At 67.4% G+C, this 53,733-nt stretch carries 54 protein-coding genes and 1 pseudogene (2 of these 55 only partly in view); 21 read left to right on the top strand and 34 right to left on the bottom strand.

Annotated features, from left to right (window positions below):
- The 4 genes from ACSFCA_RS08035 to ACSFCA_RS08020 all read right to left on the bottom strand — a co-directional run.
- On the bottom strand, nt 1–102 hold the 5' end (the start) of the coding sequence (locus ACSFCA_RS08035) for a hypothetical protein (protein WP_435459314.1). 279 nt of this gene lie to the left of the window's left edge; only the first 102 of its 381 coding nucleotides appear in the window; the start codon lies at nt 100–102; its stop codon lies off the left edge, out of view.
- Between the two features lie 139 nt (nt 103–241).
- A complete protein-coding gene (locus ACSFCA_RS08030; RefSeq protein WP_435459432.1) occupies nt 242–2,332 on the bottom strand; it encodes a TonB-dependent siderophore receptor in 2,091 nt (696 codons plus the stop codon).
- Nucleotides 2,333–2,525: 193 nt separating this feature from the next.
- Entirely contained in the window at nt 2,526–2,798 is a 273-nt protein-coding gene (locus tag ACSFCA_RS08025) for a hypothetical protein (RefSeq protein WP_093057387.1), read from the bottom strand.
- Between the two features lie 77 nt (nt 2,799–2,875).
- On the bottom strand, nt 2,876–3,667 hold the full coding sequence (locus tag ACSFCA_RS08020) for a fumarylacetoacetate hydrolase family protein (protein WP_258353173.1): 792 nt from the start codon (nt 3,665–3,667) through the stop codon (nt 2,876–2,878).
- 190 nt (nt 3,668–3,857) lie between these two features.
- On the opposite strand from ACSFCA_RS08020, the gene ACSFCA_RS08015 reads away from it, so the two are divergent.
- Nucleotides 3,858–4,772 carry a LysR family transcriptional regulator gene (locus ACSFCA_RS08015; protein WP_435459315.1) on the top strand — a complete coding sequence of 305 codons (915 nt, stop codon included), beginning with the start codon at nt 3,858–3,860 and terminating at the stop codon, nt 4,770–4,772.
- Nucleotides 4,773–4,839: 67 nt separating this feature from the next.
- Nucleotides 4,840–5,604: a sulfite exporter TauE/SafE family protein gene (locus ACSFCA_RS08010; RefSeq protein WP_435459316.1), complete on the top strand. Its 765-nt coding sequence runs from the start codon at nt 4,840–4,842 to the stop codon at nt 5,602–5,604.
- Here the strand turns inward: ACSFCA_RS08010 and ACSFCA_RS08005 are convergent.
- The gene (locus tag ACSFCA_RS08005; protein ID WP_435459317.1) at nt 5,589–6,815 is read right to left on the bottom strand and encodes an ABA4-like family protein; all 1,227 of its coding nucleotides are present in this window, start codon (nt 6,813–6,815) and stop codon (nt 5,589–5,591) included. The two genes, ACSFCA_RS08010 and ACSFCA_RS08005, sit on opposite strands and share 16 nt — an antisense overlap.
- A gap of 133 nt (nt 6,816–6,948) precedes the next feature.
- Between ACSFCA_RS08005 and ACSFCA_RS08000 the strand changes: the two genes are divergently transcribed.
- On the top strand, nt 6,949–7,575 hold the full coding sequence (locus tag ACSFCA_RS08000; RefSeq protein ID WP_435459318.1) for a TetR/AcrR family transcriptional regulator: 627 nt from the start codon (nt 6,949–6,951) through the stop codon (nt 7,573–7,575).
- Between the two features lie 19 nt (nt 7,576–7,594).
- Here the strand turns inward: ACSFCA_RS08000 and ACSFCA_RS07995 are convergent, their stop codons facing one another.
- Nucleotides 7,595–8,038 (bottom strand): Lrp/AsnC family transcriptional regulator, encoded by a 444-nt coding sequence (locus ACSFCA_RS07995; RefSeq protein WP_435459433.1) that lies wholly within the window; start codon nt 8,036–8,038, stop codon nt 7,595–7,597.
- A gap of 136 nt (nt 8,039–8,174) precedes the next feature.
- On the opposite strand from ACSFCA_RS07995, the gene ACSFCA_RS07990 reads away from it, so the two are divergent.
- A complete protein-coding gene (locus tag ACSFCA_RS07990) occupies nt 8,175–9,077 on the top strand; it encodes a DMT family transporter (protein ID WP_258353179.1) in 903 nt (300 codons plus the stop codon).
- 69 nt (nt 9,078–9,146) lie between these two features.
- Here ACSFCA_RS07990 and ACSFCA_RS07985 read toward each other — a convergent pair whose 3' ends face one another.
- From ACSFCA_RS07985 to ACSFCA_RS07965, 5 genes are all read right to left on the bottom strand, one after another.
- A complete protein-coding gene (locus ACSFCA_RS07985) occupies nt 9,147–9,689 on the bottom strand; it encodes an Rrf2 family transcriptional regulator (RefSeq protein WP_435459319.1) in 543 nt (180 codons plus the stop codon).
- A gap of 31 nt (nt 9,690–9,720) precedes the next feature.
- Entirely contained in the window at nt 9,721–10,419 is a 699-nt protein-coding gene (locus tag ACSFCA_RS07980; protein ID WP_258353181.1) for a Bax inhibitor-1/YccA family protein, read from the bottom strand.
- Nucleotides 10,420–10,597: 178 nt separating this feature from the next.
- The gene (locus ACSFCA_RS07975) at nt 10,598–10,963 is read right to left on the bottom strand and encodes a hypothetical protein (RefSeq protein ID WP_257014574.1); all 366 of its coding nucleotides are present in this window, start codon (nt 10,961–10,963) and stop codon (nt 10,598–10,600) included.
- Between the two features lie 79 nt (nt 10,964–11,042).
- A complete protein-coding gene (gene yccS, locus ACSFCA_RS07970; RefSeq protein WP_435459320.1) occupies nt 11,043–13,271 on the bottom strand; it encodes a YccS family putative transporter in 2,229 nt (742 codons plus the stop codon).
- 47 nt (nt 13,272–13,318) lie between these two features.
- Entirely contained in the window at nt 13,319–14,653 is a 1,335-nt protein-coding gene (locus ACSFCA_RS07965; RefSeq protein ID WP_435459321.1) for an NUDIX domain-containing protein, read from the bottom strand.
- Between the two features lie 131 nt (nt 14,654–14,784).
- Between ACSFCA_RS07965 and ACSFCA_RS07960 the strand changes: the two genes are divergently transcribed.
- Nucleotides 14,785–16,002: an acyl-CoA dehydrogenase family protein gene (locus tag ACSFCA_RS07960; RefSeq protein WP_435459322.1), complete on the top strand. Its 1,218-nt coding sequence runs from the start codon at nt 14,785–14,787 to the stop codon at nt 16,000–16,002.
- Nucleotides 16,003–16,023: 21 nt separating this feature from the next.
- Here the strand turns inward: ACSFCA_RS07960 and ACSFCA_RS07955 are convergent, their stop codons facing one another.
- Complete coding sequence (locus tag ACSFCA_RS07955; protein WP_435459323.1) at nt 16,024–16,881, bottom strand: PhzF family phenazine biosynthesis protein; 858 nt, start codon at nt 16,879–16,881, stop codon at nt 16,024–16,026.
- A gap of 2 nt (nt 16,882–16,883) precedes the next feature.
- Entirely contained in the window at nt 16,884–17,864 is a 981-nt protein-coding gene (locus tag ACSFCA_RS07950) for a Bug family tripartite tricarboxylate transporter substrate binding protein (protein ID WP_435459324.1), read from the bottom strand.
- Between the two features lie 115 nt (nt 17,865–17,979).
- On the opposite strand from ACSFCA_RS07950, the gene ACSFCA_RS07945 reads away from it, so the two are divergent.
- A complete protein-coding gene (locus ACSFCA_RS07945; protein WP_435459325.1) occupies nt 17,980–18,837 on the top strand; it encodes an AraC family transcriptional regulator in 858 nt (285 codons plus the stop codon).
- On the opposite strand, the gene ACSFCA_RS07940 is transcribed toward ACSFCA_RS07945, so the two are convergent.
- From ACSFCA_RS07940 to ACSFCA_RS07930, 3 genes are read right to left on the bottom strand one after another with little or no spacing between them, the layout of a single operon-like run.
- A complete protein-coding gene (locus tag ACSFCA_RS07940; RefSeq protein WP_435459326.1) occupies nt 18,810–19,547 on the bottom strand; it encodes an SDR family NAD(P)-dependent oxidoreductase in 738 nt (245 codons plus the stop codon). The two genes, ACSFCA_RS07945 and ACSFCA_RS07940, sit on opposite strands and share 28 nt — an antisense overlap.
- Nucleotides 19,548–19,562: 15 nt before the next feature.
- Entirely contained in the window at nt 19,563–20,678 is a 1,116-nt protein-coding gene (locus ACSFCA_RS07935) for an enolase C-terminal domain-like protein (RefSeq protein WP_435459327.1), read from the bottom strand.
- Between the two features lie 24 nt (nt 20,679–20,702).
- Nucleotides 20,703–21,533, bottom strand: a complete 831-nt coding sequence (locus tag ACSFCA_RS07930) for a transporter substrate-binding domain-containing protein (protein ID WP_218149754.1) — start codon at nt 21,531–21,533, stop codon at nt 20,703–20,705.
- Nucleotides 21,534–21,852: 319 nt separating this feature from the next.
- On the opposite strand from ACSFCA_RS07930, the gene ACSFCA_RS07925 reads away from it, so the two are divergent.
- Nucleotides 21,853–22,224 (top strand): glutaredoxin domain-containing protein, encoded by a 372-nt coding sequence (locus ACSFCA_RS07925; RefSeq protein WP_258353190.1) that lies wholly within the window; start codon nt 21,853–21,855, stop codon nt 22,222–22,224.
- Nucleotides 22,225–22,231: 7 nt separating this feature from the next.
- Here ACSFCA_RS07925 and ACSFCA_RS07920 read toward each other — a convergent pair whose 3' ends face one another.
- Both ACSFCA_RS07920 and ACSFCA_RS07915 read right to left on the bottom strand, forming a co-directional pair.
- Entirely contained in the window at nt 22,232–22,921 is a 690-nt protein-coding gene (locus ACSFCA_RS07920; RefSeq protein ID WP_093057410.1) for a response regulator, read from the bottom strand.
- Nucleotides 22,918–24,537: an ATP-binding protein gene (locus ACSFCA_RS07915; RefSeq protein ID WP_258353191.1), complete on the bottom strand. Its 1,620-nt coding sequence runs from the start codon at nt 24,535–24,537 to the stop codon at nt 22,918–22,920. Before ACSFCA_RS07915 ends, ACSFCA_RS07920 begins: the two co-directional genes overlap by 4 nt.
- Before the next feature lie 158 nt (nt 24,538–24,695).
- Between ACSFCA_RS07915 and ACSFCA_RS07910 the strand changes: the two genes are divergently transcribed.
- Nucleotides 24,696–24,854 (top strand): hypothetical protein, encoded by a 159-nt coding sequence (locus ACSFCA_RS07910; RefSeq protein ID WP_258353192.1) that lies wholly within the window; start codon nt 24,696–24,698, stop codon nt 24,852–24,854.
- Nucleotides 24,851–25,702, top strand: a complete 852-nt coding sequence (locus tag ACSFCA_RS07905; RefSeq protein ID WP_435459328.1) for an intradiol ring-cleavage dioxygenase — start codon at nt 24,851–24,853, stop codon at nt 25,700–25,702. The genes ACSFCA_RS07910 and ACSFCA_RS07905 overlap by 4 nt, the downstream gene beginning before the upstream one ends.
- A 35-nt stretch (nt 25,703–25,737) precedes the next feature.
- Here the strand turns inward: ACSFCA_RS07905 and ACSFCA_RS07900 are convergent, their stop codons facing one another.
- The 3 genes from ACSFCA_RS07900 to ACSFCA_RS07890 all read right to left on the bottom strand — a co-directional run bounded on the left by ACSFCA_RS07900 (nt 25,738) and on the right by ACSFCA_RS07890 (nt 29,601).
- A complete protein-coding gene (locus ACSFCA_RS07900) occupies nt 25,738–26,424 on the bottom strand; it encodes a response regulator (protein ID WP_258353194.1) in 687 nt (228 codons plus the stop codon).
- Nucleotides 26,425–26,440: 16 nt separating this feature from the next.
- Complete coding sequence (bamA, locus tag ACSFCA_RS07895) at nt 26,441–28,855, bottom strand: outer membrane protein assembly factor BamA (RefSeq protein ID WP_258353195.1); 2,415 nt, start codon at nt 28,853–28,855, stop codon at nt 26,441–26,443.
- A 77-nt stretch (nt 28,856–28,932) separates the two neighbouring features.
- Entirely contained in the window at nt 28,933–29,601 is a 669-nt protein-coding gene (locus tag ACSFCA_RS07890) for a nuclease-related domain-containing protein (protein ID WP_258353196.1), read from the bottom strand.
- A 211-nt stretch (nt 29,602–29,812) separates the two neighbouring features.
- Here ACSFCA_RS07890 and ACSFCA_RS07885 point away from each other — a divergent pair, with 211 nt between their 5' ends.
- The 4 genes from ACSFCA_RS07885 (at nt 29,813) to ACSFCA_RS07870 (ending at nt 32,572) form a co-directional block, all read left to right on the top strand.
- Nucleotides 29,813–30,973: a porin gene (locus tag ACSFCA_RS07885; protein WP_435459329.1), complete on the top strand. Its 1,161-nt coding sequence runs from the start codon at nt 29,813–29,815 to the stop codon at nt 30,971–30,973.
- Between the two features lie 93 nt (nt 30,974–31,066).
- A complete protein-coding gene (locus tag ACSFCA_RS07880; protein ID WP_258353197.1) occupies nt 31,067–31,327 on the top strand; it encodes a hypothetical protein in 261 nt (86 codons plus the stop codon).
- On the top strand, nt 31,327–31,938 hold the full coding sequence (locus ACSFCA_RS07875) for an ATP-binding protein (protein ID WP_435459330.1): 612 nt from the start codon (nt 31,327–31,329) through the stop codon (nt 31,936–31,938). The genes ACSFCA_RS07880 and ACSFCA_RS07875 overlap by 1 nt, the downstream gene beginning before the upstream one ends.
- Nucleotides 31,939–32,041: 103 nt before the next feature.
- Entirely contained in the window at nt 32,042–32,572 is a 531-nt protein-coding gene (locus tag ACSFCA_RS07870; protein WP_258353199.1) for a hypothetical protein, read from the top strand.
- Nucleotides 32,573–32,582: 10 nt separating this feature from the next.
- Here the strand turns inward: ACSFCA_RS07870 and ACSFCA_RS07865 are convergent, their stop codons facing one another.
- A complete protein-coding gene (locus ACSFCA_RS07865; protein ID WP_435459331.1) occupies nt 32,583–34,163 on the bottom strand; it encodes a hybrid sensor histidine kinase/response regulator in 1,581 nt (526 codons plus the stop codon).
- Nucleotides 34,160–35,641, bottom strand: a complete 1,482-nt coding sequence (locus tag ACSFCA_RS07860) for an ATPase domain-containing protein (RefSeq protein WP_258353201.1) — start codon at nt 35,639–35,641, stop codon at nt 34,160–34,162. Before ACSFCA_RS07860 ends, ACSFCA_RS07865 begins: the two co-directional genes overlap by 4 nt.
- A 229-nt stretch (nt 35,642–35,870) precedes the next feature.
- On the opposite strand from ACSFCA_RS07860, the gene ACSFCA_RS07855 reads away from it, so the two are divergent.
- Nucleotides 35,871–36,050 carry a DUF3606 domain-containing protein gene (locus tag ACSFCA_RS07855; protein ID WP_258353202.1) on the top strand — a complete coding sequence of 60 codons (180 nt, stop codon included), beginning with the start codon at nt 35,871–35,873 and terminating at the stop codon, nt 36,048–36,050.
- A gap of 15 nt (nt 36,051–36,065) precedes the next feature.
- On the opposite strand, the gene ureG is transcribed toward ACSFCA_RS07855, so the two are convergent.
- From ureG to ACSFCA_RS07820, 7 genes are all read right to left on the bottom strand, one after another.
- Nucleotides 36,066–36,716, bottom strand: a complete 651-nt coding sequence (gene ureG / locus ACSFCA_RS07850) for an urease accessory protein UreG (protein WP_093077507.1) — start codon at nt 36,714–36,716, stop codon at nt 36,066–36,068.
- A gap of 16 nt (nt 36,717–36,732) precedes the next feature.
- The gene (locus ACSFCA_RS07845; protein WP_258353203.1) at nt 36,733–37,410 is read right to left on the bottom strand and encodes an urease accessory protein UreF; all 678 of its coding nucleotides are present in this window, start codon (nt 37,408–37,410) and stop codon (nt 36,733–36,735) included.
- Between the two features lie 182 nt (nt 37,411–37,592).
- Complete coding sequence (ureE, locus tag ACSFCA_RS07840) at nt 37,593–38,195, bottom strand: urease accessory protein UreE (protein ID WP_435459332.1); 603 nt, start codon at nt 38,193–38,195, stop codon at nt 37,593–37,595.
- Between the two features lie 88 nt (nt 38,196–38,283).
- Nucleotides 38,284–40,002 (bottom strand): urease subunit alpha, encoded by a 1,719-nt coding sequence (gene ureC / locus ACSFCA_RS07835; protein WP_258353205.1) that lies wholly within the window; start codon nt 40,000–40,002, stop codon nt 38,284–38,286.
- Entirely contained in the window at nt 40,002–40,307 is a 306-nt protein-coding gene (locus ACSFCA_RS07830) for an urease subunit beta (protein ID WP_021008918.1), read from the bottom strand. The genes ureC and ACSFCA_RS07830 overlap by 1 nt, the downstream gene beginning before the upstream one ends.
- A gap of 8 nt (nt 40,308–40,315) precedes the next feature.
- Complete coding sequence (locus tag ACSFCA_RS07825; RefSeq protein WP_093077503.1) at nt 40,316–40,915, bottom strand: HupE/UreJ family protein; 600 nt, start codon at nt 40,913–40,915, stop codon at nt 40,316–40,318.
- A gap of 25 nt (nt 40,916–40,940) precedes the next feature.
- Complete coding sequence (locus tag ACSFCA_RS07820) at nt 40,941–41,243, bottom strand: urease subunit gamma (RefSeq protein ID WP_093057424.1); 303 nt, start codon at nt 41,241–41,243, stop codon at nt 40,941–40,943.
- 104 nt (nt 41,244–41,347) lie between these two features.
- On the opposite strand from ACSFCA_RS07820, the gene ACSFCA_RS07815 reads away from it, so the two are divergent.
- The 3 genes from ACSFCA_RS07815 (at nt 41,348) to ACSFCA_RS07805 (ending at nt 46,808) form a co-directional block, all read left to right on the top strand.
- Nucleotides 41,348–44,962: a hybrid sensor histidine kinase/response regulator gene (locus ACSFCA_RS07815; RefSeq protein WP_435459333.1), complete on the top strand. Its 3,615-nt coding sequence runs from the start codon at nt 41,348–41,350 to the stop codon at nt 44,960–44,962.
- A gap of 23 nt (nt 44,963–44,985) precedes the next feature.
- Nucleotides 44,986–45,993: a response regulator transcription factor gene (locus tag ACSFCA_RS07810; RefSeq protein WP_093057426.1), complete on the top strand. Its 1,008-nt coding sequence runs from the start codon at nt 44,986–44,988 to the stop codon at nt 45,991–45,993.
- 146 nt (nt 45,994–46,139) lie between these two features.
- A complete protein-coding gene (locus ACSFCA_RS07805) occupies nt 46,140–46,808 on the top strand; it encodes a hypothetical protein (protein ID WP_435459334.1) in 669 nt (222 codons plus the stop codon).
- Nucleotides 46,809–46,819: 11 nt separating this feature from the next.
- On the opposite strand, the gene ACSFCA_RS07800 is transcribed toward ACSFCA_RS07805, so the two are convergent.
- Entirely contained in the window at nt 46,820–47,740 is a 921-nt protein-coding gene (locus ACSFCA_RS07800) for a LysR substrate-binding domain-containing protein (RefSeq protein ID WP_258353209.1), read from the bottom strand.
- Between the two features lie 202 nt (nt 47,741–47,942).
- Here ACSFCA_RS07800 and ACSFCA_RS07795 point away from each other — a divergent pair, with 202 nt between their 5' ends.
- Nucleotides 47,943–49,061: a threonine synthase gene (locus tag ACSFCA_RS07795; protein WP_258353210.1), complete on the top strand. Its 1,119-nt coding sequence runs from the start codon at nt 47,943–47,945 to the stop codon at nt 49,059–49,061.
- A gap of 19 nt (nt 49,062–49,080) precedes the next feature.
- A complete protein-coding gene (locus ACSFCA_RS07790; protein ID WP_435459335.1) occupies nt 49,081–50,064 on the top strand; it encodes a Bug family tripartite tricarboxylate transporter substrate binding protein in 984 nt (327 codons plus the stop codon).
- Between the two features lie 21 nt (nt 50,065–50,085).
- On the opposite strand, the gene ACSFCA_RS07785 is transcribed toward ACSFCA_RS07790, so the two are convergent.
- On the bottom strand, nt 50,086–50,712 hold the full coding sequence (locus tag ACSFCA_RS07785; protein ID WP_258353212.1) for a helix-turn-helix transcriptional regulator: 627 nt from the start codon (nt 50,710–50,712) through the stop codon (nt 50,086–50,088).
- 93 nt (nt 50,713–50,805) lie between these two features.
- Between ACSFCA_RS07785 and ACSFCA_RS07780 the strand changes: the two genes are divergently transcribed.
- Nucleotides 50,806–51,954, top strand: coding sequence for a threonine synthase (locus ACSFCA_RS07780; RefSeq protein ID WP_435459336.1), 1,149 nt, complete (start codon nt 50,806–50,808; stop codon nt 51,952–51,954).
- Nucleotides 51,955–51,966: 12 nt separating this feature from the next.
- On the opposite strand, the gene ACSFCA_RS07775 is transcribed toward ACSFCA_RS07780, so the two are convergent.
- Nucleotides 51,967–53,085, bottom strand: coding sequence for a YadA-like family protein (locus ACSFCA_RS07775; protein ID WP_435459434.1), 1,119 nt, complete (start codon nt 53,083–53,085; stop codon nt 51,967–51,969).
- Between ACSFCA_RS07775 and ACSFCA_RS07770 the strand changes: the two genes are divergently transcribed.
- Entirely contained in the window at nt 53,063–53,326 is a 264-nt protein-coding gene (locus ACSFCA_RS07770; protein WP_435459436.1) for a hypothetical protein, read from the top strand. The two genes, ACSFCA_RS07775 and ACSFCA_RS07770, sit on opposite strands and share 23 nt — an antisense overlap.
- On the opposite strand, the pseudogene ACSFCA_RS07765 reads toward ACSFCA_RS07770, so the two are convergent.
- Nucleotides 53,314–53,733, bottom strand: a pseudogene (locus ACSFCA_RS07765) (cell surface protein); its annotated part runs 351 nt beyond the window's last position; the annotation flags it as partial. The gene ACSFCA_RS07770 and the pseudogene ACSFCA_RS07765 overlap by 13 nt on opposite strands.

The following is a 53,733-nucleotide window of genomic DNA, read 5'->3' as shown; positions in this document are numbered from 1 at the left end:
GAGTTCCGGGAAGTGGCGATCCGCATGCGCCAACGCCGGCAGGCCGGTGAAGCGCAGCGCGTGCGATGCACCGTGCGGGTTGCGATGCGGGGTGGTGTTCATGAACCGTATCGTGAACTTCAAAGGGGGAGAAAAATTGGATGCGGACCCCTTCGATGGCCATCGGCTGCCGCAGAAATTCAAAAGCCGGCGCGCCGTCGAAGACGGCGGCCGGCCAAGGAAGCAGAGACTGCGAGAAGGCCTAGAAGTCGAGCTTGGCGCTCAGGCTGAAGGTGCGCGGGTCGCCGGGCTTGATGTAGTTGTCGTACTGGTATTCCCAGTACTTCCGGTTCGCCACGTTGTTGATGGCCGCGCGGAAGGTCGTGTTGCGCCCGCCGATGCGCGTCGTGTAGCTCGCGCCGATGTTGGCGATGGTGTAGCCGGGCACGGTCAGCTGGTTCGCCGCGTTCAGCATGGTGTTGCCCGTGTACTTCATGTCGGCCGACAGCTTGAGGCCGGGCACTTGCGCCACCGTGTACGACACCTGCGCGGTCGCCACCAGCTTCGGCGCGCCCGCCACGCGGTTGCCGACGTAGCTGCTGCCGCGCTCGTACGAGCTGTCGAGCAGCATCAGGTTGCCGCCGATCTGCCATTGCGAGCCCAGCCGTGTGGAAGCGCCGAGCTCCAGGCCCTGGTAGATCGACTGGCCGTCCTGCACCAGCACGTTGGAGCTGTTGGCGTATTCGGCGCCGCGCTCGATGCGGAACAGCGCGGCCGTGGCGCTCCAGCGTTCGCGTTCGGTCTTCACGCCCAGTTCGTACTGGCGGCTCTTCAGCGGGTTGAGCAGTGCGCCGTCGTTGGCGTAGAGGTTGCTCACGGTGCTGCCGGGCTCCAGCGATTCGACATAGCTGGTGTACAGCGTGGTGTCGGGCGCGGGTTTGTACATGAGCGCCAGCGTGGGCGTGATCACGCCGCTCTTGCGGTAGGTGGAATTCTGCAGGCCGGTGGTGTCGTAGCCGACCTGTTCGTAGGTGGTGCTGCGCAGGCCGGCCAGCACCGACCACTTTTCGGACAGCTTCATCGTGTCGCTCGCGAATACTGCGCGCTGCGTGATGTCGCTGTTGCGGTAGGGCGTGAGGTTCGTCACGCTGTTGTAGCTGTTGGTGTTCTGCCCGAAGATGCTGCCGGTGCCCACCAGCTGGTAGACGGCGTTGCTGCTGTAGTAGTTGACCTGCTTTTGCCACGACGCGCCCAGCGTCACCTGGTGCTCGAAGTCGCCGGTGCGCAGCTTGCCCGTGGCCATGGCCTGCCACTGGTTGAAGCGATGGCCTTCCTCGCTGTCGGAGCGGTAGTCGTCATAGCTGCCGCTTGCGTCCTGCAGGTAGGAGATGCCTTCGTTGCGACTGCGTGTGGCACTGCTGTGGCTGTAGCTGGTGCTGAGCGTCCAGTCAGGCGACAGCTGGTATTGCAGGCCGGTCGAATAGAGCCTGAAGTCGGTGGCCAGGTGCTGGCCCGGGCCCACAAGGCTTGCGTTGTTGGCGCTGATCGTGGACGGCAGGCTCGTGCCCGTGTAGCTGCCCAGGTAGATCGATGGCGTCTGGCCGGTGGAGGTGCGCTTCTGGTAGAGCGAGTCGAAGGTCCAGGTGAGCTTGTCGGTGAGCTTCGCGTCGAGCCCGAGCGACACCGAGTCGCGGCGGATGTTGCCGTCGTTGTAGGTCTTGCCTTCCTCGTGCGTCGCGTTGAGCCGGTAGCCGAAACGGTCGTCGGTGCCGAAGCGCCCGCCCAGGTCGACGTGCTCGCTCCAGATGCCGGCGGTCTTGTAGCCGACCTCGATGCTGCGCACCGGCGTGTCGGTCGGCTTCTTCGTCACGTAGTTGACGATGCCGCCCGGCGAGCCAAAGCCGTACATGAAGCCCGACGAGCCCTTGAGCAGCTCGATCTGCTCGAAGTGCTCGTAGGGCATGGTGATGGCGTAGCTGAGGAAGGGCTGGCCGTTGATGCGGTAGGCGTTCTGCCAGTCCAGCGGCAGGCCGCGCACCGTGATGTAGCTGGCCCAGCTGCTGTAGGCGCCGCTGTTGTCGGACACCGACGCGTCGAGCGCGAACACGTCGCCCAGCTTCGACACCTGGCGCTCGGCCATATCCTCGCTGGTCACGACGGTGGTGGAGAAGGGCGTTTCAAGTTGCGAGCGAGCACCGAGCGCGCCGCTGCTCACCTTGGCGCCGAGGTGCTGCTGCGAGTCGTCCTGCGATTCGGCCGTGACCGTGACGGTCGGCAGCGAGGAGGTTTCTTTGTTTTGCGCCTCCTGTGCATGTGCGCGGCCAATCTGGGCGGCCGCCCACAGCACCAGCAGCGTGGCGCGCGCGGGCGGGCCGAATGCGCTGCGCCTGAATGAAGTCGGGGAGGGGACCGTGACGGTGCCGGCGGTGTTCTGGCGTCCAGGATTCAACGTTGACTCACTTCGCAAATAAGAATGCTTCTCATTTTAGAGTTGAATCTCGGAGAAATCTTGGAGGCCACCCGCCGTCGGGTGCTGCTTGCTCCCCTCAGTGCCCGTTGCCAGGCGCCGGCGCCAACCCGCGCTGCTTCAGGAAGTCGTAGAGGCTGACCGCGAGCACCTGCGCAATGGGTATCGGCAGCGTCACGCGCAGCACGGCGGCCCGATGGACAGGGCACCGGTCGGAGCTGTGGTCGACGCGGCTGGCGTCGAAGGTGATGTGCACGCAGCCCGCGTTGACCCAGTATCCCGAGACTTCGTCCGCGAACACCTGCGGGGCGTGCAGGTCGTCGATGTAGGTGGCTTGCGGAGGCTGGGACATGGTGGCTCTGGAGATGCAGGAGCCCCGATGATCGGCACCAATCTGGTAGGAAAAATGGTGCGGCAGCCTACGCGCCCTCAGACGATCCGCACCGACAGCTCCGGCAGTCGGTCGATGTGGATCTCGATCAGGTCGCCGCGCACCACGGGCCCGACGTTCTCCGGCGTACCCGAGTAGATGATGTCGCCCGGCTTCAGCTCGAAGGCCTGCGACAGCCGGCTGATCTGCTCGGCCACCGACCAGATCATGTGCTTGAGCGTGGCGCTCTGCTTCGTCTGCCCGTTCACCTTGAGCCAGATAGCGCCGTCGGTGAAGTGCCCGACCTTCGCCACCGGGTGGATCGGCCCGATGGGCGCCGAATGATCGAAGCTCTTGCCGATTTCCCACGGCTTCTTCTGGTCGCCCATCTCGCGCTGCAGGTCGCGGCGCGTCATGTCGAGACCGAGCGAATAGCCGTACACGTAGTCGAGCGCCGAGCTCGCCGGAATGTTGCGCCCGCCCTTGGCCAGCGCCACCACCAGTTCCACTTCGTAGTGGTAGTTCTTCGTGAGCGACGGGTAGGGATGGTCGGCCACCACGCCGGGCGTCACGACCTGGATCGCGTCGGCCGGCTTCTGGAAAAAGAAGGGCGGCTCGCGACTCGGGTCAGAGCCCATCTCGCGCGCATGGGCCTCGTAGTTGCGGCCGATGCAGTAGATGCGGCGCACCGGATAGACCTGCTCGCTGCCGACGATCGGGATGGTCGATGCAGAGACATCGAACGGCGTTGCCTGTGTGCGGCTGGCGCCGGCGGGCAATGCACAACCGGCAATGGCGCCCGTGGCCATGGCAGCGGAACCGGCCAACAGGCCGCGACGGGAAGTGAGCATGAGGGTCTCCTTGGTTTTATGAAGAAACGCGAAGAAGCGCCAGGAAAGGCGCACGCCGTACCTCGCACGGCAGCTTCATTCTGGGACGGCGAACCGCCGCGCAACCGTGCGCATCTACGCAAAAACAGGACAGAACCCACCACTGCAGAATCGGCGTACAGGCCGCGGCACTGGCCAGCAGGACGTTCCCATGCTCACCCACAAACAGCTCCGTTATTTCGTCGACATCGTCGACGCGGGCAGCTTCAGCCTCGCGGCCGAGCGCCTCTTCATTGCGCAGTCGGCCCTGAGCCGGCAGGTCAAGGAGATGGAGCGCCATCTGCAGGTGCCGCTGCTGGAGCGCGACGCGCGGCATCTGGAGATGACGCCTGCGGGCCGTTCGCTGTACGGCGATGCGCGGCGCATTCTTGCCGCCCTCGAGAGCGCGGCCGTGGGCGCGCGACATGCGCAGCGCGGCATCGAGGGCACTGTGCAGTTGCTGCATTCGAGCTCGGTGCCCCTGACGCATGGCTTGCTCGAATGCCTGAAGGACCATGCGCAGCGCCATCCAGGCGTTTCCATCGAGGTGTCGCAGCGCGCATCGGAACATCAGGCGCAGGACATCGAGCAAGGCAATGCCGACGTCGGCTTGGCGCGCGAACCGGTGCTGCGCCGCTACCCAGGCGTGCGACAGGCGCCGCTCTTCTCGGAACCGCTGGTGGTTGCCGTGCCGGCCGCGCATGCCCTGGCGGGCCGCGAGCACGTGGCCATCGCCGAATTGCGCCACGAGCCCTTCGTTGCGACACCGCATCTCGAACGCGGCGGCCTGAGCCATCGCGTGGCCGAGCTATGCCGCGCGCAGGGCTACCACCCGACCAGCGCGCAGGTGCGTTCGCGCAAATGGTCGCAGCTGGCGCTGGTGCAGGCGGGCTTCGGCATCGCGATCGTGCCCGAATCGATGGGACGCATGGCGCCCGAGGGCGTGAAGCTGCTTGCGCTGGACGGCGACGATGCCAGCACCACCGTGCTGGTGCTGTGGCGCGCCGACGATGCCACGCGGCTTGCGCAAGACCTGGTCGGTTCGCTGTGTGCCGCCATGCAGGCACCGCGCGGCGGAGCCAGCTGATTTCGAGATCGAAGGGCGCCCCATTCGGCATTGGCGCGCAAGGCACGAAGCCTCTAGATTCGCGGGCATGGATTCCTTCTTCGGCGCCTTGCCGGTCACGCCCTATCAGTTCGCCGTTGTCTGCGCGGGCGTCGTTGCCGCCTACGTCATCTTCGGCATTGCGGGCTTCGGCACTGCGTTGATCGCGGGGCCGGTGCTGGCCAACTTCATTCCGGTGGCCAGCGTCGTGCCCTTGCTGGCGCTGCTCGACTTCTTCGCGGCCGTGGTCAACGTGAGCCGCGACGCGCGTTCGGCTGACACCAGCGAGCTGCGGCGGCTGGTGCCGGTGATGGCGCTGGGCAGCCTTGTCGGCGCGGCGTTGCTGCTGCTCGGGCGGCCGCAGGTGATGCTGCTGGCGCTGGGCATCTTCGCGGTGGCCTATGCGCTGTATTCGCTCAGCGGCATCAAGCCTGTTTCCAGGCTGTCGCCGCGCGCGGCCGTGCCCTTCGGCTTCGTGGGCGGCATCTTCTCGGCAATGTTCGGCAGCGGCGGCTTCATCTACGCGATCTACCTGTCGGGGCGCATCGCGGCGAAGGAGCAGATCCGCGTGACCCAATCGACGCTGATCGGGCTCAGCACACTCACGCGAGCCCTGCTTTTCCTGCTGGCCGGCGTGTACGCGCAGACGTCGATCCTGTGGCTGGCAGCGCTGTTGTTTCCGGCCATGCTCGTGGGCACGGCGGTCGGGCGGCGCATCACGCTGCGGCTGTCGCGTGAGCAGTTTCTCAGGGTGGTGGCGCTCGCCGTGCTGTGTTCTGGCGCCTTCCTGATCTACCGCTATGTCGCGGCCTGAACGCCTAGCGCAATCAGTGGCACGCCCGCATAGGCCAGACTGAACATCCGCAGGATCAGCGCCGCGTAGAGGCCTGTCAGGAGCCAGACTGCCGCGCGGCCCCATGGCATGAGCGACACGCTGATGAGCGCGCCCGCCAGCGGCAGCAACTGCTGTGCGTGCACGCCGAGGAAGTGAGGCACGCGCAGATCACCGCCGGTGGCCGACCAGCCGAACAGGGGGAGCGTTGCGCTGCCTGAGATGGCGCCGATGGTCGATCCGCCGTGCTGGCTGATCGCGATGCCCGCGCCCGCACCGGCGACGAAGGTCAGGACCAGCCCCAGCACCACGGCCAGCCTGTAAGGCGCCGCCAGCGCGTAGCCGTGGCGCGCGAACAGCCACGCGAGCGGCAATGCCGTGGCGTTGAGCGACAGCGCCCCCACGCCCATCAGGCTGTACATGACGATGTGGAAGGTCGAGTCTTCATTGAAATGCGAGGCCTGCCCGAGGGCGCCTTGCAGCGTGATGTAGCCGACCTCGAAGACGCCCATGGCGATCACCACCGCGACGATGGCGCGTTCGATGCGGCCGCCGCGTCGCTCGCGCGGCAGGTCGCCGAGCAGCCATGCGGTGGTCAGTGCATAGAGGCTGACCGAAGCCATGAACTTCAGCGGCTTGACCCATACGCCGACGCCGTTCAGCGTGCGCGGATCGAGCCATGCAGCCACGAGGGCAGGCACCATCACCGCGAGCAGCAGGCCGCCGAACCACGCCAACTGCGGTTGCCGCCGATGCACCTCGCGCGCCAGCGCCATGCATGCGGGCGCGACCCGCAGCGCCAGGAAGGCCAGCAGGCCGACCGGCCCGAACAGGAATGTGAGGGCGAAGCAGGGAATGAGCAGTACCGGCGCGATGCCTGCGCGCTCTCCCTCGCGTGCGATCCACGTGCCCACGAACAGGTCGAAGGCAAGGTAGTGGAACCATCCGGCGGTGAGCAGGCCCGGATGCTGGAACAGCGCGTGCACCGCCGACAGCGAGCTGTAGCCGCCACCGGCCGCGGACCAGTACGTCGCCATCAGCCACCAGTACGCCAGCCCGAGGCCAACGGGAATGACGATGCCTGTCGTTGTCCAGATGACCGGCTTGGCTCGCCCGAGCCACGGGGCCGCGCCGAGCGCCGCCCAGGCAGGAAGAGCGACGGTGCTGCCTGCGCTGAAAAGTGAGTCGAACATGCAAGGGCCTCCAGAAAAAATGGGGCTCGCCAGGATTGGCATGCCGTAATCTTGACAGTGTTTAGATAAAAGCGCCAGCAGATTCTTTAGAAGGTAGAGTTCCCCCTTTGAAGACCGAAAGCAGCAACCAGCCATGGCGGCAAAGAAAACAGAGGAAGCCCCCGCGCCCTATCACCACGGCGATCTGCACGCGGCGCTGATCGGGGCTACCGAAGCCCTGCTGGCCGAGCGCGGCATCGAGGGCTTCACCCTGCGCGAGGCAGCGCGGCGCGCCGGCGTGTCGGCGGCCGCGCCCATGCATCACTTCGGCAGCGCAGCCGGGTTGTTGACCGAGGTGGCGATCCTGGGTTTCGAGGAACTCACACGCTGCCTGCGCGCCGGCACGGAAACGGGTGGCACCGACCCCGCGCGTCGCTTGCGCGGGCAGGGCATGGGCTATGTGCGGTTCGCGCTGGCCTACCCGGCGCGCTTTCAGCTCATGTTCCGCAAGGACCGGTTGACGCAAGACCTCCGGCTGCAGGCGGCCGGCGATGCGGCATTTGCCGAGCTGGAGCAGGCAGTGCGCGACTACAACGGCTGGAGCAGCAAGAAGCCGCCAAACCGCGCGATGCAGGCCGCCGCATTGGGCGCCTGGTCCGTCGTGCACGGCTTTGCGCATCTTGCGCTGGACGAGAAGTTTGGCGAGCAGGCCGGCAACGCGTGCACGAACGATTTTGTCGAGAGCATGCTGCCGGAAATACTGAAGCAGTTCTGGCCCTGACCTTTATTGATCCATTTATTCACTGAGCCGGAAAAGGCGGCAGCCGCCTGCGGATCGTCTGCGCCTTCACGATGGATGTATTGGTCTCGGCCTTGCTCGCGATGCGGTCGAGAATGCCGTCGAGTTGCTCGAACGATTGCAAAAACAGCCGCGCGACGAAGCAGTCTTCGCCCGTGACCTTGTCGCACTCGCAGAACTCGGGCGTGGCCTCGATCAGCTTCTGCACCGCCTGCAATTGCCCCGGCAATGGACGGATGCGCACGATGGCCTGGAACAGGTAGCCCAGCGCCTTCGGGTTCACGTCCAGCGTGTAGCCGCGGATCACGTCGCGCTCTTCGAGCCGTCGCAGCCGCTCCGACACGCTGGGCGACGACAGCCCCACGTGGTGGGCCAGTTCTTTCAGGGACATCCGCGCATTGCCGGCCAATGCCTGCACGATGGTTTCGTCGATTGCGTCGAGCATGTTGCCGATCTCCAGTGACTGGGCCACGATGGCTTGTTTTGAAAGGCAATCAGCGGTAATTGCCTTATTCAAAGCATATCCAATCCGCGCAGGAAGTGGCACGCTTGCTCCTTCCTTTCTGCCATTCGAAACAGACATGCAGACACAGCTTCGCGGCGCGCTGGAGATGAGCGCGGCCATGGTGATTTCCGGAACCATCGGATGGTTCGTCGTGCGCTCCGGCCAGCCGCTACCCGACCTGCTGTTCTGGCGCTGCGTATTCGGCGCGGCCACGCTGCTCGTCGTTTGCCTCGCGCTGGGGCTGCTGCGACGCGGCCTGACGCTGCGCAGCTTTGCGCTGGCCGCATTGGGCGGCGTGGCGCTGGTCGTCAACTGGGTGCTGATCTTCGCGTCCTTCTCGCGCGCGTCGATCTCGATTGCCACGGCGGTCTACAACACGCAGCCCTTCATGCTGGTCGCGCTAGGCGCGCTGCTGCTGTCGGAACGGCTGACCGCGATGAAGGCCGTGTGGCTGTGCATCGCGTTCGCCGGTGTGGTGCTGGTGGCGCAGGCCAAGCCCGGCGGCGGGGCCGACGGTTCGGCCTATTTCGTCGGCGTGCTGATGGCACTGGGCGCGGCCTTCTGCTACGCGTTGGCGGCCTTCATCGCGAAGAAGCTCGACGGCATTGCGCCGCATCTCATCGCGCTGATCCAGGTCTGCGTGGGCATCGTGATGCTCGCGCCGTTCGCGCATCTGAAGACGCTGCCCACCGATGCGGCCACGTGGGGCGTGCACCTGGCCATGGGCGTGGTCTACACGGGGCTGGTGTTCGTGCTGCTGTACGGGGCGCTGCAGAAGCTGTCGACGCCCGTGGCCGGCGCGCTGTCGTTCATCTATCCGCTGGTGGCCATCGGCGTCGACTACGTCGCCTTCGGCCAGCGGCTGGGCGCATTGCAGGTGGTAGGCGCCGCGGCCATTCTGATAGCCGCGGCTGGCATGACCTTCGGGTGGACCCTGCCGGGCGTGCCGAGGCGCTCGCCCGCCACCGAAGAGCGCTGAGTCAGGACGTCGTCGTGTGCGGCCGCGCCGGGCGACCGCATGGTCCGTGATGGCGTTGGCTGGCTGAAGCTAGCTGGCGCTTTGCTGACGCCGTCCCAGTGCGAACACCGAGTTCGGCGCGTCGACCACAAAAGGCTTGCGCGTGGCTGGCTGGCCGGTCGGCGTGCGCCGGGTTTCGGTTCGTACCGCGGCTTGCACGCCCTTGGCCTTTTGTTCGTCGACCAGGCTTTGCAGCGAGATCGACTTGAGGAACTCGACCGCCCGCAGGTTCACGGTGGCCCAGAGCTCGTCGATTTCGCAGCGGCCGGTCTCGCCCTGCGCGTCGGCATCGCGCCGGCGGGTGGATTCGGCATCGTGTTCCTCGATCGAGAGGACGATGTCGGCCACCGAAATCTCCGCCGCCTTGCGGCTGAGCGAATAGCCGCCGCCGGGGCCGCGGGTCGATTCGACCAGGCTGGCGCGCCGCAGCTTGCCGAACAGCAACTCCAGGTACGACAGCGACACGCGCTGGCGCAGGCTGATCGAGGCCAGCGTGACGGGGCCCGAACGGCCGTGCAGGGCGATGTCGATCATCGCGGTGACCGCGAAGCGGCCCTTGGTGGTGAGACGCATGGGATTGTTCCTTTCCTTCCTTCGTGGGGAATTACTCGTCCCGGCCGCCCGCGATGCCCAGAAGGGCCAGCAGTGACTGGAAGACGTTGTAGATGCTGAGATACACACCCAGCGTGGCGGAGATGTAGTTGGTTTCCAGGCCGTCCTTCACGCGCTTGAGGTCGTGCAGGATGAAGGCCGAGAAGATGCCGATGGCCGCGACCGACAGCGTCATCATCAGCGCGCTCGACTGGATGAAGAAGTTGGCGATGCCAGCCACCAGCAGCAGGATCGCGCCGATGAAGAGCCACTTGCCCATGGCCGACAGGTCGCGCTTGATGACCGACGACAGCGTGGCCATGCCGAAGAAGATCGCGCCGGTGCCGGCGAACGCCGTCATTACCAGGCTGGCGCCGTTGGCCAGGCCGAGCACGGAGCCCACCAGGCGCGACAGCATCAGGCCCATGAAGAAGGTGAAGGCCAGCAGCACCGGCACGCCGGCGGCCGATTCCTTGGTTTTCTCGATGGCGTACATGAAGCCGAAGGCACCGCCGAGGAACACCATCAGGCCGATGCCCGGCGACATGGCGCGCGAGAAGCCGGTGGAAACGCCGATCCAGGCGCCCAGAACGGTGGGCACCATCGACAGCGCGAGCAGCCAGTAGGTGTTGCGCAGCACGCGGTTGCGCTCCTGCGGCGAGGCGAGCGGAAGGGCGAAGCCGTCGTGATAGGTGGAGGGACTGTTGTTCATTGTGTTGATTCCTTGAAGCTGGACCGGTGCCGGCTGCACGCAATGGCGCGCGCAAGGGGCACAGGGCCGGAAATGAGAGATGTCGTTGCTGCGATGCGGGTGCCGCCGGATGGCGGGAAGCCCGGATCGAAAGGGCGGGAGCCGTGGCGGCTCCCGGTCGCGCAAGGCCTTGAGGGGCCTAGGCGACGAAGGACGCGGCGCGGGGTGGCCGCTTGGGTCGCGCGAGGAACGGCGCGACGGAGGTGGTCAGGCCGAGTTTCGGCGGCTGTTCCGTGAAGCGCAGCAGCGCGGGGGCGCCGTTGCGTGCGTCGACCAGTTCGGCGTGCTCGGAGCCGGCTTCGTCGACGGAGAGGGAGTCGTCCGATGTCTTGTCGGCATCGCTTGCCGGCGTTGCTGCATCGGAGAAGTCAGCACTGACAACCAGCGCGGACTCCTGCTGTTCGCCGTGCGAATGGCCGCCACCGATCACGCTGTGTGCAAGCACGGCAAAGCCGTAGCAGGACAGCATGATGGACAGGACAGTGGCGACAAACCAGCGGGACATGTAGGGGTAATCTTACCTGCCGCGCCGTGGGGTGTTCGCGGCGGGCGCTTTCAACCGACCGGATCGCATGGATGTTCGCTCAGGCTGGCGCGGTCGTGGTTTCGCTGCCTTCGGACTGCAGCCATTCGCGTGCATGGGTGCGCAACGCGTCTATCTGCAGCCAGATCAGACCGAGTTCGGTGTGAAAAGTTCGCGCCTGCGGGTCGCCGCCGTCCCCGTTCTCGCCGCTGGCGGCAACGGCCTGCGCCAGTTCGACGCGTGCGATTGACTCCGCAACTGCATCGCCCGGCGCCTCGATCACGCCCTTTTCCAGTCCGGCCGCCAGCCCTTCCAGCGCTGCAATGGCCCCTTCGGCGGCCGTGCGCAGCACCGCCATCTGTGCCGAATCGGGCAGCGCCGCGCGGTGGGCGCCCAGGGCCGAGAGATAACTCAGCAGCGTGTGCGACCGGATCAGAAAGCGCAGCGCCACCCCCGCGCGCGGCCGCACGTAGCCTGGCTCGCGGAACATGTCCGACACGGCCGTGGACAGAGCCGCATCCGCGTTGTGGTCGTTGCGCCGCGCCAGCCGGTAGTCGAGGTGGTCGCGCGCGCCGGTGCGGTACTGCCCGACGATCTGCCGCAGGTAGCCGGCATGGCCGCGCATGGCGGCGGCCGCCAGTTCGTTGATGCGCCGCGCCTGCCAGTGCGGCAGCACCAGCAGCACGGCCAGCCCGGCGATCGCGCTGCCGATGGCGGTGTCGACCAGCCGCGGCACCAGCAGCACGCCGCTGTCGCCGACCTGGTTGAAGCACATCAGCACCAGCAGCGTCATCGAGGCGGTGGCCAGCAGGTAGCGCGTGGTGCGCGTCGCGAAGAACAGCACGCCCGCCACCACCGCGATCACCGACTGCACCAGCGGCTGCGGAAACAGCTGCAGCAGGGCCCATCCGGCCACCACGCCGAGCGCGGTGCCGGCAATGCGCTGCCCCATGCGCGAAATGGTGTCGCCATAGGTCTGCTGGCAGACGAACAGCGTGGTCAGCAAGATCCAGTAGCCCTGTGCCGGGTGAATGGCGTGCATCACGCCATAGCCCACCACCAGCGCCACCGACAGCCGCAGCGCATGGCGAAACAGCGGCGAGCGCGTGGTGAGCTGCCGCCGCACGCGCTCGACCGCGTCGCGCCACGAGCGCGGCGAGCGGTCGAACAGGCCCATCTCCGTGCGGCCTGCGCGCGCCGATGGCTGGCTGGCCCCGGCCAGTTGCCCGTCGAGCAGTGCGAGGTTGCGTGCCAGCGCCTCGACCGATGCCAGCAGCGCCAGTCGCCCGGGTGTATCGGCCCGCGCGCGCTCGTGCTCGATGGCGCTGCGCAGGTCGGCCAGCGCCTGCACCGTCTCCGTGCCCACGTCGAAAGGCTCGCGCCGCGCGATCGAATCGGCCAGCCGCTGGCAGGCCAGCCCCTGCAGGCCCAGCAAGCGCTGGCAGCGGTAGAGCAGGTCGCTGTGGAAGAAAGCGTCGGCCAGCGCGTTGTAGTCGTCGTGCGAGGAGCTGGCGCGCTCGTGCACGTCTTGCGCGATCAGGTAGAGCCCGCGGTAGCGCGAGAGGCGCCCGGTCGGCGCGCGCGCGCCGATGCGCAGGAAGATGCTTTCCTTCGCGGCGTTGAGCTCCGTCACCACCTCGGCATTGAGTTGCGCCAGCGCGAGCCGCTTGCGTTCGATGTCGATGCCGCGCAGCGGCTCGAACAGCGATGCCTTGAAGCGCACGAAATTGCCCAGCACCGCAAACAGCGTGACCAGCCGCGCCTGCACCGGCTGCGCCGGAAAGGCCGCGCACCACAAAACCGAGAACACGCCATACCAGGCCGCACCCGCCAGCAGCAGCAAGGGCTCGCGCCCGCGATGGGCCCCGCCGTGCGCGCCCATGTTCTCGATGCCGAGCGTGGCGTACATCGCGAGGATCAGCGTCGCATACGCGATCGCCTTGTAGCGCGCGCCCACCGCCCCGAGCATCGTGAGGCAGAAGGCCGCGAGCGCAAGCCCGGTGATGAACAGCAGCGGCAAGCCGAACGCCGCCTCCACCGCGAACGCAATGGCCGCGAAGCAGCCAAGCGTGACCACCTGCGCACGCAGCCGGCCGCGCCAGCTGTCGTCGGTCTCGGCGAGCGCGCTGGCGATGGCGCCGAGGAACAGGGGAATCACCGCATCGGGGTGGCCGGTCCAGGCGCAGGCCGCCATGAGGCTGCCGAGGGTGAGAAGAATGCGAACGGGTTGCGCGCGGGAAGCGAAAGACCGCAGCCGCTGGCGCAGCGCGTCGGGAGACAGGGGAAGCATGGGCTGATCTTGCACGATGCATGCCACGGCCGTGTGGCGCCTTGTGGCTAAGAACTGGGTCGACTGCGCAGGAAGCCGTGGCGGGGGGCGATCCACCGGGCTTGGGCGTTGTCGGCTGCGGGGGCAACCCCTGTGAGCAGCATCTCGTCCTCAACTTGCAGGAACTGACGGGATTGCGCCCCGTCCGTGCCTGGCAGCACGCGCAGCGTGGCGTCGCCAAGGTCGATCCGTTCACCCGGCGCGGGCAACACGGCGGAGGCATCGGGCCAGATATCGCGCAGGCCGTCGAGGGCGCCCATGGCTTCTTCCGAAAGCGCCCGCGTCGACAGGATCCATCGCAAGCGCCCGGGCGCCGCTGTAACGAGGGCCGCGATGTGCCCAGGGCTCGCGGGCAACGCATCGACCAACGCGCAATCGCCGCCCGCAGCTCCCACGAAGTAGCTGTGCGCCAGCTCGCCCGATGCTTCGCCCGTAACCCGCAGAACCCGCGCCGACAGCCGCGTCACCAGCCCGGCCTCGTGCGCATAGCGGCCACCGCCCTTGCCGTCCGGGTCGAGATGCGCGACTTCCTCATACGCCGGCTCGTCCATGTTCACCGGCCGTCGTCCCGCGGGCCCGTCCGCCAGCCGGGGCATGACGCGCGGAATGTGCTTCAGGCCGCGCGCATGAGCCATGAGTTCGGCCGTGCTTGTGAACTGCGCGAGCTGCTCGAGGATGCGGCGCGTCACGTTCATCAGCTTGAGCCCGCGCGCCGGGTCCACGGCCTCGGCGGGGCGCAGCCACATGTGCTCGACCGTCTCGCGGCCATCGGGCTGCACGCTCTGCGCCTCGGGCATCGGCGCGATAAAGAAGCGCGTGTCGAAGCGACGCGGCATGCCCGGCGGCGTGAGCCAGTAAGCGAAATAGGCGAGCCGGTCGGCCGCGAGCCGCCAGCCGTGCCGATCACACAGCGAGAGCAGCGCATCGGTGCCTTGCTCCGCTGCATGGCGCATGGCAGCGAGCTGGTCGGGTGGCAGGCTGTCCAGCGTCACCAGCCGGCCGGTGTCGTCGGTAGCGAACAGCACGCCGGCTTCCTCGAAGCACTCGCGGATCGCGGCTGCGTAGTAGTCGAGCCCGCCTTCCGGCACTGCGAGGCGTTCGCTCGCGGCCCTGTCGTCCATGCCGCCGCAGTGCACGTGCAGGCTGCGATCGTGCGCATCGATCACGCCGCCCGGAAACACGCTGGCGCCGCTGTTCTGATCGTTGGCCTTCTCGGCCCGCCGCAGCATCAGTACCTCGAGGCCGTGGCTTGCGTCGCGCAGAACGATCAGGGTGGCCGCCGAGCGCACGGGGCGCGGCGGCGAAGCGGGTTGTGGCGTGGCATCCGGAGTGCTGGCTGTCATGCACGCATTGTCGCGCCGGCGGCTGCTGCGAAGGCGACAGCAGGGGCACCCGGCTGTCGCGCGGAAGACCGTCCGGAATGCGGTGCGCGACGTACCTTCAAGGCACATCGACTGTTGCTGAAGGACGCACCATGCATTTCGAATTCACACCCAGGGTGATCGCGCTGCGCGAGGAACTGCTCAAGTTCATGGACGAGTTCGTCTACCCGAACGAAAAGCGCCATGAAGAAGAACTGGCCGCCAACGCCCGCGCAGGCCGCCCCTACGCCGAGCTGCCGATGATGGCCGGCCTCAAGGCCAAGGCGCGCGAGCGCGGGCTGTGGAACCTGTTCCTGCCCGAGTCGGAGCACGGCCCGGGGCTGAGCAACGTCGAGTACGCCCCGCTCTGCGAAATCATGGGCCGGCGCTACTGGAGCTCCGAAATCTTCAACTGCTCGGCGCCCGACACCGGCAACATGGAAGTGCTGGCGCGCTACGGCACCAAGGCCCAGCAGGAGCGCTGGCTCACACCGCTGCTGGCCGGCGAGATCCGCTCTTCCTTCGCGATGACCGAGCCCGAGGTGGCTTCGAGCGACGCCACCAACATCCGCTGCAGCATCCGCCGCGAAGGCGACGAGTACGTTATCAACGGCCGCAAGTGGTACATCACCGGCGCGATGAACGAGCGCTGCGAAATCTTCGTGCTGATGGGCAAGACCGATCCCGACAACGCAGACCGCCACAAGCAGCAGTCGATGATCCTCGTGCCCAAGAACACGCCCGGCGTGACCATCGTGCGCGACATGGCGCTGCTCGGCGTGTACGACCCGCCGTTCGGCCATCCCGAGATCGTGTTCGACAACGTGCGTGTGCCGGTCGAGAACATCCTGCTCGGCGAAGGCCGGGGCTTCGAGATTGCGCAGGGCCGCCTCGGGCCGGGGCGCATTCATCACTGCATGCGCGCCATCGGCATGGCCGAGGCCGCGCTGGAAATGATGTGCCAGCGCCTCGTGTCGCGCGTTGCATTCCACAAGCCGCTGGCGGAGCAGGGCGTGTGGCGCGAGCGCATTGCCGAGTCGCGCATGCTCATCGAGCAGTCGCGCTGGATGGTGCTCAACGCCGCCTACCGCATGGACACGGTGGGCAACAAGGTCGCCGCGAAGGAGATCGCGATGATCAAGGTGCTCACGCCCAACAACTGCGTGAAGGTGGTCGACTGGGCCATGCAGGCCTTCGGCGCCATGGGCCTGAGCCAGGACACGCTGCTCACGCACTTCTACGCCTACGAGCGCCACCTGCGCGTGGCCGACGGCCCCGACGAGGTGCACCGCAACGCGATCGCCAAGCAGGAGTTGGCGGCGTACCAGTAAGGCAGGACCGGCCGTGCTGCTTCAGGGGCGGTCCGCTGCGGCGTCGCCGCCCACCCAGCAGCCTTCCTGCGCCATCGCCTCCAAAGGCAGTTCGACGTGGATGGCGGATGGCGACCCCATGGCCTCGCCCTGGCGAACTGTCACCGACAGCGCTTCGTGGCCGACCAGGCCCAGATGGCGCAGACCCCACGCGAGCGCGGCCGCGGCGATGCCCGTGGCCGCGTCTTCCGGATAGCCCGAAGACTTCGGAAACTGCCGAGCGCTGACCGTGTCGGTCGCGTCCTGCGCCATCGCATAGGGATACAGCCCGGTGGACCCGAGCCGCTCGCACAGCGATTCGACGCGCGAAAAATCCACGCACAAGCCATGCAGCAGCGCCGTGTCCGCCAGCCGCACCAGCGTCTTCACGCGGCTGGTGGCTGCATTGAGCACCGACCCCGCGATCTGCGATGCGTCGATGCCCAGGCACTGCGCGATCTCTTCGACCAGCGCCCGTTGAGTCACCTCTTGCACCACCGCGCGCGGCTGGCTGATCTGCACCGTGCCATCGATACGCCGGCCCGTCACGGTGCCGCTCAGCGTCTCGATGGCGACCGGTGCGCCGTCCCATTCGCCGCGCTGGTGCAGCAGCCACAGTGCGCCGACCGTGGCATGGCCGCACATTTCCATTTCATGGTTCGGCACGAAGTAGCGCATGCGCAGGGCATGCGCGGCCGTCGCGGGCTTCAGCACGAACACAGATTCGTGCCCGCTGAGCCGTGTGTATTCCTGCATCTGCGCGCTCGTGAGTGCGTCGGCATCGAGCCACACCGGCGCGGGATTGCCACCGGTCGCCGGGTCGGGCCCCACGAAGACGCGAATGTTGTGAACGGCGGCCATCGTCAATCGGCCCTCGCGTTCACCGAGCGCGCGATGCCGCCCCAGAGCTTGATGTCGCCACGTATCTGCGCAAGGAACACGTCGGGCTGCACGTTCCACGGCGTCACGCCCTTGGCCAGCATGTCGGCGCGCAGGGCCGGGTCGCGCAGGGCGGTGTCGAGCGCCGCGCGCAGGCGCTGCACCACCGGCTGCGGCGTGGCTGCCGGAGCCATCAGGCCGTACCAGAGTTGGGGCTTGAAGTCCTTGATGCCGGCCTGCTCGAAAGTGGGCACGCCGTCGAAGCCGGCCGAGGGCTCGCTGATGGCCAGCGCCCGCATGCGGCCGCCGCGTACCTGCGCGAGCAGCGCGGGCGGGTTGTCGAACAGCGCCTGGATCTGCCCCGCCATCAGGTCGGCCTGCGCGGGCGCCGCGCCGCGGTAGGGCACATGCGTCATCTCGATGCCGGTGCGCTGCTTGAAGAGTTCGCCCGCCAGATGGCTCAGGCTGCCGTTGCCGATGCTGCCGTAGTTGAGCGCCTGGGGGTGGGCCTTGGCGTAATCGATGAAGCCCTTCACGTCGCGCGCCTCCAGCGAAGGCGTCACCACCAGCACGAAGGGCGTGGTGCCGATGGTGCCGACCGGCACCAGGTCCTTGATCGGGTCGTAGGGCAGCTTCGGGTACACCGCGTCGGCCGATGCGATGGTCGACGTGGTGGCCGCCACGAGCGTGTAGCCATCGGGATTCGCCTTCGCGCCGAAGCCTGTGCCCACGGTGCCGCCCGCGCCAGAGCGGTTGTCGATGATCACCGACACGCCGAGCGCGGCCTGCAGCCGCTGCTGCACCGAGCGGAAGATCACGTCCGTGCCGCCGCCGGCGGGGAAGGGTACGATGATCGTGACCGGCTTGTTCGGATAGTCCGGGGCTGCCCATGAGGCTGCAGGGCCGTACAGGAGCCCGGCGGCTGCCAGACCGAGGAGCGCGCGGCGCAGAGGTTTTGGGGTCATGCTTCTTGCTTGCGGGAGTGGTGTTTCCCGATTCTGTTGAGCGTGCGCAAACGCGCGCGACCGATTGCGACATGCACGAATTCAATTGCGACAAGGACTGCGACAAGGAGTGGCCATGCACCTGAACAACGCGCCCCCGACGCCCCGCCAGTCGCTGTTCGTCGAGCGGCTGTCGCACCACGCCACCATGGTCGCGAGCACCCGCGATTGCTATGCGACCGACACCCACGTGCACGATTGCGACATGCTGTTCGTGCCCCTCGCGGGGCGCTTCAGCGTCGGCGACGCGCGGGGCGAGGCGCAGCGTCTCGGTCCCGGGCACTTCGTGTGGTTTGCGGCGGGGAGCGCGCATTCGACGACCACGCTTACCGCAGGGCAGACGCACATCGCGGTCTACGTCGATCCCGCGCTGTGGGCGACCGCGTTGCAGGCGCAGGGTGTCTCGGGGCCGCCGCAGGGCATGCGTGCGGGCAGCACCGCGCTGCGCGCACTGTCGCAGCGGATGTTCGAATCCGCGAAGACCGGTGCCGGCGAAAACTACGCGCTGTGCGGTGCGCTCGTCATGGAGGCGGCGCGGCTCAGCGGCAACCCGCTGTCCGATGGCGATCCGTCATCGGCCCTGCTGGTGGCCGAACTGCTGGCCGAAGCCATCGAAAGCGATCTGGCAGAGCCTCTGTCGCTGGAAGCCTTTGCCCAGCAGCACCGCCTCTCGCGCCGCCAGGTGGAGCGCATCTTCCGCGCGAAGTACGGCGTGTCGCCGCTGGCCTGGCTGCAGCGCCGGCGCCTGGAGCGCGCGGCCTACCTGCTGGCGCACACGCGGGAGTCGGTGCTGTCCATTGCCCTGCAGGTGGGCTGGGAGTCGGGTTCGTACCTGTCGCGGATGCTGGAGAAGACCTGGGCGAAGACCGCGACGCAGATCCGCGCCTCGGGGCCCGACCCGGCCTTCTACAGCGTCATTCCCCCGTCCACGTGAATCACCTGCCCTGTGATGAAGGCTGCCGCCGGACTCAGCAGGAAGGCAATCGGGGCCGCGATGTCGTCGGGGGTCGCTAGCCTGCCCACGGGCACCTGTGCCAGGGCCGCTTTCCATTGTTGCTCGTTGAGCGCACCCGTTTTCGCGCTGTCTTTCCGTACATAGCCCGGCGCCACTGCATTGACGGTCACGCCGCGCGGCGCCATTTCGGCGGCTGCGGCTTTCACCAGTGCTTCCACGCCCGCCTTGGCAGCGGCCGTCGCGGGAAATGTGGAACTGCCCAGACGGAAGCGATGTGCGACGAACGAACTCACCGCAACGAAGCGACCCTGCCCGCTCGCCTCCAGCAGAGGCAGGCTCCTGCGCAGGAGGTGCGCTAGCGAAACGACCATGACGTGCAGCGAGCGCTCGACGATCTCGTCATCCAGCTCAGCGAGCGAACGCCTGTCCGCGAAGCCGGCATTGGCCACCACGCCGCGAAGGCCGCCCTGGGCTTGTGCGGCATCGAGCAGGGCGTCGATCGTCTGCGGCGTGCCGATATCTCCGACCACGACGGTGCTTCGCACCGCGCCGCATTGCTGTGCCACCGCTTCGGCCGCCGCACGGTTGCTGCCGGTGTGAATCACAAGGTCGACGCCCTGTGTTGAAAGGAGCCGGCAGGTTGCGGCGCCGATGCCCGAGCCCGCGCCGGTCACGATGACGGTGTTCATGCCAAAGCCGGCGCTTCAGGCCGAGAACGCGATGCGTTGCTTCTCGACGATCTTCCAGTCGATCTCGACACCGATGCCCGGGCCGCTCGGCACATGCACGTGCCCCGCTTCCGCCGGCGTCATGCGGACCAGGATGTCTTCCTGGAAAACATACTTCGGCATGTAGAACTCGCAGCCCAGAGAGACGTTGGCACTTGCCGCAATGAAGTGCGACGCCGCTGCCAGTGCAACGCCGCCCTCCCACAGCGTGCCACCGTAGCAAGGAAGACCCGCCGCCTCGGCGATCGCGTTCACCTTCATGGCCTTGCCGATGCCACCGGCCTTCATGAGCTTGATGCTGATGATGTCGGCGGCGCGCTCCTGCACCGTGCGCAGCGCCTCGGCCGGGGAGAACACGCTTTCGTCGGCCATGATCGGCGTGTCGAGTGCCGCTGCAATCTGCGCCATGGCCGCGATGGCATCGCGCGGCACCGGTTGTTCGATGAAGGTGGGCTTGAACTGCTCGACGTCACGCAGCTGCTGCAGCGCGTTGTAGGGCTGCAGGCCCTGGTTGTAATCGATGCGCAAATCGAACTCGAAGCCCAGATGCTCTCTCAGCAGCGAGAGCCGGCGCATGTCTTCCGCATGCGAGGCAAAGCCCGTCTTCACCTTGAAGATGCGATGCCCGGCGCCGAGCATCTGCTTGGCGAGCTCGATGTCGGCGTCGATGTCGGGATTGGCGATGGAGAAAGAAAAGGGAATCCTGTCGCGCACCTTGCCGCCGATCAGCGAATACAGCGGCAGGTTGGCCGCCTTGCCGCACAGGTCGAACAGGGCCATCTCCACCGCGGCCTTGGCTTCGGGACTGCCGACCAGCGCCCGGTCGCAATCGGCCATGCGCTGCGGAATGTCGCGCGGGTCTGTGCCCAGGAGCACGGGGCGCAGGTACTGCGCAATGCCATGGAACAGGTTCTCGTTGGTGCCCGAGAACACCTCCCACGCCTGCCCCTCGCCGATGCCATCGATGCCCTGGTCGGTTCGCACGCGGACCACCACGCGCTTGATGGAGGCCTGGATGCTCCCCACGCCCTGCGACCGCTTCATCTTGATGGGCGATTCGAGCAGGTGCACTTCGATGTTCTGGATCTTCATGATGATGGTGCCCGGGAGTGATCGTCAGACCTTGATTTGCGGCGGGATCTTGTCTTCGCTGACGCCCCCGACGGACTTGAGGTTCGAGATGAAGGTCTTGCGGATGTTTCCGCTTGCGCGTTCGCTGGCGAGCCATCCGTTGACGTGCTTGAGCCAGCGCGTGTCGGCTTCCTTGCGAACGCCGCCATTGGAGGTTGCGACTTCTTCGGGCGTCAGGATGACCACCTGACCCACCGCGGGATTCTTGCTGGCCAGGCTCAGAGCCAGCGGCAGGACGAGGATCTGCGCGTCGGCGCGCCCGACCTGCAGCGCAAGCGTTGCATCGACGGCGCTGTCCAGCCGGGTGATCTCCGCGTTCTTGAGCAGGCGCGTGGCGAGCGTGTCGTGCGAAGAGCCCTTGTCGACCACGACGCGGATCGTGGGCTGGTCTAGCTCTGCCCAGGTCTTGGGCGCATAGCCCTTCTTGCAGACCGCGGCAAAGGCGATGTTCAAAACCGGGTCAGTGAAGTCGATCACCTGCAGGCGCGCGGGCGTCGGGTTCAGGCCGAAGAAGATGTCGATCTTTTGCGATTGCAACTCGAGCACGGAATTGCCCCAGCTGGTGGGCGTGATGTCGAGCTTTGCGTCCAGGCTCTTGGCCAGGCCGCGATAGAAATCGGCCATGCAGCCGAGCCACTCCCCGCTCACCATGTCCTTCTTGTAATAGGGTAGTCCGCCATCGACCGCGCCGACGCGCATGACCTTGGTGCGCGTCACGCGCTCCCATGTCGATTCGCTCGCCTGCGCCAACGCGGTCGCCCACGGAGCGGCACCCGCCGCCAACATTGAACCAGCAACAAAATCGCGACGCTTCATGATGAATACTCCGTTTTCAGGGCTCGGGGGGAAGGAAAAAACAAGGCATCGGCTTCGACTTGAAGCGATGACAGTCTTCGGTGGATGTGATCGTAGGTACGACAGGAGACCGAAGGTAGAGACCAGATCGTCGAAAGAACACTCGATCTCGTCGTTTCGACGACGGCGGATGCCGATATGCGATCCCTCGGGATGAACAAGTCACAGGGGGGCGTCGAGCAAGAAGCTTGCCATTGCAACGATGGATTACTGGCTGGCTGGCAGTCAGGAAGCGCCGCCCCCGGGCCCTTACATTCACACGAACCACTGAAAGCTCCCCATGCCCCGCCCCGTTCTCGAAGAAGCCCGCATCCACCCCGCCATCCGCGCAAGGCTGGCCGACAGCCGCCAGACCTTCGTGCGTGAGGTCATGGCGGCTGTCGCGAGTCACGACGTGGTCGTGGTCGGCATGGGCATCAATCCGTTCCCGAAGAAAGCGCGGCAGGCCCTCGACCGGATCGGGCAGCCGTACAAGTACCTCGGGTACGGCAGCTACCTGAGCCAATGGCGCGACCGCAACGCGCTCAAGATGTGGACCGGGTGGCCGACCTTTCCGATGGTGTTCGTCAAAGGCATGCTGGTCGGCGGCGCCACGGACTTGCAGAAGCTCATCGACAGCGGCGAGCTCAAGACTCTTCTCGCCAGCCAATAGCCACCGGCTAGCCCGGCACTTCCCATGCAAAGCCGACGCCGTACACCGACCGTATCCAGTCGTGCTCGGGCGTGACCGAGCCGAGCTTGCGGCGCAGGTTCTTCACGTGGCTGTCGATGGCGCGTTCGGTCACGTCCACCGTGTCGTCATAAGCCAGCTCAAGCAGGCGGGAGCGCGAGAAGATGCGCCCCGGGTGCCGCGACAGCACCTGCAGCAGCCCGAACTCGCGCCGCGTGAGGTTCAGCGGCGTGCCTTCGAGTGACGCGCGCCAGTGCACGTCGTCGAGCACCAGCCCCGGCGCGTCGCTCTGCGAGGCCGAGCCCTGGGCCAGTCCGGGTGCGGTGCGCCGCAGCACGGCGCGCACGCGCGCCACCAGCTCGCGCGGCGAGAAGGGCTTGCACACGTAGTCGTCGGCGCCCAGCTCCAGGCCCAGCAGCCGGTCGACCTCTTCGATGCGCGCGGTCAGCATGATGATCGGGTGCGCCGTGTGCTCGCGCGCGCGGCGCAGCACCTCGATGCCATCGAGCCGCGGCAGCATGATGTCGAGCAGTGTGAGGTCGGGCGGTGCGGCGACGATGCTTTCCAGCGCGCTTTGCCCGTCGGTGAAGTGCTCGGTTTCGTAGCCCGCGTGGCGCAGGTAGTCCTGCACCACCGAGGCGATGTCGGTTTCGTCTTCGACGATGACGATGCGTGTCATGAGGATGTCGCCAGTGGAAGGGTGATGGTCACGCGCAGCCCGCCCAGGGGCGAGGCTGACGCATCGATGGTGCCGCCGTGCGTCTCGATGGTCGCGCGGCAGATCGAAAGGCCGAGCCCGGAGCCACCGTGTTCGCGGCTGCGCGAGGCCTCGCCGCGGAACAGGCGGTCGAACAGGCGCGGCAGTTCGGCCTCGGGCACGCCCGGCGCGCTGTCGTCGAACAGCAGGGTGAGGCAGTTGCCGGTCCATGCGCCCTCGACCGTGACGTCGATGCGTAGCTGGCCGCCCTGGTCGGTGTAGGCCAGTGTGTTCTCCAGCAGGTTCATGAAGACCTGGTGCAGCCGGTGCGCGTCGCCGTCGATGGTCGGCTGCGCGGCGGCGCCGATGAGGTCGATCGCGCGCCGGTCCACCGTGATGCCACGCGCGGCGAAGCGGTCGCGCGTGTGGTCGAGGGCTTCTTTCAGCAGCGACAGCGGAAACACCGTGGCAGTGAGCAGGTCGCTCTGCGGCTCGCGCATGCTGCTGCGCAGGTCGTCGACCAGCTGGCCGAGCCGTATCACCTGCCGGTGCAGCCGCAGCGCGGTGCGTTCGTCAAAGGTGCGCACGCCGTCCTGCAGTGCCTCGATTTCCGCGCGCATGGCGGCCAGCGGCGTGCGCAGCTCGTGCGCCGCATCGGCCAGCCAGGCGCGGCGCGAGGCTTCGACCGTGTCCAGGCGCTGCGCCATGTCGTTGAAGGTGCGGCCGAGCAGCGCCAGTTCGTCCGAGCCCTGCACCGCGACGCGGGTGGAGAGCCGGCCGCGCGCCAGGTCTTGCGCGGCCTGCGTGAGTTCGTCGATGGGCTTGAACCAGCGGCGCGCCAGCAGCCACGACAGCACCAGCGCGAAGCCGAGGCCGCACAGGCCCGTGAGCACGATCACGCCCGACTGCCGCGCCACGAAGGCGCGGTCGGCCTCGCTTTCGAGGCCCTGCAGCGGCGTGAGCGCCAGGTAGCCGACGACCGTGCGGTCGCGCCGGATTGGCGTGCGCGCGGCGTTCGCCAGGTCGACGTCGGCGCCCACCACGCGCGCGCCGTGCGCGTCGAGCACGGCCAGCCGCTGGAAGATGGAGTCGGGCGACTCCCGTGGATCGCGAAAGAACCACGGCGGCGGCATGGTCGGCAGCCGGCGCGGCATCAGGTCGAGCTGTGGTGACGACAGCGTCGTCTCCGACGGGGGCGGGGGTGGCGGGCTGCCGTCGGTGCCGTTGTCGTGCTGTGGAGGGGCGGAAGGATTGCCGCCGCGCATGGCGCGGTAGTCGTACCAGGGTGGCAGCCGCCGCTCGTCGCCGGCGTTGCTGCCGTTGCTGGTGCTGTCGAGCAGGGCAGCCATCCGGCCCATCTGCAGGCGGCGCCAGGCGTCGTCGTTGTCGTGCAGGCTCTTCCAGTCGCCGTTGGCGACGTAGTGCTTCAGCAGCAGGTCGGTGAGCCAGTCCATGCGCCGGATCTCGATCTCGGCCACGTAGGAGCCCAGGCCGCGTTGCAGCGCGATGATCGACAGGCCCGCGAAGCTGATAAGCAGCACGATCAACAGGGCGGCCAGCGCCAGGAAAATCTTCCTGGAAAGTGTCAGGTGAGGCATGGACTGGGGGGAGGCATGGCCGCATTCTGCGGCATGCATGGCGGGCAGGCGAAGGGGTACTTCATGGGCAAGCGGCCGATCATTGCGGCCGAATGTGGAGGAAATTGGGAGGAATTTTCTCCACCATTTCTCCTGAATCGGCCCGCACGATGCAGCCCATGACCCCCCACATGGACCTGCCGCTGCAGCTGGCGATCACGGTGTTTTTCTGGCTGATCGCCCAGGCGTGGACGCTGTTCGTCTTCTGGGCGGAGGGATGCGCCACGCGGCCCTCCGCGCCCGGCGCCGGACCGATCGACAAGGAAAAGACACCATGACATCCCCCGATTCGCTGCTCCCCGGGCGCCGCGGCCTGCTGGCCGCCCTCGGCGCCGCTGGCCTGTCGGCATCGGCAGGCCCGGCACTGGCCGCGCCGCGCCGCCTGCCGCTGACCGCGCAGGCCACCGAAGGGCCGTACTACCTCGACCTCGCACTGGAGCGCCGCGACATCACCGAAGGGCTCGACGGCGTGCCGCTGGACGTGCGCTTCACCGTGTGCGATGCGGCCGGCAGGCCGCTGCCCAAGCTGCGCGTGGACCTGTGGCACTGCGACGCGCTGGGGCGCTACTCGGGCTTCGGCGAGCAGGGCGACGACCGCGCCCAGTCGTTCGAAGGCAAGACCTTCCTGCGCGGCAGCCAGCACACCGACGGCGAAGGCGCCGTGTCCTTCGGCACCGTGTACCCGGGCTGGTATGCGGGGCGCACCACGCACATTCATTTCAAGGTGATCAAGGGCGCGCACGCCGTGCTCACCTCGCAGTTCTTCCTGCCCGATGCGCTGAGCGAGTTTCTCTACACGCAGATGCCGCTCTACCAGCGCGCGCGGCTGCGCGACACGCTGAACAGCGTGGACGGCATTGCGCTGAAGGCCGGCGCAACGGTGCTCGGCGCGGTGCGCGAGGAGCGGCAGCGCTACGTTGCCACGCTCGCGCTGGTGGTGGACCCGGCGGCGACCCCGGTGGTCGACCGGCCGCCGCAGCCCGGTGCTGGCTTTGGGGGAGCTGGTGGCCCGCCGCCCGGTGGCATGCCGCCCCCCGGTGGCGGTGGCATGCGTCCGATGCGGCCCCGTGCGCTGGAAGGCACTGCGCGCGCCCGCGCGTTGGTGCCGCCGCGCGCCGAAGGCTGAGCCTCGCAAGCCGCGCTTGCAGCGGGCGTGCGGGCTCAGGCCGGCCGCTCCGCGAAGCTGAAGCCCACGCCGTAGACCGAGCGGATCCAGTCGTGCGAGGGCACGGCGGCCGCGAGCTTCTTGCGCAGGTTCTTGATGTGCCCGTCGACCGCGCGCTCGTTGACGTCGAACGCCTCCGGAAACGCGGCTTCGAGCAGCTTGGAGCGCGTGAACACCCGGCCGGGGTCGCGCGACAGCGCCCGCAACAGCAGCAGCTCGCGGCGCGTCAGCCTCAGCGCGCGACCCTCCAGGCAGGCGTTGCCGCGCGGATCGTCGAAGCGCACCGCGGTCGAGGGCCGGGCGGCCGTATCGCGCCACTGCGCATGCCGGCGCAGCACCGTGTGGATGCGTGCCACCACCTCGCGCGGCGAAAAAGGCTTGCAGACATAGTCGTCGGCGCCCAGGTCGAGCGCCAGCAGCCGGTCGGCCTCCTGCGCGCGCGCCGTCAGCATGATGATCGGGTGGTTGCCGTGCGAGCGCACCGTCTCCAGCACCTGGATGCCGTCGATGCGCGGCAGCACGATGTCGAGCAGGGTGAGCGCCGGCGGCATGCTCAGGATGCGCTCCAGCGCCGCCGAGCCGTCTTCGACCTGCTCGACCTCGTGGCCTGCGCCTTGCAGGTGGCCGAGCAGCAGCGGGGCGCTGCTGTCGCGCCCGTCTTCCACCAGCAGGATGCGAGCCATGGCCAGGGCACTCCGCTCAGAAGGAGGTTCCGATCTGGAACTGGAAGCGCTGCGTGCGGTCGGCCGCGATGTTGTTGGCCGTGTCTTCCTTCTGGTAGATCAGCGGCACCGCGTAGGCCAGCCGCAGCGGGCCGAGCGGCGAGATCCAGCTGATGCCGATGCCGGCAGATGCGCGAATGCGGTTCTGCGCCTTCCATTGCGCGTCCGTCAGGCTGGCGGTGCGGTCGGCGAACACGTTGCCCGCGTCGAAGAAGGTGTACATGCGCAGCGTCTTGTCGTTGCCTGCACCCGGGAATGGCGTGCTGAACTCCATGTTGAAGATCGCCTTGCGCGTGCCGCCGAGCGCACCGGCCGTGACCGAGTCGAGCGGGCCGAGCGAGTTCTGCTCGAAGCCGCGGATCGAGCCCAGGCCGCCGGCGTAGAAGTTCTTGAAGATCGGGTAGGTGCTGTCGCCCAGCGCCCGCGCATAGCCGAGTTGGCCGTTGATGGCCAGCGTGTACTGCTTGGACAGCGGAAAGTACTGCTGGTACTGGTAGTTGGTCTTCAGGTAGCGCAGTTCGCTGCCCACGCCGATTTCGAGGTTGGCGCTCTGCAGCCGGCCGCGCGTGGGCACCAGCGCGCTGTCGCGGTCGTCGCGCGACCAGCCCAGCGTGGCCGGGATGCCCACCACGCTCGACTTGGCGCAGGTCACGCTCGGCGCGGTGCCCGTGCACTTGAAGTAGTCCAGGTAGGCCTGCGGCGTCGCGGTGTACACGTACGAGCCATCGACCAGCGTGTAGGTGCCGTTGGTGCCGGGGGTGAACGACCAGCGCTCCAGGCCGATGCCGAGAAACACCGTGTCCTGCTCGCCCACCGGAAAGCCGAAGCGGATGGAGCCTCCTTCGCTCGCGAGCTTGTAGTTGCCGTCGGCCTCGTAGTACGGCCGCGTGGTGGTGTGAAACACGTTGATCGTGCGCGAGATGCCGTCCTTGGTGAAGTACGGGTCGGTCGCCGTGACCGAGATGGTGCGGTTGTACGAGCTCGTGTTCACGTTCAGCCCCAGGTAGTTGCCGCTGCCGAAAACGTTCTCCTGCGTGATGCCGAAGCTCAGCGAGACCTTGTCGGTGGACGAGTAGCCCGCGCCCAGCTGCAGCGAGCCGGTCGGCTTCTCGGCCACGTTCACCACCAGGTCGACCTGGTCGGGCGAGCCGGGCACGTCGACGGTGTCGACATTCACCTCGGTGAAGAAGCCCAGGCGGTCGACCCGGTCACGCGAGGCGCGGATCTTGTTGCCGTCGTACCAGGCGCCTTCGTACTGGCGGAACTCGCGGCGGATCACCTCGTCGCGCGTGCGCGCATTGCCGCCGATGTTGATGCGCCGCACGTACGCACGGCGCGAGGACTCGGCCTTCAGCACCAGCGTGACGCGGTTGTTCTCGCGGTCGATCTCGGGCTCGGCCTTCACGCGTGCGAAGGCGTAGCCGAAGGTGCCGAAGTAGTCGCTAAAGGCCTTTGTGGTGGCGGCCACGTCTTCGCCGTTGTAGGGCGCGCCGGGGCGGATGGTCACCAGCGTCTTGAACTCGTCCTCGTGGCCCACATAGTCGCCCGCGAGCTTCACGCCGGCCACCACGAACTTCTGGCCTTCGATGATGTTGATGGTGAGGGTCAGCGTCTGCCGGTCAGGCGAGATGGCGACCTGCGTCGACTCGATGCGGAACTCCAGGTAGCCGCGCGTGATGTAGTAGGAGCGCAGCGTCTCCAGGTCGCCGTTGAACTTGGTGCGCGAGTACTGGTTGGACTTGGTGTACCAGTCGAGCCAGCCGCCGGTGTCCTGGTCGAACAGGTCGAGCAGCGTGCTTTCGCTGAAGGCCTTGTTGCCGACCACGTGCACTTCCTTGATGCGCGCCGATTCGCCTTCGGTCACCGTGAAGGTCAGGTTCACGCGGTTGTTCTCCAGCGGCGTGACGGTGGTGATGACCTGCGCGTTGTACAGACTGCGGCTGATGTATTGCCGCTTGAGCTCCTGCTCGGCTCGGTCGGCCAGGGCCTTGTCGTAGGCCTGCCCTTCTGCGATGCCCACCTCGCGCAGCGCCTTCTGCAGCGCGGCCTTGTCGAACTCCTTGGTGCCCACGAAGTCGACGTCGGCGATGGAGGGGCGCTCTTCCACCACCACCACCAGCACGTTGCCGTTCACGTCGATGCGCACGTCCTTGAAGAGGCCGAGCTTGAACAGCTCGCGGATGGCGGCGCTGCCGCGTTCGTCGCTGTAGGTGTCGCCGGCGCGCAGGCCCATGGTGGCGAAGACGGTGCCGGGTTCGACGCGCTGGAGGCCCTCCAGCTTGATGTCCCTGACGGTGAACGGTTCGACGGCCCAGGCGGGAAGAGCGACGAGAGGGGCGACGAGAGAGGCAAGCAGCGCGCCGGCCGCTGCGAGGGACTTGGGAAAGTGCATCGACGGATGGTCTTTGCCAATGTCGGAGAAATTTGGGACTTTTCTCCGGCTGCCCCGGGCCGCTCGGGGTCTTTACATTACTGCAACCCCATGGCGTTTGATGCCGGCCATGCTGGCGCCGCCTGTTCGCCCGCGACGACCCCGGCTCTTTCTCGGCAGTTCTGCAGATGCTCTTCGAGCGACAGGGACCCTTGTATCTGCAGCAGGCGCTCCACCGTGCGGTCGACGGCCTCTTCGTCGAGCAGACGGTAGGTGCGCGCGGTGCGCCCGTTGTTGCGCACCAGGCGCGCGATGTAGGGCAGGTCCTGCTGGGTGATGACGGCCGCCGGCATCACGCCTTCGAGCTCGATGCCTTCGCACGGCAGCAGCACGAAGTACTGCAGCCGCAGATCCTCGGGCAGCAGGCTGCGCAGCTGGGTGGTCTTGCGTCCGCCCTGCCATGCGGGGTCTTTCACCTCGCGCGCGCTCTTGCCGCCGTTCAGGCGCAAGAACCACCGCGGTGGGGACTGGTCCGACTTCTTGCGATAGACAAAGGCGTTGCGCCAGGCCTTGATTTCGAACAGGTAGAGGCCGGTTTCGCACACCACCACGGCGTCGATGCGCGCGGTGCGCACCGCATGCCCCTCGGGCATCGGAATGATGAGGTTGCGAAGAATGCGCAGGTAGGAAAAGGCGGGGCTGAATGCGCTGGTCAGCTGCTGCACACCCAGCGAGGTGGCGACGGTGCTTGGCATGGCAATGGTCATGGATGACTCCTTCGGTCGCCGAGCATTGCGCTGCTTTTGGGAGACTTCTTGTGTGAGGTGTTTCTTCCGGTTGTGCGGGGCTTCTCCCGGCGCAGTGCACGCAAACAACAGTTCACGCAAAGCAGAGGCATTCACAAGATTCCTCCGAATTTGAACGAGACGATGCGTGCCTGCTGCTCGATGGAGAGCCGCTGCAACTGGAGAACCCTGAATGAAGAAAACCCTCACGGCATTCGCTGCCCTGGCCGTCTGCGGCCTGGCTTCTGCCCAATCGTCCGTCACGTTGTTCGGCGTCGTGGACGCTGGCCTGACCTACCAGTCGAGCACCTCGCGCGACACGACCACCGGCGCGTCGGTCAAGCAAAGCAAGACCAGCCTGGGCAACTCGGCCTACAACTCCAGCCGCATCGGCTTCCGCGGCACCGAAGACCTCGGCGGCGGGCTGGCAGCGAGCTTCTGGCTCGAAGCGCCCATCACCAACGACGACGGCGCCACCGGCGTGTCCACCTTCAGCCGCCGCTCCACCGTGAGCCTGTCGGGTGGCTTCGGCGAACTGCGCCTGGGCCGCGACTACACCGCCACCTTCTGGAACGACACCGTGTTCGATCCGTTCGGCACCAACGGCTCGGGCACCAACGTCATCAGCACCGTCAGCGGCAACACCACCATCAACAACGCCAACTACGTGCGTGCCAGCAACTCGATCGGCTACTTCCTGCCGCCGAACCTGGGCGGCTTCTACGGCCAGGTGCAGTACAGCCTGCACGAGAACGCCAGCACCGACGCCACCAGCACCACTGCAGCTTCCAGCAGCACGGCTGGGCGCTACGTCGGTGGCCGCTTCGGCTACGCCAACGGTCCCCTGGACGTGGCACTGGCCGTGGGCCAGAGCACCGTCGTGGACACCACCGCGCTGGAGCGCAGGGTGCAGACCATCAACCTGGGCGCTTCGTACGACTTCGGTCCTGTGAAGCTGTTCGGCGAGCTGTCGAACGTGAAGAACAAGTTCGACTACGCGGCAGCGGCTGACACGCACGACACCTACAACGGCTACCTGATCGGCGCGACCGTGCCGGTGGGCGCAGGCCTGATCCGCGTGGCGTACTCGCAAGTGCGCTACAACGAAGGCACGGCCGGCATCACGGGCGAAGACCCGATGGCGCGCAAGTTCGCAGTTGGCTACGTGCACAACCTGTCCAAGCGCACGGCGCTGTATGCGACGGTGGCGCGCGTGAACAACCGCAACGACGTGAACTACACGGGCAGCCTGGTGTCGGCCAGCACCACGGGCTACGGCAGCACGGGCACCAGCTACACGGGCCTGCCGCGCTCTTCCACCGGCTACGACTTCGGTATCCGCCACGCGTTCTGATGCAGGACGCGCGCCGCGCGGGAGAAGAGGAGCACGCGCTCTTTTTCTTCCGCGCGGCTTTTTCGTTTTCTACCCAGCAGTGAGCTTCTTCCAATGAACCGAATTGCACTCCTCGCGGGCGTGCTGGCTGCCACCGGCCTGACCGGCTGCATCATGCTGCCCCCGCCGCCCATGCCGTATCGCCCGCCACCACCGGGCTTTCGCGGCGAAGGGCCACCGCCGATGTTCTACGGCGCCCCCAGGCCGCCACCTCCCGGATGGGCCGCGTGCGACGCCTACGGCGGCGTGCAGGGCGGCTGCGCACGCGGCATGCCGGGCGAGCCCGACATTCAACAAGCCCCGGGAGCGCGCTGATGAGCGGGGGACAACTGCATTCCGGCAGCCTCGGCGCCATCATCGCCGGCGTGATTCTTCTCGGCCTTGGCGGCGTGGTTTGCTTGATGGCCTCGCTGTTCATCGCCAACATGCGGAACGGCGCAAAGGCGCGCGAGCTCGCGGCACAAGCCCGCAGTGAGGCGCAGCAAAGGATGAGCGCGAGCCGCGTGCAGGACCTGCGACCGCTGCTCGACGCCGCCCCGGACTGTCAGGGCATCCGCCTCGACATCCAGCTGCCGGCTGAGGCCGTGCCCGTGCTGGCGATCGAGGCCGAGCTGCGCGAACTGCTCGCCAAGGTGACGGACTACGCGGCCATCGTGATGCGCGCGGGGGCCACGCTGCAGGTTCGCGCGCATGCGGAAGGCACGCAGGCCGTGATTCACTGGCACGACCTCGATGCCGTCGACGTGCGCCCGCCGCTTGCGCGGTTTTTCGACACCGCGCAGGCCGCGATTGCGGGGGCCAGTGCCAAGGCCTGCGAACGCATTGCCGGCCATCATGGTGGACGCATCTATTCAGCCCCGGATGCCGGCGGCGTGCTGGGACTGACACTGCGCCTGCCGTTGCTGGCCGACGAGCGCGCTCACTGATCGATTGATTGATTGACTGACTGATCGACGCAAGGCCGGCAGGGACGGGCCTCGTGAAACTCCGCGTCATACTCGCGGTCCCACGGTGCCGCCGCTTTCCCCGATGCCAGACGTGCGATCTCTTGTTTTCCTGACGACTTTTCTCCGTGCGCTCGCTGCGAGCGCGACCCTTCTCGCCGCCGGTGCGCTGCATGCGCAGGCCCTGCCGCCGGGCGTCCGGCTGGGCATGACGGCCGAGGAGCTGCAGGCCGTGCTGCCTGCCGCCGAGCGCGTGCAGCGGCCGCAGCGCCTCGGCGGCGGCCTCGTCGGCAATTGGCGTGCAGCGCCGGTCGAGATGGCCGGGCTGCTGTTCGAGCCGACCTTCTTCTTCGCCGCCTCGGAGCTGCGACGCGTCGAATACGTCGCGGCGGCGCAGGCCACGCCCGACAACGGCGCCGCAGCCTTCGCGGCACTGGTGCAATGGGGCCGCGGGGCGTTCGGCAACGAACTCGCATCGCGCGACCCGGGCAGCGCGTACGCCGCCTGGGTGAGCAATGACACCGACGTCTACGTGCAGCAGGTCAGCGACCCGCGCCGTGCGAGCGTGCGGCTGGTCTACAAGGCGCGGCAGCTGCGCGACGGCAGCGAACTCTGAACGGGGTGCCTCAGGCGGCGCCGCGCTGATCGAGCTTTTGCAGCGCCACCGCCAGTTCCTCTACATCGACCGGCTTCAGCAGGTGATGGTCGAAGCCGGCCTGCGCAACGCGCAGTCGGTCGTCGGGCTGGCCCCAGCCCGTGAGCGCGATCAGCCCGATGCCATGCAGCCGCGGATGCGTCCGCAGGCGGCGCGCCAGTTCGCAGCCGTCCATGCCGGGCATGCCGATGTCCAGGATGGCGACCGAAGGCTGGAAGTGCTCGGCCTTCGCCAGCGCATCCAGGCCGCTGAAAGCCACGGTCGCCTGCGCGCCGAGCAGGCCCAGCAGTGCCCCGAGTGACTCGGCCGCGTCGCGGTTGTCGTCCACCACCAGAATGCGGTGCTGCACCGCCATCGTCGCCTCCGAGGCTCCGGCCTTCGCGCCGGCCCGCAACCCGTGGTCGAGCAGCGGCAGGGACACGGTGAACTCGCTGCCCTGGTTCGCGCCGTCGCTCCTGGCACTGACCGTGCCGCCGTGCAGCTCCACCATGCTCTTGACCAGCGTGAGGCCGATGCCCAGGCCGCCCTGCGCGGCGCGCGCGGTGCCGCTCACTTGCACGAACATGTCGAAGATCGCGCCCAGCATGGTGGATGGAATGCCCGCGCCGCTGTCTTTCACGCGCACCACTGCATGGCCGTGGCCGTCGTGCTCGACGAACACGTCGATGCGTCCGCCCTCGGGCGTGTACTTGGCGGCGTTGTTCAGCAGGTTCGCGAACACCTGCGTGAGGCGCACGCCGTCGCCCTTCAAGGCCAGCGAGGCATCGGCGACGTGCAACCCGAGCGTGTGGCGGCCGGCGTCCATCAGCGGGCGGCTGAGCTCCACCGCGCCGCGGATCACCTGGTCGAGCGCGAGCTCGTCCAGTTGCAACTCGATCTTGCCGCGCGTGATGCGCGAGACCTCCATCAGGTCGCTCACCAGCCGCACCATGTGGTCGAGCTGGCGGCCCATGAGGTCGTAGTAGGGCCGGGCGGCTTCCGACGTGAGCGGCTTGCGCTTGAGGATGGCCAGCGCGGTGCTCAGCGGTGCCATCGGGTTGCGCAGCTCGTGCGCCAGGGTGGCCAGGAATTCGGTCTTGCGCCGGTCGGCCTCGTTGAGATCTTCCAGGATGCGGCGCAGCTCGTACTGCCGCCGCCGTGCGCGCAGTGCGCTGCGCAGTGCGCTCACCAGCGAGGCCACGCGGATCGGGCGCTCCAGCACGGTGACGTTGGCCATGCCTTCCATGGCGGTGGTGATGGCGCGCGAATCGGCGCCTTGCCGCGCGAGTATCAGCACCGGCAGGTCGGACCAGGGGGACTGGGCCGCCACGGCCGCGGCGAGTTCGGTGGCGCCGCTGCCCGCGAGCATTTCTTCGGACACCAGCAGAGCGCCGGCGCCGCGTTCGGTTTCGCGCAGCAGTTCGGGGAGGTCGGCGCACACCTGTGTCTCGATGCCGGCGCGCAGAAGCACGGCGGCGGCCATCACGGCGTCCTTCGCGGTGGCCGTTCTCATGAGCACGCGCAGCTGCGGGTCTCGCAGCTGCGGCAGCTGGATCGTGGGGCCGTCGGTCACTGCGTTGGCGTGGCAATGCCGTCGATCGGCACGGGCACGCCAGTCAGGATGCCTCTGAAATGGCGCAGCGGCTCTCCTACGTTCAGGCCCCGCTGGTCCATCGAGAACGCACGGATGGAGCGCTCGTGCGCGCCGCCGCGCTTCTTGAGCACCGAGATGGCCTGGCGCACTTCGCCTTCGGCCTCGTAGTAGCGCAGCAGCACCACGGCGTCGGCAAGGTAGCTGGCGTCCACAGGTGTCTGCATCTGCATGCCGATGAGCCCGTGCTGCGCGCCGACCAGCAGCGTGGCCACGCCGGCCTGCCCGAGGTAGGTGAGCAGCTCGTGCAGCTGCACGATCAGAAAGCGCTCGTCTGGCATCGCGTTGAGGTAGCCGTTCAGGCTGTCGATGACGACCACCTTCGCGCCGTGCTGCGTCACGGCCTGGCGGATCTCGTGCACCAGCTCGCCGGGGGAGAGTTCCGCCGGGTCGACCTGCTTGATGCGGATGCGGCCCGATTGCAGGTGGGGATCCAGCGACATGCCCAGGCCGGCGCTGCGCGTGCGCAGGGTGTTGACGCTTTCGTCGAAGATGAAGAGCGCGGCCGTCTCGCCGCGCTCGGCCGCCGCAATGGCGAATCGCACCGCCACCGACGACTTGCCCGTGCCCGGCGCGCCGACGAACAGGGTGCTGGTGCCCTTCTCGAGGCCGCCGCCCAGCAGCGCGTCGAGCGCCTCGATGCCGCTGGGCAGCTTGGTCAGCGCGGTGTCGTTGACGTGCTCGGCCGCCACCAGGCGCGGAAACACCTGCAGGCCGCCGCGGTGAATCTTGTAGTCGTGGTAGCCGCCCCGGAACGACTGGCCCCGGTATTTCACGACCAGCAGCCGGCGGCGCGCGGAGCCGTAGTCGGAGTGCGACTGCTCCAGCCTCACCACCGCGTGCGCGATGCTCTGCACCTGCAGGTCGTGTTCGGTGGCGGTCATGTCGTCCAGCAGCAGCACCGTGCACTGGCGCCCCGCGAAGAACTGCTTGAGCGCCAGGATCTGCCGGCGGTAGCGCAGCGAGGTGCCCGAGAGCAGCCGCAACTCGGAGAGCGAATCGAACACGATGCGCGAGGGCTTGATGGCCTCCACGTCGCTCAGGATGCGCAGCGTGGTTTCGCTCAGCTCCACCTCGGAGGGGTGGAACATGGTGTATTGCTCCTCGGGCTGCAGGCTGTCCTGCGTGGGCAGCATCTCGCGCACGTGGATGCTGGAGATGTCCCAGCCGTGCGAGACGGCCACGCCGCGCAGCTCGTGCTCGGTTTCGGACAGCGTCACGTACAGCACCGACTCGCCGCGCGCCGCGCCTTCGAGCAGGAACTGCATCGCGATGGTCGTTTTGCCGGCGCCCGGCGTGCCTTCGAGCAGGTAGAGCCGGTTGGGCTCGAGGCCGCCGCCGAGCACGTCGTTCAGGCCCGGTACGCCCACGCTCAGCAGTCGCTGGTGATCAGGCTCCATGGTGGCTTCTCCATTCCATGAGTGAATGAGGTCAATGCCAAATTCAAACATCGAAGCCGTGGGGCCGCGTGCAGGACGGCGCCGCATGGCGCGCCACGGGGAGCGACTATGGGAAATGTCCTGCACGGGGCAGCGGAATCGTCCGGCTGGCCGGGTAGGGCGGATGGAGAAACTGCCCTACCGGCTCCCGCCGCCCTTCCTTCTTAATTTGGCTCTTCAGGAGAAGACGATGCGCGAAGACACCCAGATCCGCATTCCCCAGGACGATGAACGGATCGACGTCACGGACCTCAAGGAGGTCGACTACTGGACCCAGTGGTTCGGCGTGAGCGAAGAGCGCCTGCGCATCGCAGTGGCCTCGGCGGGCACCGCCAAGGACGACCTGCGGGTCTACCTCGGCCTGCCTTGATTCTTTCCGGAGGCCTCAGCCCGCGGCGAGCATGCCGCGCTCTTCGATGAATGCCACCACTTCGGCCACGCCTGTGAGCGTCTTGAGGTTCGTCATCACGTAGGGGCGCTGGCGGCGCATGCGCTGCGTGTCCTGCTCCATCACGTCGAGATTGGCGCCAACGTAGGGCGCGAGGTCGGTCTTGTTGATCACGAAGAGGTCGCTCTTGGTGATGCCGGGGCCGCCCTTGCGCGGAATCTTTTCGCCGGCCGCCACGTCGATCACGTAGATCGTGAGGTCCGACAGTTCGGGGCTGAAGGTGGCCGCGAGGTTGTCGCCGCCAGACTCGACGAACACGATGTCGGCGTTCGGAAAGTCTTCGAGCATGCGGTCGATGGCTTCGAGGTTGATCGAGGCGTCTTCGCGGATGGCGGTGTGCGGGCAGCCGCCCGTCTCCACCCCCATGATGCGTTCGGCAGGCAGCGCACCGGCCACGGTCAGCAGGCGCTGGTCTTCCTTGGTGTAGATGTCGTTGGTGATGGCGATCAGGTCGTACTTGTCGCGCATCGCCTTGCAGAGCATTTCGAGCAGCGTGGTCTTGCCCGAGCCGACCGGGCCGCCGATGCCCACGCGCAGCGGGGGCAATTTCTTGGTGCGATGGGGGATGTGGTGCAGGGCGGAGGTCATGGAGGAGGTGTCCGGTTCAGCTTCGGAAGAGGCGGGAATATTGTGTTTCATGGCGGGCCGACAACACAGCCAGCAGGGGTGCGAAGGCCTGGCGTTCGTCGTCGCCGAGGGCCATGGCGCGTGTCACGGCCTCAGGGATTTCCTGCGCCAGCCGCCCGAGGATGCGCTGGCCCGCGCTCTGGCCCAGCGGCACGGCCTTGACGGCTGCGGCGACCATGTTCTCGGCCCAGCCAAAGGCAAAGGCCAGGCAGCCGTCGTGCACCGTGGCACCGGTGCGGCTCACTGCAAAGGCGAAGGCGATGGGGTAGCTCGCAGGCAGGTCGGCGAAGACTTCGGCGGTGTCAGCGTGATGCAGCTTGAGCCACTCGACGAAGGAGCGGCCCATCTGTTCGGTCTGCAGGAAGAATTCGGCCGATTCGCGGGTGGTCATCACCCATTCGTTGAGTTGGCGAATGCGTTGAGTGTCGTTGGCGCGCCAGGCCATGACGGCTTGCGCGAAGGCTGCGAGGTCGCCGCGAGCGAAGCTCAGATGCAACTGGTCGGCGAGCCATTCGGCTGCGCGCGGTTCGGAATCGATGCCGGCCCATTCGACTGCGGCCTCGACGCCTTCGGAATACGAGAAGCCGCCTACGGGCAGGGCTGGGGAGGCCAGCCAAATTAGCTGGAGGAGGCTTTGAGCGGCTGGGTCTGGCATGTCAGCTTTTCAGCGCGCGCTGTATTTGCGTGTCCGGGGTGCGTGCGAATGACACCGGGTGCTCCCCTCCGCGAATGTCCCCCGCCTTCGGCTCCTCCTTTATTTCGCTGCGGGGAGCACCCGGTGCCATTCGCACATGGGCGCGGTCGGAACGACGAACAACGCATCGACGCAATTTCATCTCAGTGCGAGTGACCATGATGACTGTGGTCGTGACCGTGCGAGTGGTCATGGTCGTCGAGCAACTCCGGCGCGAGCACGAGCGGCTTCGGGCCATTGCTGTGGGAATGTCCGTGGTCATGACCGTGACCACCGCCGTGCGAATGCTCGTGCGATCCGTATGCACCGCCCTCGGGCTCGAAAGCCTCATCGACCGCCACGACGATCAGGTGCATCGAACGCAGCATGTCGGCCAGCACATGGTCGGGCTCGATCTTGAGGTGGTCGGGCTTCAACTCGATCGGCACGTGCCGGTTGCCCAGGTGATAGGCCGCGCGCGTCAGGTCGAAGGGCGTGCCATGGGCCGTGCAGTGCGTGATGCGCAGTATTGGCTGCGGCGCAGCGATCACGCGCACCAGCGAACCGTCTTCAGCCACGAGAACGTCACCGCCCCGCACGGCGGTGCCGCGCGGCAGGAACACGCCGATCTGGCGGCCCTGCGAGTCGGTGGCGTCGAAACGGCTCTTCTGGCGGATGTCCCAGTCGAGCTCGATGGTGGCAGCGCGCTTGAGCAGCACGGGCGCAAGGCCGCGGCCCTGGGGCATGAGTTTGTTGGCGGTGAGCATGGTGCGAAGGGAGCGCCCCGGGGCGCTCGTTGGCTGAATGAATACCTTCGAGGATACGCAGCCTGTCAAGCAGGCGCATACCCCGGCTTCAAAACAGGAAATACCGCTGCGCCATTGGCAGCAGCTTTGCCGGCTCGCAGGTCAGCAGATGCCCGTCGGCGCGCACCGCGTAGGTCTGCGCATCGATCTCCATCTTCGGCGCGTAGCTGTTGTGGATCAGGTCCTTCTTGCGCACATTGCGGATGTTCTTTACCGCACTCAGGTGCTTGCTCAGGCCGTAGCGCTCCTTGATGCCCGAGGCCAGCCCGGCCTGCGAGACGAAGGTCAGTGAGCTCTTTGCCAGCGAGCCGCCGTACGCACCGAACATCGGGCGAAAGTGCACCGGCTGCGGCGTCGGGATCGACGCATTCGGGTCACCCATCGCCGCCATTGCGATGGTGCCGCCCTTCAGTATGGTGAACGGCTTCACGCCGAAGAAGGCCGGCTTCCAGATCACGATGTCGGCCCACTTGCCGACCTCCAGCGAACCCACCTCGTGCGCGATGCCGTGCGCAATGGCGGGGTTGATCGTGTATTTGGCGACGAAGCGCTTGGCGCGGAAGTTGTCGTTGCGCTCGTTATCTTCGGGCAGCTTGCCGCGCTGCAGCTTCATCTTGTGCGCGGTCTGCCAGGTGCGGATGATGACTTCGCCCACGCGGCCCATGGCCTGGCTGTCGGAGCTGAACATGCTGATGGCGCCCAGGTCGTGCAGCACGTCTTCGGCGGCAATGGTTTCCTTGCGGATGCGCGACTCGGCGAAGGCCAGGTCTTCTGCGATGCCGGCGTCCAGGTGGTGGCACACCATGAGCATGTCGACGTGTTCGTCGAGCGTGTTCACGGTGTAGGGCATCGTGGGGTTGGTGGAAGAGGGCAGAAAGTTGGCCTCGCCCACCACGCGCAGGATGTCGGGCGCGTGCCCGCCGCCCGCGCCTTCGGTATGAAAGGCGCAGATGGCGCGTCCGCCCACGGCTGCAATCGTGTTCTCGACGAAGCCCGATTCGTTGAGCGTGTCGCTGTGAATGGCCACCTGCGTGTCGGTGGCGTCGGCCACGTCCAGGCAGTTGCTGATGGCCGCGGGCGTGGTGCCCCAGTCTTCGTGCAGCTTCAGGCCGATGACGCCGGCTTCGATCTGCTCGTGCAGCGCGTGCGGCAGGCTGGCGTTGCCCTTGCCGAGGAAGCCCAGGTTCATCGGAAACGCGTCGGCCGCCTGCAGCATGCGCTCGATGTGCCAGGGGCCGGGTGTAGCCGTGGTCGCGAAGGTGCCGGTGGCGGGGCCGGTGCCGCCGCCGAGCATGGTGGTTACGCCGGAAGACAGCGCCTCTTCGATCTGCTGCGGGCAGATGAAGTGGATGTGGCTGTCGATGCCGCCTGCGGTGACGATGTTGCCCTCGCAGCTGATGATCTCGGTGCCCGGGCCGATGACGATGTCCACGCCTGGCTGCACGTCGGGATTGCCGGCCTTGCCGATGGCGGCGATGCGGCCGTCCTTCAGGCCGATGTCGGCCTTGACGATGCCCCAGTGGTCGAGGATGAGCGCGTTGGTCAATACCGTGTCGACGGCGCCTTGCGCCCTGGTGCGCTGCGACTGCGCCATGCCGTCGCGAATCGTCTTGCCGCCGCCGAACTTCACCTCTTCGCCGTAGCCGCCGGCGCGCAGCGTGTAGTCGGCTTCAACCTCGATCAGCAGTTCGGTGTCCGCAAGACGGACGCGGTCGCCCACGGTGGGGCCGAAGATTTCGGCGTAGGCACGCCTTGAAATGGTCGCCATCAGAGCTTTCCTTGAACCAGGCCACGAAAGCCGTAGACGATGCGATCGCCGGAAAAATCGACCAGCTCGACCGTGCGCTGCTGGCCCGGCTCGAAGCGCACCGCTGCGCCCGAGGCGATGTTCAGCCGCATGCCGCGCGCGGCCTCGCGGTCGAAGCCGAGCGCGCCGTTGGTCTCGGCAAAGTGATAGTGCGAGCCGACCTGGATCGGCCGGTCGGCGGTGTTCTGCACCACCAGCGTGAGGGTGCGGCGGCCGGGGTTGAGCGCGTGCTCGCCGTCGTCGGTGAGGAGTTCGCCAGGGATCATGGCCAGCCTCAGATGGCTTGGGCCAGCAGCGTCGCGCCCAGGCCGAGCACTGCGGCGCCGGCCACGCGCGGCACCCATGCGTTGGCGTGGCGCAGGGCCCAGCCCATTGCGATGCCGGCGGCGTGCAGCAGCAACGTGGCGCAGACCATGCCGGCCAGCGTGAGGGCCGCGCCTTGTTCGCTGGCCAGCTCGTAGCCGTGGGCCACGCCATGGAACACCGCGAACACGCCGACCACCGCCATGGCCACCACCGCCGGCAGATGCACGCGCGTGACGACCAGCAGGCCCAGCACCAGCAGCGAGGCCGCGATCATCGGCTCGACCGCCGGCAGCTGCACGCCGGCCAGGCCCATCAGTGCGCCCACCAGCAGCATGCCGGCGAATGCGAGCGGCGCCCACAGCAGGTCGGGCCAGGCGCGGCGCGCGGCCAGGGCGCTCCAGAAGCCGACCGCGACCATCGCGGCCAGGTGGTCGGCGCCGGTCAGCGGATGCAGGAAGCCGGTGGTGAAGCCGTGGTGCAGGCCGCCGTCGACGCCGGTGTGGGCGCTGGCTGCAAGAGGCAGCAGGAGAGCGAGCAGGGCGAGGGTTCTGGAGGCGTTGTGGCGCATGGAAAGTCCTTTTGTTCTTTGAATTTCAGACGATGGGCTGGTGCACGGTGACCAGCTTGGTGCCGTCGGGGAAGGTGGCTTCGATCTGGATGTCCGGAATCATCTCGGCGATGCCGTCCATCACGTCGGCGCGGGTGAGCACGGCGCGCCCGTCGCTCATGAGCTCGGCGACGCTCTTGCCGTCGCGGGCGCCTTCCATCACGGCGGCCGAGATCAGGGCAATGGCTTCGGGGTAGTTGAGCTTCAGGCCGCGGGCCTTGCGGCGTTCGGCGAGCAGCGCTGCGGTGAAGATCAGCAGCTTGTCTTTTTCGCGCGGAGTCAGTTCCATGGGGTCGGCATCGGGTGGCGGAGAGTGGCGGCCATTATGGGCAAGCCGGCTTCTTTGCAACAGTCGTGCCCTGTTCGCCAAAAGCCGTACGGGTGGCATGAAAGATGCACCGAAACGGTGTGAACCCCGACGCCGTACCCACCACCCCTGACGACGCGCCGCAGCGCATCGTCAAGGTGCGGCGCGACTACAACAGCTGGGTGGCCAGCGAGACGCTGGAAGACTACGCACTGCGCTACACGCCGCAGCGCTTTCGCAAGTGGTCCGAATGGCGGGTGGCCAACACGGCCTTCGGGGCGGCGTCGTTCCTGATCCTGGAGGCGGTGGGCGCCACGCTGCTGGTGCAGTACGGCTTTGCCAATGCCTTCTGGGCGATCCTGGCGACGGGGCTCATCATCTTCCTGGCGGGCGTGCCGATCAGCGTGTACGCGGCGCGCTACGGCGTCGACATGGACCTGCTCACGCGCGGCGCGGGCTTCGGCTATATCGGCTCCACGCTCACCTCGCTGATCTACGCGAGCTTCACTTTCATCTTCTTCGCGCTCGAGGCGGCTGTGATGGCCTATGCGCTGGAACTGGCGCTGGGCATCCCGCCGGTCTGGGGCTACCTGGTGTGTGCGCTGGTGGTGATTCCGCTGGTCACGCACGGGGTGTCGGCCATCAGCCGGCTGCAGTTGTGGACACAGCCGCTGTGGCTGCTGATGCTGGTGGTGCCTTTTGCCTATGTACTGGTGCGCGATCCTGGTGCGTTTGCGGGCATCGTGCACTACAACGGGGTTCGTTCCGGCACCAAGGGTTTCGATCTGCACCTGTTTGGCGCTGCCCTGACGGTCGGCATTGCGCTGATCACGCAGATGGGCGAGCAGGCCGACTACCTGCGCTTCATGCCCGCGCGAACCGCAACCACGGCGCGCCGCTGGTGGGCCGGGGTGCTGGCCGGGGGCCCGGGCTGGGTGGTGCTGGGGGTGCTCAAGATGCTGGGCGGGGCGCTGCTGGCCTATCTGGCGATCACGCACATGGTGCCGGCCGACCGCGCGGTCGATCCGAACCAGATGTACCTCGCGGCCTACGAGTACGTGTTTCCGAACTACGGCTGGGCGGTGGCGGCCACGGCGCTGTTCGTGGTGATCTCGCAGCTCAAGATCAACGTCACCAATGCCTATGCGGGCTCGCTGGCCTGGAGCAACTTCTTCTCGCGCGTGGCGCACAGCCATCCGGGGCGTGTGGTGTGGGTGGTGTTCAACGCACTCATCGCCTTCATGCTGATGGAGATGAACGTGTTCGAGGCGCTGGGCGACGTGCTCGGCCTGTTCGCCAACATCGCCATCGCATGGATGATGGCGGTGGTGGCAGACCTCGTCATCAACAAGCCGCTGGGGCTGTCGCCACCGGGCATCGAGTTCAAGCGCGCGCACCTGTGGGACATCAACCCGGTGGGCGTGGGCGCGATGGCGCTGGCGTCGGTGCTGTCGATCACGGCGCACCTGGGCGTGTTCGGGCCGCTGGCGCAGGCGTTCTCGGCGTTGATAGCGCTGGGCACGGCGTTGGTGGCCTCGCCGCTGCTGGCCTGGGCGACGGGGGGCAAGTACTACCTGGCGCGCGGTTCCGACGAGGCCCACGGCGCCGTGGCCTTCGCACCTGCCGAGGGCCCGCGCGCGGTGCGCTGGGCGAAAGTCGAAACGGGGAGCTACCAGCGCCTGAAAGTGCAGCACTGCGTGATCTGCGAGCGCGAGTACGAGGGGCCGGACATGGCGCACTGCCCGGCGTACCAGGGCGCGATCTGCTCGCTGTGCTGCACGCTCGACGCACGCTGCGGCGATTTGTGCAAGCCGCATGCGAGCCTGTCGTCGCAATGGTCGACGGTGCTGCGCTGGCTGCTGCCGCGGCGCAGCTGGCGCTACCTGGACACCGGGCTGGGGCACTTCCTGCTGCTGATGCTCGTCATCGTGCCGCTGCTGGCCGTGGTGTTCGGCGTGCTCTACCAGCAGGAGCTGCGCGCCTTCGGCGAGGGTGCACTGGAGTTGGCGTCGGAGGCCGACGTGGCCGCGGCGCTGGCCGGCGTGCAGAAGCTGTCGCTGCGCTCGGGCTTCCTCAAGGCGTACATGGCGCTGCTGGTCATCGCGGGCATCGTCGCGTGGTGGCTGGTGCTGGCGCACCAGAGTCGCAAGGTGGCGCAGGAAGAATCGAACCGCCAGACCCATCTGCTGGTGCGCGAAATAGAGCTGCACCGCGAGACCGATCGCGCCCTGCAGGCCGCCAAGCAGGCAGCCGACGAAGCCCGCGAAATCGCGGAGCAGGCCAAGCTCGCAGCCGAGCTGGCCAAGCAGGCCGCCGACCAGGCCAACCAGGCGAAGAGCCGCTACATCAGCGCCATCAGCCACGAGCTGCGCACGCCGCTCAACAGCATCCTGGGCTACGCGCAGCTGATGGGCGAAGACCACTCGGTGCCGCCGCACCGCCAGCAGGCGGTGGCGGTCATCAAGCGAGGCGGGGAGCATCTGCTGTCGCTCATCGAAGGCACGCTGGCCATCGCGCACATCGAGGCCGGCAAGCTCACGCTGCATGCGCGGCCGATGCGCTTTGCCGACACGCTGCGCGAGCTGGCCGACATGTTCGAGCTGCAGGCGGCGGAGAAGGGGCTGCAGTTCCGCTTCGAGGCGGCGGGGCCCTTGCCCGAGGTGGTGCGCGCGGATGAAAAGCGCGTGCTGCAGATTCTCATCAATCTGCTGGGCAACGCGATCAAGTTCACGGCAGTTGGGCAGGTCACGCTGCGGCTGGCCTATGCGCGCGAGTTCGCGTCCATCGAGATCGAGGACACGGGCCCCGGCATGCCGGCCGAGGACATCGAGCGCATCTTCGAACCCTTTGCGCGCGGCAATGCCGCAGGCATGTCGGCCGCACCGGGCGCGGGGCTGGGGCTCACCATCGCCAAGATGCTCACCGACCTGATGGGCGGCGAGATGAAGGTGCAAAGCACGCCGGGTGAAGGCTCGCTGTTCTGCGTGCGGCTGTTCCTGCCGCGCGTGCACGACACCGTGGCCGGCACCGGCCGCCCGATGCCGGTGCAGCGCGCGCGACGCGGCTACGAAGGCCCGCGCCGCCGCCTGCTGGTGGTCGACAACGAGGAGGCCGACCGCGACCTGCTGGGCCATGTGCTCGCGCCGCTGGGCTTCGAGCTGCGCAGCGCGGCCAGCGGGCACGATGCGCTCGACCTCATCGCGGCCGGCTACCGGCCCGATGCGATGTTCGTCGACCTCGCGATGCCCGGCATCGACGGCTGGGAAACCATTCGCCGTGCGCGCAAGCTGGGGCTGACCGAGGCATCGGTGGCCATCGTCTCGGCCAACGCTTTCGACAAGGGGCTGGACAACGACGTGGGCATTGCGCCGGAAGATTTCTTCGTCAAGCCCGTGCGCCACACCGAGCTGCTCGATTGGCTCGAACGCCGGCTCGGGCTGCAATGGACCGACACCGCCGCCAGGCCCGCCGCGGCTGTGGCACCGCGTGCGATGCAGGCGCCTTCGCTGGCCCGCCTGCGCGCGCTCGACGAGGCCGTGAGCCTGGGCTACTTTCGCGGCATCATGAACCAGCTCGACGACATCGACGCCGCGCAGCCCGAGTGCGCATCGTGGACCGAAGCCCAGCGCGTGCTGGCGCGACAGTTCCAGTTCGAGGCCATGAGCCGCGCGCTGGCCGACGCCGTCGAAAGCGCCGCATGACTTCGACGACGCCACCTCCCGCCATGGAAACCTCACCACTCGCCAAGACCCTGCGCGAACAGCAGGGTGCCAACAGCGATCTCGTGCTGATCGTCGACGACGTGCCCGACAACCTCGCGGTGCTGCACGACGCGCTCGACGAATCGGGCTACACCGTGCTCATTGCCACCAACGGCGAGCAGGCGTTGCAGCGCGCCGCGCAGGCGCGGCCCGACATCGTGCTGCTCGACGCGATGATGCCGGGCATCGACGGCTTCGAGGTCGCGCGCCGCCTCAAGGCCGATGCGGCTACGGCGCACATTCCCATCGTGTTCATGACGGGGCTCACCGAGACCGAACACCTTGTGGCAGCACTCGAAGCCGGCGGGGTCGACTACGTCACCAAGCCCATCAAGCCGAAGGAAGTGCTGGCGCGCATGAACGTGCACCTGCAGGGCGCGCGCCGCGCGCGGCAGGACGCGCGGCAGGCCGGCCAGGCGCGCAATGCGCTCGATGCCTTCGGCTACGCCAGCATCACCGTGCGCCTGCCCGAAGGCCGGCTGATCTGGCAGACCGCGCTCGCGCGCGACCTGCTGCAGCGCTACTGCGACACGCGCGCGCCAGAGACGCCGCCCGCCGTGCTCGAATGGCTGCGCAGCCACACGCCCGATGCGCGTCAGCGCGGCATCGAGCCGCCGGCGCTGTCGATCGTGCAGGGCGCGAGCAGCCTCACGCTGCGGCTGCACCAGCAGACCAGCAGCGACGACGACGGCGACGAGTGGATGATCATCATGCGCGAGGTGTCCGACACCGCCGTCATCGAAGCCATGAGCCTGAGCCTGAAGCTCACGGCGCGCGAGGCCGAAGTGCTCTACTGGGTGGTCAAGGGCAAGACCAACAAGGACATCGGCGAAATCCTGGGCAGCAGCCCGGCCACCGCCAAGAAGCACCTGGAGCGGGTGTACGTGAAGCTCGGCGTGGAGACGCGCACGGCCGCGGCCGGCGTGGCGATCAAGCGCATCCGCGAGCTGCAGCCCCAGTTCGAGATCTGAAGAAGGCCGGCTGAATGCCGCCGGCGCCGCCTGCGTCATGGCGACTACTTTCGGCGTCCCTAGAATGGTTCGAGGGCTCCGGGACGCGCACGATGAAGAACAACAGGCACGACAGAACAACAACCCGACCGCCATGCAGCGGCTGGATGCTTGCTGCTTCCTGCCTGTTCGCGAACCTGGCCGCGGGCCCGGGCGCACATGCCGCGGGGCATTTCGACGTGGACGATGCCAGCACGCTTGACCCGGGCCAATGCCAGTACGAGACCTGGTGGGGCCGCACGGGTGTGGAGCCTGTCACGGGCTTTCACTTCGGGCCTGCCTGCCGCGTCGGGCCGGTCGAGCTGGGACTGAACTTCGACCGCACCTCGGTGAGTGGCATTCATTCGGTCACCGGCGGACCGCAGCTCAAGTGGAATTTCTACGGGCAGGCGGCTGACGCGCCGTTCAGCGCCGCCGTGTCGATGGGCGCGGTGTTCGACCTGAAGCGCGGTGGCCGCGCGGGCGGGCAGTTCGTGGTGCCCCTGACGTGGCGGCCGCTCGAGAGCCTGCAGATCCACGCCAACGTGGGCGCCGACTGGGCCAACGGAACCGGTGCGCGCACGCCGCGCGGCGGCATCGGCGTCGAATGGGCGCTGAACGACACCGTGTCGCTCATCGCGGAACGCAACCGGGCGGCGGGCCTCTGGACCTCGCGCATCGGAGGGCGCTTCAGCATCACGCCGCTGATCAGCGTGGATGTGAGCACATCGCGCACCGGGCCGCAGGGCGTGCGCGGCTTCGTGATCGGGCTGAACCACGAGTTCAGCTGGAAGTGAACCGCTGGTGATCAGCGCAGGTAGCGCTGTATCCGCTTCTCGTCCTCGGCCAGCTGCTGGCGCATGAGCGAAATGAAATCCCGCGCTGTGGCCGAGAGCACCTTGCCTGCCGGCAGCGCCAGCAGGCAGGTGAAGTACACGTCAATCGAAAACTTGCGCACCACCAGCCCGCGCTCCGCGTAGTCGAGCGCGGTGATCGGGTTGACCAGCCCCACGCCCAGGCCGCGCAGCGCCATCTCGCACACGCTGGCCGCATAAGGCGTCTGCACCAGCACCCGCAGCGCGACGCCGTGCGGGGCCAATGCCGCTTCGAGCCGCTGGTGCGAAGGGTCTTCGGGGTTGAGCGAGAGAAAGGGCGCCTCGGCCAGCTGCTCCGGCTTGATGGTCTTGAAGCGGGCCAGCGCGTGGCCTGCCGGCATCACCACCACGCCGGGAAAGCGCGAGAAGGTGGAGTGGTCGATGCCTTCGAGCGAGAGCTCGTCGGCCATCAGCCCGAAGTCGGAGATGCCCATGGCCACGCGGTCGCGCACGTCCTTGGAGCTCAGCACCTGCAGCGACACCTGCGGCCAGGGGCTCGCGCCGCGGTGCGCCTTCAACCGTGCCAATGCGCGCGGCATGAAGCCCAGGCCGTAGGCCGGAAAGCTGCTCAGCTCCAGCTGGCTGACGCCGAAGTCGCGCAGGCTGCGCACGCGGTGCTCGATGGCGTCCATGCCGATGAACACCCGCTCTACCTCGACCCAAAGTGCGCGTGCCTCGGGCGTGGGCACCAGCCGCCCGCCGGTGCGCTGGAACAGCAGCATCCCCGCTTGCGTCTCGAGGCGCTTGAGCGATTGGCTGATGGCGGGCTGCGTCACATGCAGCAATGCAGCGGCCTTGCGGGTGGAGCTGCCGCGCATGAGTGCCCGGAAGGTTTCGATCTCGCCGAATCGCATCGATAAGTTTTGTTATCGGTTGAGTATCTGAGGCTGCATAATTTTATTTCCGATTGCATAAGATTTGGTCACAACTTCTGACGCATCACCCGTGACGACATTGCCCGTTCTGGACTTCAAGTTCGCCGCTCCTCCCCCGGATCCCCTGGCTCATCCTCCGGGTAATCCCTTGGGGTTGGTGCGTGACCAGGCACCCAAGCCCATGCGCAACCCGAACCTGCGCGGCCTGCAATGCCTGCGATGCGATGCGCTCTACCCGGTCACGCTGTCGCACGACGGCTGTCCCGCATGCAAGCGCGCGGGCTTCCACGTGGCGCTGCGCGCCAGCTACCTGCCCGACAGCACCGAGGCGATACCCATGCCCTACACCTCCGGCTTCGCGCTGGGGGAGGGGCAGACGCCGCTGCAGGACATGCCGGAGCTGGCGCAGCAGTTCGGCGTGGCGCGCCTGGCCCTCAAGGACGAATCGCGTAACCCCACCGGCTCGCACAAGGACCGCATGACGGCGGTGGGCGTGGCGCAGGCGCTCGACTTCGACGCCCACACGCTGGTGCTGGCCTCGTCGGGCAACGCGGCCGTGTCGGCTGCGCACTATGCATGGGCCGCGGGCCTGGGCTGCGAAGTGGCGACCTATGAGGGCATGCCGGCCACCTACACGCGGCAGCTCGACGCACTTGGTGCGCGGCGCTATGTCTTCGCCGACAACGCGGGCCGCTGGGCCTTCGTGCGCGAGCGTTCGCAGCACCCTGGCTACTTCGCACTGACCAACTACCGCCTGCCCGCGCTGGGCAGTGCTCCGCTGGCCATCGAGGGCTACAAGCCGATCGCGCTCGAATGCGTGGCCGATGGCGGCCTGCCGGATCACATCGTGATTCCCACCGCGCGCGGCGACCTGGCTTGGGGCATCTATGCGGGCTTTCGCGACCTGATGGCCGCGGGGCGCATCGCGCGCCTGCCCAGGCTCTGGCTGGTGGAGCCATTCCCGCGCCTGGCGCGCGTGCTCGCGGGCGGCGCCATCAATGGCAGCTACCCGGGCCACACCGCGCAGTTTTCCACCGCGGGGGCCACCGTCACCTACCTGCAGTGGCAGGCCGCGACCGCCACGGGCGGTGGGGCGGTGGTCGTGGGCGACGACGAAGCGCGCGCCGCGCGGCGGCTGCTCAGCTCGGTCGGCGTCAGTGCTGAGCTGTGCGCGGCGGGCGGCCTGGCCGCATTGCGCCAGCTGCGCGAGAGCAACGCCATCGCTGCCGATGCGCACGTGGTGCTGATGCTGACCGCCAACGCGACCGGCGACCCGAGCTGGCCCGACCGCCCGATCTAACTTCCTTCAGGAACTCACCATGCCGACGATGCAACGCCGGGCCTTTCTGGCCGCCGGCTCTACAGCCCTGCTCGCTTCGTTTCGACCGGCGTGGGCCGCCTACCCCGACAAGCCAGTGAAGCTCATCGTGCCGTGGGCCGCTGGCGGCAGCACCGACGCCATTGCCCGGGCGATGGCGCAGCGCATGAGCCAGACCATCGGCAGCCCGGTGATCGTGGACAACCGGCCCGGTGCCGCCGGCATGATCGGCACCGACGCGGCGGCCAAGGCCGCGCCCGACGGCTACACCATTGCCATCGTCGAGCTGCCGCATGCGATTGCGCCGGCCGTGACAGCGAAGCTGCCCTACGACCTGCTGCGCGACTTCACGCCCGTGACCATGATCGGCACCTCGCCGCTGGTGTTCTTCGCGGGCATGGACGACGACAGCAAGGACTTCAAGACCTTCCTGAAGACCGCGGCTGCAAAGAGTGCGCCGCCGGCCATCGCGCACAGCGGCGCGGGCACGGTGAGCCATCTTGCGGCCGAACTGCTGGCGAGCCGCACGAAGATCAGGTTCAACATGGTCCCGTACCGCGGCTCGGCGCCCGCGCTCACCGACGTGGCGGCGGGCACGGTGGCGGGGCACTTCGCGACGCTGGCCAGTGGCTCCAGCCTGCTGGGCGCCAACCGCATCCGCCCGCTGCTGGTGACGAGCACGCAGCGCGTGACGAACATTCCCGGCCTGCAGAACGTGCCTGCGCTGGCGGAGAACGGGCTCAAGGGCCTGGAGATCGACCAGTGGTGGGCCATGGTGGCGCCGGCCACCACGCCGCTCGACGTGATCGAGAAGCTGCGCCGCGAGGCCATCGCCGCGCTCGACCATCCGTCGGTGAAAGAGCGCCTGTCGGTGTTGGGCGTGCAGATGAAAGGCTCGACGCCGGCGGAGCTGCGCGCCTTCCTGCGCTCGGAGGCCGAGCGCTGGCAGAAGGCCGCGCACGAGATCGGCCTGCAGCCGCAATAAGCGGGCTGAACAGGCTGGGCCTTACTTCGCGTCGCTGTAGACCGTGGCGCGCGACACGCCCATGTGCGCCGCGGCAATCTCGGCGCCGCGGCGAACCTCCAGCAGGCCCGCCTTCTTCAGCTCCTGCACGAGCTGCTTGCGGTCGGCCGGCTTCAGCGAGCGCGAAGTGGTCGCGCGCGTGGCCGCGAAATCGTCGATGCGCGCGTGGATGCGGTCCGAGTGGTTGCCGCCGGCCTCGATGTGCTCGTGCACTTCCTTGTCGTCGATCTTCGTGAATTGCGAGATCGCGGCCTGGAAGCTCTGGAACAGCGTGAGGTCGACGTTGAGGCACAGCGCCGCCACGTACTCGCCGCTGTCGTCCTTGATGCCGATGGACGTGCTCTTGACCTTGCGGCCGTCGGGAAAGGTGTTGGCGTAGTTCGCGATCACCGCCGGAAACTCCGGGTCTTGGATGCGCGCGAGACCCAGCTCCGTGACTGACTGGCCGACCTCCCGGCCGCTGAGGCTGTTCTCGATGGCGTAGATCGCGTTCTTCGGGTTGCTCAGGTCGTGCACCACGACTTCACAGAAGGGCGCAAAGGTCTGGCCCAGGCCTTCGGCCATGTTGCGCAGCATCTCCAGGACCTGCTTGTTCGACTTTTTCTTCATGCCGAGGAATGTATCCAGCTCTGGACGAACAATCCAATTTATACAAAAAGTATAGTGTTGGATGTATTATCCAGTTTTGACCAGGAGCCGCGAATGACCGCGAGAGAACGCGCACGCTATGTCGACCCCCGTACCGGCAGGCACTACGACCTGTCCGAACGCCGATGGCGCTCGGACGACGGCCATCCGATGATGGTCACGCCGCTGCCCGGCATCTCGCGCGACGACATCGATTCGCGCACCCGCTCGCTGTGGCGCTACCGCGCGGCGCTGCCCGTGGCAATCGACAAGCCCGCGAGCATGGGCGAAGGCTGCACGCCGCTGGTGCAGAAGCGCTGGGGCAGCCTCGAGCCGTACTTCAAGCTCGAGTGGTTTAACCCGACTTGCAGCTTCAAGGACCGCGGCGCGGCGGTGATGATGTCCTTCCTGCGCCAGATCGGCGTCGATGCAGTGCTGGAAGACAGCTCGGGCAATGGCGGCGCGGCCATTGCCGCTGCGGGCGCGGCAGCTGGAATGCGTGTGAAGGTGCTCGCGCCGAGCTACACGCCCGCGCCGAAGGTGGCGCAGATCCGGGCCTTCGGCGCCGAAGTTCAACTGGTGCCGGGGCCGCGCGAAGAGTCGGAATACGAGGCGGTGCGGCAGTCGGAATCGATCTTCTATGCGAGCCACAACTGGCATCCGTTCTTCCTGCAGGGTACGAAGACGCTGGCGTACGAACTGTGGGAAGACCTGGGCTTTGTCGCGCCCGACAACGTCGTGATTCCGACCGGGGCGGGCAGCAACGTGCTCGGCTGCTGGATCGGCTTCAAGGAGCTGCTGGCGGCGGGGCAGATCACGAAGCTGCCGCGCATTTTTGTCGCCCAGCCACTGAACTGCTCGCCGATCGATGCGAGCTTCACCGCCGGAGTCGACACGCTGGTGGACCGTGTCGTGCAGCCGACCATTGCCGAAGGCACTGCGATCAAACGGCCCGTGCGGCTTCAGGAAATCCTGCAGGCTCTGCGCGAGACGAACGGCAAGACGGTGGCGCTGACCGAGGAGCAGATCGCGGCGGCGGTGCGCCGGCTGGCGGAGAGTGGGCTCTATGCAGAGCCGACCTCCGCCTCGGCCGCGGCAGCCATCGACGTGTTGGCGCAGCGCGGCGACATCATGGCAGGCGAGACGACGGTGGCTTTGTTGACCGGCACAGGCTTGAAGTCGACGCAGTTCATGACCGAGCTGTTCGGCGGCGGCGCCGCCTAGCCGATCAGTGGCTTACTTCCACTTCCAGCCGACGCCGGCGTTGAAGCCCCATTCCTTGCCCGTGGTCGAAACGCCCGCGCCCCAGGAAATCCTGCCGTCGTCGGTCAGGGCCTTGAAGGTCAGGGCAAGAGCGCTGTAGCCCTTGTAGCTGCCGAGACCAACGCCAACGGTCTTCTCGCCGGGGGACAGCGTCGGCAGGTAAGTGCCTGACATGGCGAAGGCCATGGCCGTGCCCGAGTAGGCGATGCGGGCCACGTCGCCGACCTGGCTCTGCACCTGATTCAGTTGGTTCAGATTGACCGCATCGGTTGGCAGCACACCCGGCGCCACGTTGCCGATGCGCGTGCCGCCCGGTGCCTGCCCGTTGCCCAGCGTGACCTGGTTGTAGTTGACCGAGCCGTCCGGGTTGGTCGCGTACTGCACGCTGCTGGCCTTCACGGTGGCTGCGGATGCCTTGAGTTGTGCGATGTTGGTCGCATCGCTGTCGGCCGTGCCGGCTGCCACGCCCGTGATCTGGCGGTACTGGCCGTTGGCCGCATCGCCCACCGACACCGCTGCCTGTGTGCTGGTGGTCGCCTTGACAGCCGTCCGGTGTTCCGTCGGCGTATTGCCCGGTATGTATCCGGCCACGCCCGCTGCGGTGGAGGCCACCGAGCCCGAGCCCAGTGCGACGCCGCCGCTTTGCTGCGTGATGGCGCCGAAGCCGATGGCCGTGCCCTTGGAGATGTTTTGCGCCCTACTCAGCGGCGTGCCGCCGGCATCGGCGTTGTCGCCCAGGGCCACGCCACCACCACCCGCGCGGGCATTGGCGCCGATCGCCTGCGAGCCCGTGGCCAGCGCCCCAGTACCGATGGCGATTGCGTTCAGACCCGTGGCCTGTGCACCGCTGCCGGCCGCGAAGGAGTTGGTGCCGCTGGCCACAGACAGCGGGCCGATCGCCACCGCTTTCTGGCCGCTGGCCACCGAATCGCCAGCCGTCGAATTGGTGTGGAAGTACTTGGTGCCCTTGTCGTTGATCGTGTTGACCGTCGTGCTCAGGCTGACCAGGTTGCCATTGGTTGTGTTCAGGCTCGTCGAGAGATTGCCCAAACCGGTCGAGAGGCTGCCGATGCTGCTGGTTGCAGTGCTCAACCTCGCCGAGGTAGATGTAGACAGGCTGTCGATGTTGCCCGTGGCCGTGCTCAGGCCGGTCACGATGGACGTGGACAAGCTGGCGATGTTGCCGGCAACGATGCTCAGCCCTGTGGAAGTCGAAGTCGACAGGCTCGCAACGGAGTTGTTCGTTGCGATCAAACTGGTGGACAGGCTGGCCACGTTGCTGTTCGTCGTGTTCAGGCTGGTGGACAACGAAGCAGTCGCCGTCGATAGCTGACTGACATTGACGGCGTCCGTCGGAGCACCGCCCGCGGCAACATTGGTGAGCCTGCGTTCGCTACCGCTTGCCCCCACCGACACTTCACCGGCCGCCGTCGCGCCGGAGATTGCAGCACCCGCGAAAGGTGTATAGCTGGCTGTAGCTTGCAATGCAGCAAGCGAATCCGCCGTGTTGCTGGCCGCCCCGATGGCCACGCTGTTGTCGTACTTTGCAGCAGCCCCGTTGCCAAGAGCCGCGCTGCCTTGGCCGGCAGCGGTAGCGGCCCCGCCGATCGCGATGCTGTCCGAGGCGGTCGCTTGAGCCCCTCTGATTGAGTTGCTGCCGATGGCGATGGCCCCAGCGCCTGAAGCGGTCGTTGAATTGGCCGCCGACAGAGCCGAGCTCCCATCGCCACCTGCTCCGCC

The organism is Variovorax multivorans (assembly GCF_051216835.1).
Lineage (GTDB): Bacteria > Pseudomonadota > Gammaproteobacteria > Burkholderiales > Burkholderiaceae_C > Variovorax.
The sequence above is the reverse complement of the archived record's forward strand: the minus strand, read 5'-3'. Positions and strand labels throughout refer to the sequence as shown.

What these genes read in the sequence shown, in the direction of transcription:
- ACSFCA_RS08025 (WP_093057387.1), bottom strand. Translation starts at nt 2,798, where the DNA reads ATGTCCCAGCCTCCGCAAGCCACCTACATCGACGACCTGCACGCCCCG.
- ACSFCA_RS08020 (WP_258353173.1), bottom strand. Translation starts at nt 3,667, where the DNA reads ATGCTCACTTCCCGTCGCGGCCTGTTGGCCGGTTCCGCTGCCATGGCC.
- ACSFCA_RS08015 (WP_435459315.1), top strand. Translation starts at nt 3,858, where the DNA reads ATGCTCACCCACAAACAGCTCCGTTATTTCGTCGACATCGTCGACGCG.
- ACSFCA_RS08010 (WP_435459316.1), top strand. Translation starts at nt 4,840, where the DNA reads ATGGATTCCTTCTTCGGCGCCTTGCCGGTCACGCCCTATCAGTTCGCC.
- ACSFCA_RS08005 (WP_435459317.1), bottom strand. Translation starts at nt 6,815, where the DNA reads ATGTTCGACTCACTTTTCAGCGCAGGCAGCACCGTCGCTCTTCCTGCC.
- ACSFCA_RS08000 (WP_435459318.1), top strand. Translation starts at nt 6,949, where the DNA reads ATGGCGGCAAAGAAAACAGAGGAAGCCCCCGCGCCCTATCACCACGGC.
- ACSFCA_RS07995 (WP_435459433.1), bottom strand. Translation starts at nt 8,038, where the DNA reads ATGCTCGACGCAATCGACGAAACCATCGTGCAGGCATTGGCCGGCAAT.
- ACSFCA_RS07990 (WP_258353179.1), top strand. Translation starts at nt 8,175, where the DNA reads ATGCAGACACAGCTTCGCGGCGCGCTGGAGATGAGCGCGGCCATGGTG.
- ACSFCA_RS07985 (WP_435459319.1), bottom strand. Translation starts at nt 9,689, where the DNA reads ATGCGTCTCACCACCAAGGGCCGCTTCGCGGTCACCGCGATGATCGAC.
- ACSFCA_RS07980 (WP_258353181.1), bottom strand. Translation starts at nt 10,419, where the DNA reads ATGAACAACAGTCCCTCCACCTATCACGACGGCTTCGCCCTTCCGCTC.
- ACSFCA_RS07975 (WP_257014574.1), bottom strand. Translation starts at nt 10,963, where the DNA reads ATGTCCCGCTGGTTTGTCGCCACTGTCCTGTCCATCATGCTGTCCTGC.
- yccS (WP_435459320.1), bottom strand. Translation starts at nt 13,271, where the DNA reads ATGCTTCCCCTGTCTCCCGACGCGCTGCGCCAGCGGCTGCGGTCTTTC.
- ACSFCA_RS07965 (WP_435459321.1), bottom strand. Translation starts at nt 14,653, where the DNA reads ATGACAGCCAGCACTCCGGATGCCACGCCACAACCCGCTTCGCCGCCG.
- ACSFCA_RS07960 (WP_435459322.1), top strand. Translation starts at nt 14,785, where the DNA reads ATGCATTTCGAATTCACACCCAGGGTGATCGCGCTGCGCGAGGAACTG.
- ACSFCA_RS07955 (WP_435459323.1), bottom strand. Translation starts at nt 16,881, where the DNA reads ATGGCCGCCGTTCACAACATTCGCGTCTTCGTGGGGCCCGACCCGGCG.
- ACSFCA_RS07950 (WP_435459324.1), bottom strand. Translation starts at nt 17,864, where the DNA reads ATGACCCCAAAACCTCTGCGCCGCGCGCTCCTCGGTCTGGCAGCCGCC.
- ACSFCA_RS07945 (WP_435459325.1), top strand. Translation starts at nt 17,980, where the DNA reads ATGCACCTGAACAACGCGCCCCCGACGCCCCGCCAGTCGCTGTTCGTC.
- ACSFCA_RS07940 (WP_435459326.1), bottom strand. Translation starts at nt 19,547, where the DNA reads ATGAACACCGTCATCGTGACCGGCGCGGGCTCGGGCATCGGCGCCGCA.
- ACSFCA_RS07935 (WP_435459327.1), bottom strand. Translation starts at nt 20,678, where the DNA reads ATGAAGATCCAGAACATCGAAGTGCACCTGCTCGAATCGCCCATCAAG.
- ACSFCA_RS07930 (WP_218149754.1), bottom strand. Translation starts at nt 21,533, where the DNA reads ATGAAGCGTCGCGATTTTGTTGCTGGTTCAATGTTGGCGGCGGGTGCC.
- ACSFCA_RS07925 (WP_258353190.1), top strand. Translation starts at nt 21,853, where the DNA reads ATGCCCCGCCCCGTTCTCGAAGAAGCCCGCATCCACCCCGCCATCCGC.
- ACSFCA_RS07920 (WP_093057410.1), bottom strand. Translation starts at nt 22,921, where the DNA reads ATGACACGCATCGTCATCGTCGAAGACGAAACCGACATCGCCTCGGTG.
- ACSFCA_RS07915 (WP_258353191.1), bottom strand. Translation starts at nt 24,537, where the DNA reads ATGCCTCACCTGACACTTTCCAGGAAGATTTTCCTGGCGCTGGCCGCC.
- ACSFCA_RS07910 (WP_258353192.1), top strand. Translation starts at nt 24,696, where the DNA reads ATGACCCCCCACATGGACCTGCCGCTGCAGCTGGCGATCACGGTGTTT.
- ACSFCA_RS07905 (WP_435459328.1), top strand. Translation starts at nt 24,851, where the DNA reads ATGACATCCCCCGATTCGCTGCTCCCCGGGCGCCGCGGCCTGCTGGCC.
- ACSFCA_RS07900 (WP_258353194.1), bottom strand. Translation starts at nt 26,424, where the DNA reads ATGGCTCGCATCCTGCTGGTGGAAGACGGGCGCGACAGCAGCGCCCCG.
- bamA (WP_258353195.1), bottom strand. Translation starts at nt 28,855, where the DNA reads ATGCACTTTCCCAAGTCCCTCGCAGCGGCCGGCGCGCTGCTTGCCTCT.
- ACSFCA_RS07890 (WP_258353196.1), bottom strand. Translation starts at nt 29,601, where the DNA reads ATGACCATTGCCATGCCAAGCACCGTCGCCACCTCGCTGGGTGTGCAG.
- ACSFCA_RS07885 (WP_435459329.1), top strand. Translation starts at nt 29,813, where the DNA reads ATGAAGAAAACCCTCACGGCATTCGCTGCCCTGGCCGTCTGCGGCCTG.
- ACSFCA_RS07880 (WP_258353197.1), top strand. Translation starts at nt 31,067, where the DNA reads ATGAACCGAATTGCACTCCTCGCGGGCGTGCTGGCTGCCACCGGCCTG.
- ACSFCA_RS07875 (WP_435459330.1), top strand. Translation starts at nt 31,327, where the DNA reads ATGAGCGGGGGACAACTGCATTCCGGCAGCCTCGGCGCCATCATCGCC.
- ACSFCA_RS07870 (WP_258353199.1), top strand. Translation starts at nt 32,042, where the DNA reads ATGCCAGACGTGCGATCTCTTGTTTTCCTGACGACTTTTCTCCGTGCG.
- ACSFCA_RS07860 (WP_258353201.1), bottom strand. Translation starts at nt 35,641, where the DNA reads ATGGAGCCTGATCACCAGCGACTGCTGAGCGTGGGCGTACCGGGCCTG.
- ACSFCA_RS07855 (WP_258353202.1), top strand. Translation starts at nt 35,871, where the DNA reads ATGCGCGAAGACACCCAGATCCGCATTCCCCAGGACGATGAACGGATC.
- ureG (WP_093077507.1), bottom strand. Translation starts at nt 36,716, where the DNA reads ATGACCTCCGCCCTGCACCACATCCCCCATCGCACCAAGAAATTGCCC.
- ACSFCA_RS07845 (WP_258353203.1), bottom strand. Translation starts at nt 37,410, where the DNA reads ATGCCAGACCCAGCCGCTCAAAGCCTCCTCCAGCTAATTTGGCTGGCC.
- ureE (WP_435459332.1), bottom strand. Translation starts at nt 38,195, where the DNA reads ATGCTCACCGCCAACAAACTCATGCCCCAGGGCCGCGGCCTTGCGCCC.
- ureC (WP_258353205.1), bottom strand. Translation starts at nt 40,002, where the DNA reads ATGGCGACCATTTCAAGGCGTGCCTACGCCGAAATCTTCGGCCCCACC.
- ACSFCA_RS07830 (WP_021008918.1), bottom strand. Translation starts at nt 40,307, where the DNA reads ATGATCCCTGGCGAACTCCTCACCGACGACGGCGAGCACGCGCTCAAC.
- ACSFCA_RS07825 (WP_093077503.1), bottom strand. Translation starts at nt 40,915, where the DNA reads ATGCGCCACAACGCCTCCAGAACCCTCGCCCTGCTCGCTCTCCTGCTG.
- ACSFCA_RS07820 (WP_093057424.1), bottom strand. Translation starts at nt 41,243, where the DNA reads ATGGAACTGACTCCGCGCGAAAAAGACAAGCTGCTGATCTTCACCGCA.
- ACSFCA_RS07815 (WP_435459333.1), top strand. Translation starts at nt 41,348, where the DNA reads ATGCACCGAAACGGTGTGAACCCCGACGCCGTACCCACCACCCCTGAC.
- ACSFCA_RS07810 (WP_093057426.1), top strand. Translation starts at nt 44,986, where the DNA reads ATGGAAACCTCACCACTCGCCAAGACCCTGCGCGAACAGCAGGGTGCC.
- ACSFCA_RS07805 (WP_435459334.1), top strand. Translation starts at nt 46,140, where the DNA reads ATGCTTGCTGCTTCCTGCCTGTTCGCGAACCTGGCCGCGGGCCCGGGC.
- ACSFCA_RS07800 (WP_258353209.1), bottom strand. Translation starts at nt 47,740, where the DNA reads ATGCGATTCGGCGAGATCGAAACCTTCCGGGCACTCATGCGCGGCAGC.
- ACSFCA_RS07795 (WP_258353210.1), top strand. Translation starts at nt 47,943, where the DNA reads ATGCGCAACCCGAACCTGCGCGGCCTGCAATGCCTGCGATGCGATGCG.
- ACSFCA_RS07790 (WP_435459335.1), top strand. Translation starts at nt 49,081, where the DNA reads ATGCCGACGATGCAACGCCGGGCCTTTCTGGCCGCCGGCTCTACAGCC.
- ACSFCA_RS07785 (WP_258353212.1), bottom strand. Translation starts at nt 50,712, where the DNA reads ATGAAGAAAAAGTCGAACAAGCAGGTCCTGGAGATGCTGCGCAACATG.
- ACSFCA_RS07780 (WP_435459336.1), top strand. Translation starts at nt 50,806, where the DNA reads ATGACCGCGAGAGAACGCGCACGCTATGTCGACCCCCGTACCGGCAGG.
- ACSFCA_RS07770 (WP_435459436.1), top strand. Translation starts at nt 53,063, where the DNA reads ATGCTGCTGGTTGCAGTGCTCAACCTCGCCGAGGTAGATGTAGACAGG.